Here is a 45,734-nt window from a genome sequence, read left to right on the forward strand (position 1 = left end):
ACCACGTGGTGCGGGTGCCCGGCGCCTGGCGTGACCTGGCCGACCCGTTGCTCGAGACGACGCGCCCGCCCGCCTTCTGGCTGCGCGCGGAGCTGCTCCGCGCGGTCGGCGCCGACCCCGCGGACGACGCCCCGGTCGCGACGTCGCCCGACGCAGAGGCGGTCGACGCCCTGCGGTTGGGCTACCGCCGGCTGGTGCTCCGTCTCGCGGCACGCGATCTGGCGCACGCCACGGCGGTCGAGGACGTCGCTGCCGAGCTCTCCGATCTCGCTGCGGCGACGCTGGAGGCCGCTCTGGCGGTGGCCCGCGCCCGGGTGGGCGAGCCGGCCCACGACGTGCGCCTGGCGGTCATCGCGATGGGCAAGTGCGGGGGTCGCGAGCTCAACTACGTCAGCGACGTCGACGTGGTCTTCGTGCACGAGGCGACCGAGGGCGTCGACGACGCGGCCGCCGCGCGCACCGCCGCCCAGCTGGCCGGCCACCTGATCCGGATCTGCTCCGAGCACACCGCCGCAGGCACGATCTGGCCGGTCGACGCCAACCTCCGCCCGGAGGGCTCGCAGGGGCCACTGAGTCGCACGCTGGCCAGCCACCGCGCCTACTACGAGCGGTGGGCGAAGACGTGGGAGTTCCAGGCGCTGCTCAAGGCGCGGCCGGTCGCAGGAGACGCGCCGCTGGGGGCGGCGTACGTGGAGATGGCGGAGCCGTTCGTCTGGGGCGCCGTGACCCGTGACGGGTTCGTGGAGGACGTCCAGGCGATGCGCCGCCGGGTCGTCGCCCACATCCCGGCGCAGGAGGCCGAGCGCCAGCTGAAGCTCGGGTCGGGCGGGCTGCGCGACGTCGAGTTCGCCGTGCAGCTGCTGCAGCTGGTCCACGCCCGGGCGGACGAGGCGATCCGCGACCGGGGCACCCTGCCCGCGCTCGAGCACCTCACCCAGCGGGGCTACGTCGGCCGGGAGGACGGCAGCGCGCTGCAGGAGTCGTGGCGCTTCCTGCGCCGCCTCGAGCACCGCATCCAGCTCCAGCAGATGCGCCGTACCCATGTCGTGCCCGATGACCCCGACGCGCTGCGCCGCCTGGGTCGCTCCATGGAGCTGGGCCGTGACGCCGCCGCCGAGCTGGAGAAGCAGTGGCGCGTCCACCGACGCGAGGTGCGGCGGCTCCACGAGAAGCTCTTCTACCGGCCGCTGCTCGGCGCCGCCTCGCGGGTTCCGGGCTCGGGCGCGGTCCTCAGCCCCGAGGCAGCGCGAGCACGTCTCGCCGCGCTCGGCTACGCCGACCCGGCGGCGGCCCTGCGTCACCTCGAGGCGCTCACCTCGGGCGTCAGCAGGGCGGCCGCGATCCAGCGGACGCTGCTGCCGGTGATGCTGGAGTGGTTCGCCGACGCGCCCGACCCCGACGCAGGACTCCTCGGCTTCAGGCGGATCAGCGAAGCGCTCGGAGCCACGACGTGGTACCTCCGGCTGCTCCGCGACGAGGGTGAGGTGGCCGAGCGGATGGCCCGGCTGCTGGCCACCTCGCGCTACGCCACCGACCTGCTCCAGCGCGAGCCCCAGGGGGTCCGGGTGCTCGCGGAGGGGCTCCGCCCGCTGCCCGCCGTCACCCTCCTGGCGGAGATGCGCAGCGTCGCCGGTCGGCAGCCGGACGCCGCCTCGGGCGTCCGGGCGATCCGGGCGGTGCGGCGGCGCGAGCTGCTCCGCATCGCCGCGGGCAGCCTGGTGGCCGGCACCGACGTCGCCGAGGTGGGGGCCGGACTGGCTGCGCTCACCGACGCCACGATCGAGGCCTCGCTCGAGGTGGTCATGGCACACGTCGCGCGGCAGCGCGACCTCGACGCCGCGCCCACCCGTCTCGCGATCGTCGCGCTGGGCCGCTACGGCGGCGCGGAGCTCTCCTTCGGCTCCGACGCCGACATCATGTTCGTCCACGACCCCTTGCCGGGAGAGGACGCGTCGCGCGCCACGGCGTACGCCCAGGCGGTGGCGCTCGAGCTCCGTCGCCTGCTCGCGCTGCCCGGGTCGGACCCCGCCCTGGACCTCGATGCCGACCTCCGGCCGGAGGGACGCCAGGGCCCACTCATCCGCACGCTCGACTCGTACGCCGCCTACTACGCGACGTGGTCGCGCACCTGGGAGGCGCAGGCGCTGCTCCGTGCCGATGCAGCCGTCGGCGACCCCGGGCTGCGTGCCCGCTTCACCGAGCTGATCGACCCGCTGCGCTTCCCGGCCGACGGCATCGACGACGACGCGGTCCTGGAGGTGCGCCGGCTCAAGGCGCGCGTCGACGCTGAGCGCCTGCCGCGCGGCGCGGACCCGCACACGCACCTCAAGCTCGGACGCGGTGGGCTGGCCGACATCGAGTGGACGGTCCAGCTCCTCCAGATGCAGTACGCCGGCCGGCATCCGTCGCTACGGACGCCACGCACGCTCGCAGCACTGCAGGCGGCCGCCGAGCTGGAGCTGCTCAGCGCGGACGACACCCAGGACCTGCTCCTGGCCTGGCGACTGGTCTCGCGGGTCCGTGACGCCGTCACCCTGGTGCGGGGACGCCCCGGCGACGCCGTCCCGAGTGATGCCCGCGAACGCGCCGCCGTGGCCGCGGTCCTGGGCTACGCACCGGGGGAGTCGACCGCGATGCTCAACGACTACCTGCGCGCGACGCGACGCGCGCGGGCCGTCGTGGACCGGGTCTTCTGGGGCTGAGTCAGACCGTGCGGCGGTACTCCCCGCCGACCTCGAAGAACGCCTCGGTCACCTGCTGCAGGGTGCAGACGCGGGCGGCGTCCATGAGCACGGCGAAGACGTTCTCACCGCTGGTCGCCGCTTGCTTGAGGCGGGCGAGTGCTTCGGTCGCCTCGCTGCGGTGGTCCTCGCGGAACGCCTGGACGCGGTCGAGCTGGGACCGCTTCTCGCCCTCGGTGGCACGGGCGAGGGCGAGCTCGTGGGGTGGCTCCTCCGACTCGGGTGCGCGGAACGTGTTGACGCCGATGATCGGCAACGAGCCGTCGTGCTTGCGCTGCTCGTAGAGCATCGACTCGTCCTGGATCCGGCCGCGCTGGTAGCCGGTCTCCATGGCACCGAGGACGCCGCCGCGCTCGTTGATCCGGTCGAGCTCGGCGAGCACCGCCTCCTCGACCAGGTCGGTGAGCTCGTCGATGACGTAGGAGCCCTGGAGCGGGTTCTCGTTCATCGCCAGGCCCCACTCGCGGTTGATGACGAGCTGGATCGCGAGCGCGCGGCGTACGGACTCGTCGGTGGGGGTGGTCACCGCCTCGTCGTACGCATTGGTGTGCAGGGAGTTGGCGTTGTCGTAGATCGCACAGAGCGCCTGCAGTGTGGTGCGGATGTCGTTGAACGCCATCTCCTGCGCGTGCAGGCTCCGGCCGCTCGTCTGCACGTGGTACTTCAGCTTCTGCGAGCGCTCGTTGGCGCCGTACTTCTCCTTCATCGCGACCGCCCAGATCCGGCGGGCGACGCGGCCGAGCACGGAGTACTCCGGGTCCATGCCGTTGCTGAAGAAGAACGACAGGTTGGGGGCGAACGCGTCGATGTCCATGCCGCGTGCCAGGTAGGCCTCGACGTAGGTGAAGCCGTTGGCGAGGGTGAAGGCGAGCTGGGTGAGGGGGTTCGCCCCCGCCTCGGCGATGTGGTACCCCGAGATCGAGACGGAGTAGAAGTTGCGGACGCCGTGCTCGATGAACCACTCCTGCACGTCGGCCATGCAGCGCAGGCTGAACTCGGTGGAGAAGAGGCAGGTGTTCTGCCCCTGGTCCTCCTTGAGGATGTCGGCCTGGACGGTGCCGCGGACCGTGCGCAGGGCCTCCTCGGGGTCTCGGCCGAGCTCGCGGGCCTGGTCGATCACGGTGTTGAGGAAGAAGGCGAGCACGGTCGGCGCTGGCCCGTTGATCGTCATCGACACGCTCGTGGTGGGCGAGCAGAGGTCGAAGCCGTCGTAGAGCGCCTTCATGTCGTCGAGCGTGGCGACCGAGACGCCGGAGGTGCCGACCTTGCCGTAGACGTCGGGCCGCTCGTCAGGATCGCGGCCGTAGAGCGTCACCGAGTCGAACGCCGTCGACAGGCGCGTCGCCGGCTGGCCCTCGGAGAGGAGCTTGAAGCGCCGGTTCGTGCGGAACGGGTCGCCCTCGCCGGCGAACATGCGGGCCGGGTCCTCGTCGTCGCGCTTGAGGGGGAAGACGCCGGCGGTGAACGGGAAGCGGCCGGGGAGGTTCTCGCGGCGGAGATAGCGGACGAGGTCGCCATGGTCACGGGTGCGGGGGAGCGCCACGCGGGGGACCTGCAGCCCGGAGAGCGACTCCCGGGTCTGCCCCGACAGGCTCTCGACGACCTCGGGCCACGTGCGCAGGGCCTCGGTGAGCTCGTCCGGCAGCGGCTTCACGCCCCGGCCCGCGCGCACCGCGCTGGACCCCAGCGACCGGACCCGCTCGATCGCCTGGTGGTCTGCCGCGCACGAGGCAAGCTCCTCGGTCTGCGCGTGGTAGCGGCGGACCGTCTCGGTGATCTCGGCGAGGTAGCGCGTGCGGTCGGCGGGCACGACCTGGTGGAGCCCGGAGGAGTGGCGTACGTCGACGCGCGGGAGGACCCCCTCGCCATCCGGGAGGCCGTGCTCGAGGAGGGCGTCGCGGAGGTGCTGGTAGAGCGCGGTGACGCCGTCGTCGTTGAACGTCGCGGCGCTCGTGCCGAAGACCGGCATGTCGCTGGGCTGCTGTCCGAAGGCCTCGCGGTTGCGGACCAGCTGACGGCCGACGTCGCGCAGGGCGTCGGCTCCGCCGCGGCGCTCGAACTTGTTGATCGCCACCGTGTGCGCGAAGTCGAGCATGTCGATCTTCTCGAGCTGCGAGGCAGCGCCGAACTCCGGCGTCATCACGTAGAGCGCGTGGTCGACGAAGGGCACGATCGCCGCGTCGCCCTGCCCGATGCCGGGCGTCTCGACGACGACCAGGTCGAAGCCGGCCGCCTTGAGCACGGTGATCACGTCGTCGAGGTGCTCGGGCACCTCATGCGCGCCCCGGGTCGCGAGCGAGCGGAAGAAGACCTGCTCGCCCTCGACGGCGTTGGCGCGGATCCGGTCGCCGAGCAGCGCGCCGCCACCGCGGCGCCGGGTCGGGTCGACGGCGACCACCGCGATGCGGAGCTTGTCGGCGAAGTCGGTGCGGAAGCGGCGTACGAGCTCGTCGGTGAGGCTGGACTTGCCGGAGCCGCCGGTGCCGGTCACGCCGAGGACGGGCACCACGCGCGCAGCCGCCGCGGCGCGGAGCTGCTCGAGGACCTCCGCCGGGAGGCGTCCTTGCTCGGCGCCCGTGAGGGCCCGCGCCACCGCCGGACGGTCGCCGGTGAGGACGCCGTCGGACACCGCCGGCGCGAGCTCCCAGAGGTCGGTGTCGCACCGCTCGACGACGGTGTTGACCATGCCGGCGAGGCCGAGCCGCTGGCCGTCCTCGGGGGAGAAGATCGTGACGCCCGAGGCGCGCAGCCGCTCGATCTCGTCGGGCACGATGACGCCGCCTCCGCCACCGACGACCTGCACGTGACCGGCGCCGGCGGCGCGGAGCGACTCGACGAGGTACTCGAAGTACTCGACGTGGCCGCCCTGGTAGGAGGAGACAGCAACGCCCTGGACGTCCTCCTCGAGCGCCGCCTCGACCACCTCGCGCACGGAGCGGTTGTGGCCGAGGTGGATCACCTCGCACCCCTGCGACTGCAGGATCCGCCGCATGATGTTGATCGAGGCGTCGTGGCCGTCGAAGAGGCTCGAGGCGGTGACGAGGCGCACCGGGTGGGTGGGGACGTGCAGGGCGGTCACGGAGTCTCCCGGGGATACTTGGATGTCCTAGCAACTCAATACTAGGACATCAAACCATCTGTGACCAAGGGCACGCGCAGAGATCAGCGAGGAAGATCCCCGAGCGCCGCGCGCAGCTCGGTCAGGGCGTCGTAGAGGCGGAGCGTCGCGGCGTTGTCGAGGCCGGGCTTCGCGAAGACCTCCGCGTTGAGCGAGGCGGTCGCGTCCTCGACGACGCGTCGCCCCTCGGCGGTGAGCGAGGCATGGATGACCCGGCGGTCGGTCTGGGAGCGAGCCCGCTCGACGTATCCCTGCTGCACCAGGCGCTCGACCGCGCTCGTGACCGTCGTCGCGTGGACCTGCAGCAGGGAGCCGAGCCGCGACATCGTCATCGTGCCTGAGCGCGTGAACGAGATCAGCCGCATGACCTCGAAGCGGGCGAAGGTCAGGCCGTAGGGCCGCAGGGTGGCGTCGATGCGCTCGCGGAAGAGCTGCTGGACCCGGGTGAGCGAGGTGACCATCGCCATGCCGTCGGCGGCGTCCTCCCAGCCGTGGCGGATCCACTGGGCGCGCGCCTCCTGGATCGGGTCCTTCGCCACTGCCATGCGGCTCAGGCTAGCCGTGTGCGCCCTCATCAGGGTCCCAGCACGCCGCAGACACGTCGACGACGCCGCGGCGCAGCGGGGTGCCCTCGAGGTGCCAGTGCTCCTGGGCGTCGATCACGAGGTGGGCAGGCAGCGTGCCATCAGCCCGTACGACGCGCCACCAGGCGACGCCGTGGCCGTCGCGCGCCATCACTCCGCCGACCCCGCGCGGACCGCCACGCCCGAGGTGGTGCGCGATCGCGCCGTACGTCATGACGCGGCCCGGCGGGATGGTCTCCACCAGTGACAGCACGTCCTCGGCGAACTCCTCGGTCACGTGCGGGTCCCCGTGGGGATCAGGCGACGTCGGAGACGTCCGGGACCTCGAGGCCGAGCACCTCGGCGGTGCGCCGCTGGACCTCGCGGGCGAGACCGGGCTCGCCGGTCAGGCTGTGGCCGTGGCTCGGCACCATCGCCGTGAGCTGCGGCTGCCAGCCCTCCCACCGGGCGGGGAAGCAACGCTCGAGGATCTCGAACATGATCGGCGCCGCCGTCGAGGCGCCCGGGGAGGCGCCGAGCAGGCCGGCGATCGATCCGTCGGCGTGGGTGATGACCTCGGTGCCGAACTGCAGCACGCCGTTGGGGCGGATCACCTGGACCCGCTGGCCGGCGGTGATCTTCTCCCAGTCCTTCATCTCCGCGTCGGGGAAGAAGTCGAGGAGGTCCTTGAACTTCGTCTTCGGGCGGGAGACCAGCTGCGTGATCAGGTAGATCGTCAGCGGGATGTTGGCCAGGCCCGACTTGATCATCGGGATCAGGTTGTGCCAGCGCAGCGACTTGAACATGTCGAGCAGCGAGCCGTGCTTGAGGTAGCGCGGCGAGAAGCCGGCGTACGGGCCGAACATGAGACTGGTGCTGCCGTTGACCACGCGCGTGTCGAGGTGGGGGACCGACATCGGCGGGGCGCCGACGGCGGCCTTGCCGTAGACCTTCGCGTGGTGGCGGGCGACGAGCTCCTGGTTGTCGGTCCGGAGGAACTCGCCGCTGACCGGGAAGCCGCCGAAGCCCTTGATCTCGGGGATCTTCGACTTCTGCAGGAGGGTCAGCGCGCGGCCGCCGGCGCCGACGAAGACGAACGTCGCGCGGTGCTCGAACTTCTGGCCGGCCTGCTTGCCCGTGACGATCCACGTGCCGTCGTCGGCCCGCTTCACCTTCTTGACGTCGGCGTCGTAGTCCACGGTCAGGCCGCGCTCGGCGACGCTGTCGAGGAGCAGGCCGGTGAGGGCACCGAAGTCGACGTCGGTGCCCTGCACGGCGTACGTCGCGGCGATGGGCTCGGCGGCGAGGTCCTCGGCGGTGCGGCCCTCGAGGAGGAGCGGGGCCCAGGCGCGGATCTGCTCGGGGTCCTCGCTGTAGAGCATGCCTTCGAAGAGCGGGTGCTCGGAGAGGAGGCGGTGGCGCTCGCGCAGGTAGGCGACGTTCTCCTCGCCCCAGACGAAGGACATGTGGGGAGTCGCGTGGATGAAGCGATCGGCGGCCGGGATGCGGCCGTTCTCGACCAGGAAGGCCCACAGCTGGCGCGACAGCGCGAACTGCTCGTTGACCACGATGGCCTTCGAGATGTCGACGGAGCCGTCCTCGGCCTGCGGGGTGTAGTTGAGCTCGCAGAGCGCGGCGTGGCCGGTGCCTGCGTTGTTCCACGGGCCGGTGGACTCACGGGCCGGGCGGTCGAGCCGCTCCAGGACCCGGATGCTCCAGGTCGGCTCGAGCTCCGCGATCAGCGTGGCGAGCGTTGCGCTCATGATGCCGCCGCCGATGAGGAGGACGTCGGTCGTGGTCTGCTGCGACTGGTTGGTCTCGGTCACGGGGTCATTCTGGCGTCATGTGAATGCTTTCACGAAGTTGGGGCCGGATTTCGGGACGTGTTTTGACCAAAGTCACACACGGGGCGCGGGGGACGGCTGGTCGCGGCCTGACGACCCCCGCGCACGCCGTCAGCTGAGCTCGAGGCTGCGGGCGATGATCTCGGTCATGATCTCGCTCGTGCCGCCGTAGATCCGCTGGACGCGGTTGTCGATGTAGGCCCGTGCGATGGGGTACTCGAGCATGTAGCCGTAGCCGCCGTGGAGCTGCACGCAGGCGTCGACGACGCGGCCCTGGACCTCGGTCGACCAGAGCTTCGCCTTGGCGGCGTCGGCGACCGACAGGCCGCCGGCGTTGTGCTCGACGATGCAGCGGTCGATGTAGGTCTGGGTGATCTCGACCTCGGTCTCGAGCAGCGCGAGTCGGTGGCTGATCGTCTGGAGCGAGCCGATCGGATTGCCGAACGCCTTGCGGTCGCGGACGTACTGCTTGGTCCACTCCAGCGCCGCACGGGCGCCTGCGATCGCGCCGATCGCGATGTTGAGGCGCTCCTGCGGCAGGTTGTTGGTGAGGCCGAAGAAGCCCTCGCCCTCCTTGCCGAGCAGGTTGGCGGCCGGGACCCGGCACTCCTCGAAGACCAGCTCGGAGGTGTCCTGCGCGTGCATGCCGACCTTCTCCAGGTTGCGGCCCCGCGAGAAGCCCGGCGTGCCCTCCTCGACGACGATCAGGGAGATGCCCTTGTGCGGGTGCTCGCCGGTGCGGCAGGCGAGGATGACGAGGTCGGCGTTCTGGCCGTTGGTGATGAAGGTCTTGGCGCCGTTGATGACGTAGTCGTCACCGTCGCGCACCGCCTTCGTGCGGATGCCGGAGAGGTCCGAGCCGGTGCCCGGCTCGGTCATCGCGATGGCGACGATCGACTCGCCGGTCGCGACCTTCGGCAGCCAGCGTGCCTTCTGCTCGTCGTTGGTCAGCTCGAGCAGGTAGGGGAGGCAGATGTCGGAGTGGAGGGTCGGGCCGAGGAGCGCGGGGCCGACACCGGCGTACGCCCCCTCCTCGATGAAGATCGCGTTGAACCGGAAGTCGTGCAGGCCGGCACCGCCGTACTCCTCGGGCACTGCTGCGGTCAGGCCGAGCTCGGCGAGGTCGGTGAAGAGCGACTTCGGGACGATGCCGTCCTTCTCCCACTCCGGGTACGCCGGGACGACCTGGCGCTCGACGTAGGCACGGACGCTCTTGCGGAAGTCATCGTGCTCGGGCTCGAAGATGTTGCGATCCATGCCCGTATGTTAACGGTCGTTAACCGACCTGTGCCGCGTGAGCGGGCGCGCTCCCCTCCAGCAGGACCCGGGCCACCTGCCCGGGGTCGTCAGCCATCGGGACGTGGCCGCAGCCGCGCAGCCAGACGTGGTGCGCCTGCGGCATCCGCCGACGGGCGATCGCCGCGTGGTAGGGCAGCAGGATCCGGTCGTGCTCGCCCCAGGCGATCGTGATCGGCACGTCGCTGGGCACCGCGGCTGCGAACGGCTCGGCTGCGGGGAAGATCTTCTTCATCGCCGGGATCGCGCGGCGCATGCCGCGCAGGTCGTCGACGAAGACGTCGTGCGGGATGAGGTCGCTGCGGTCGGAGACCATCGCACCCATCACCCGGCGCGCACGGGGCGAGCGGGCGAGCGTCGGCACCGCCGGCGCCATCAGGTTCGCGCTCGTGGTCAGCCAGGTGAAGACCGTGCGGACGTAGAGGAAGTCAGGGGCTCCCCACCAGAAGGCGGCGGGGGAGAGCGTCGTCGCACTGCGGACCAGCCCGTCGGCGGCCGCCTCGAGGGCGATCCTGCCGCCGAGGGAGTTGCCGGCGATGTGGGGGCTGTCCAGGTCGAGCTCGGTGAAGAGGCCCTCGAGCGCGGCCCGGAGGCTCGCCTGCACGTCGCCGCCGTGGACCACCAGATCGGGTGACTCCCCGTGACCCGGCAGGTCGAAGAGGACGACGCGGCGCCGCTCGGCGAGCTGGTCGAGGACGGGGTACCACGCCTGCCGGCGGTGGGTGAGTCCGTGGACCAGGACCAGCGGCTCACCGCTGCCGTGGACTTCGTGGGCGAGCACCTCAGGCGCCCGTCGCCTTCGGCTCCGCATCGCGGGGAAGGCCGAGCATCCGCTCGCCGATCAGGTTGAGCTGGACCTCCGTGGTGCCACCGTAGATCGTCGTGGCGCGGCCGCCGAGCAGCTGCTCGAGGGCATGGTCCGTCGGTGCGCCCGGCACCGAGAAGGCGCCCGCGATGCCGAGCTCGGCGGTGATGAACTCGGCGATCTTCTGGCTGATGCTCATCGCCAGCAGCTTGTTGACGCTCGCGGTGGTGGAGCTGTCGGAGCCGAGGAGCTGCTTGAGCACGATCCGGTTGCTCATCACGTCGATGGCCTGCGACTCCGCGAGGAGCTCGCCGAGCCGGTGGCGGGCGACCGGGGAGAGCTCCTGGCGCCCGGCGAAGCGGAGCAGGTCGCGGTCGTTGGCGTAGGCGTCCATCTTCCCGGAGAGGGCGACGCGCTCGCTCGCGAGCGCCGTGCGGGTGACCTTCCAGCCGTTGTCGACCTCGCCGACGACGTACTTGTCCTCGATGAAGACGTCGTCGAAGAAGACCTCGTTGAAGAGGGCCGAGCCGGTCATCTCCTTGAGCGGGCGGACCTCCACGCCCTTCGCGGCCATGTCGAGGAGGAAGTAGGTGATGCCCTCGTGCTTGGGCGCCGTGGGGTTGGTGCGCGCGATGAGGATGCCCCAGTCGGAGAACTGCGCCATCGACGTCCAGATCTTCTGGCCGTTGATCCTCCACCCGCCCTCGACCTTCGTCGCCTTCGTCTGCAACGAGGCCAGGTCGGAGCCGGAGCCGGGCTCGGAGAAGAGCTGGCACCACATCAGCTCACCGCGCAGCGTCGGGACCGCCAGCTCCTGCTTCAGCTCCTCCGAGCCGTGGCCGACGATCGAGGCCAGGGCCCACACGCCGATCAGCAGGTTCGGCACCTGGATGCCGGAGGCCTTCAGCTCCTGGGCGATGACGATCTGCTCCAGCGGGCCGGCGGCGCGGCCGTAGGGCTTCGGGAAGTAGGGCAGCACCCAACCGCCGTCACCGAGCGCGAGGAAGCGCTCGTCCTCGTCCTCGATCGCCTTGATCACGTCGAGCTCGGCACGGACCTCGGCGCGGATCCGCTCCGCCTCGGCGGGGAGCTCGATGTCGAGGGAGCGGACGTTGCCGGCGAGCGCATCGTCGGCGACGCGCAGGGCCCGCGTTTCCCGGGTGCCGAGCAGGCCGCGGAGTGCGAGGGCACGCCGGTAGTAGAGGTGGGCGTCGTGCTCCCAGGTGAAGCCGATGCCGCCGTGGGCCTGGATGCAGTCCTGCGCGACCTGCACCGCGAGGTCCGGAACGACGACGGCGGCGACGTTGCCCGCGACGTCGGCGGTGTCGTCGCCCTTGTCGAGGGCGGTCGCGGCGTCCCAGACGGCGGCCCGGGCCTGCTCGAGCGCGATCCCCATCCACGCGCACTTGTGCTTGATGCCCTGGAACTGGCCGATCGGACGGCCGAACTGCACACGGATCTTGGCGTACTCCGACGCCGCCGCGACGCACCAGGAGATGAGGCCGGTCGCCTCAGCGCCGAGGACCACGGCGGCGATGGAACGAGCGTGCTCCGCGGTGAGCCCGGCGAGGACGTGCTCGCCGGGGACGGCGAGCTCGCTCGCGGTGATCCGGGCGGCGCCGCGGAGCACGTCGACGGAGTCTTGCCGAGCCACCGTGACCTGGTCGGTCCAGACGACGATCCAGCGCACGGCCCCATCCACGTCGACGGGCAGCAGGAAGAGGTCCGCGACGTCGCCGGAGGCCACGCCGTCCCAGGTGCCGGTGACGGTGAGCGCGCCGTCGGCGCCGACTGTGGCAGGGGGCAGGCTGCCGGCCTCGGGCGCGACCGCACCGATCGTCGTACCGTCGATGAGGCCGGCGATGTGCTCGGTGGCCGCACCGCCGGAGGCCTGCAGCAGGGCCGAGGCGAGGACGGTCTGGGTGAAGGCGCCGGGCAGGGCGTGGCGGCCGAGCGCCTCGAGTGCGACGGCGAGGGTGGTGAGCCCGCCGCCCGAACCACCGAGCTCGTCGGAGATGTGCAGGCCCAGCAGCTCGTACTCGACCAGCGACTTCCAGAACGGCGGGAACTTCTCGGGCTTCTTCGCCTCGACGATCGCGCGAACCGCGTCGGCGGTGAAGACGCTCTCGGCGAGGTCGGCGACGGCGTTCGCGAGGTCGAGGTGCTCCTCGATGATGCCGAGTCCGAGCTCGTAGTTCTGGCGGGCCATCAGCCGAGCCTGTCCGCGAGGTCGCTGATCTGCCAGGGACCTTCGGACTCGATGCAGGCGACCTCGTGCCAGCCCTGGAACTCCTGGATGACACCGCCCTGGACGCCGAAGAACTTGCCGGTGAGCTTGCAGTCCTCCGCGGCGAGGCGGGCGACGATCGGGGAGATGTTGGACGGCGCGAATGCGTCGAACTCGCCTTCCTCGACCTCGGCGGCGAACATCGCGCCCATGCCCGGGGTGGCCAGGGTCAGACGGGTGCGCGCGATGGGGGCGATCACGTTGGCGCGGACGCCGTAGCGGTCCAGCTCCTCGGCAGCCACCAGGGTCAGCGCGGCCACAGCGGCCTTGGCCGCGCCGTAGTTGGCCTGGCCGGCGTTGGGCATGAACGTGCCCGAGGCCGAGGCGGTGTTGATGATCGAGCCGGAGACCGGCTTGCCCTGCTTCGACTGCTCCTTCCAGTACGCCGCTGCATGGTGGATCGGGGCGGCCGTGCCCTTGAGGACCACCGCGAGGACGGCGTCCCACTGGTGCTCCTCCATGTTGGGGATGAAGGCGTCGCGCAGGATGCCGGCGTTGTTGACCAGGATGTCGAGGCCGTCGAAGACGGTGATCGCCTGCTTGACGAGGTTCTCCGCGCCCGCCCAGGAGGAGACGTCATCGGTGTTGGCGACGGCGTCGCCACCGGCGGCGATGATCTCGCTGACGACCTCCTGGGCCGGACCGGCGTCGGAGCCGCTGCCGTCGTTGGCGCCGCCCAGGTCGTTGACGACGACCTTGGCGCCCTCGCGGGCGAGGAGGAGGGCGTGCTCGCGGCCGATGCCGCGGCCGGCGCCGGTGACGATCGCGACGCGTCCGTCGAGAGTTCCCATGGTGGTGCCTTTCAGTTCGTGAAGACGGCGAGGCCGTCGCGGATGACCAGGTCGTCGCCGACGGAGGTCTCGAAGCCGACCGCGCGGTCGCCCCCCGAGACGTCGGCCGGGAGGCTCCAGAAGCGGGTGGTGATGTCCTGGCCGGGGAGGACCGGCTTGGCGAAGCGGACGGCGAAGCGCTTCAGCTTCGTCACGTCGCCGTCGACGAAGGAGTCGAGTGCTGCCCACGAGGTGAACGCCATCGTGCAGAGGCCGTGGTTGATGATGCCGGGGAGCCCGGACATCTGCGCGATCTCCTCGTCGAGGTGGATCGGCATCGGGTCGCCCGAGGCGGGGGAGTAACGGAAGGTCTGGTCCTCGTCGACGTGCGCGGTGACCTCGGCGACCGGCGTACCACTGGTGAGGGCGGGGTCGAGGGCGTGGCCCGGAGCGAGCTCGCCGACGTTCTTGCCGGCGTCGACCCCGCGGAAGAACGCGGTGATGAACTGCTCGTTGACCAGTACGTCGTCCTGGTTGCGGGTCTCGGCCTTGACCACGACGGTCGAGCCGGTGCTCAGGGCGGCATATCCGGTGGCCCGGGCGCGGCAGGTGAGGACGTCGCCCGGCCGGATCGGCGCGTGGAAGTGGAAGTCCTGCTCGCCGTGGACGAGCTTCATCAGCAGCTCGACCGGGGCGACCTCGAGGGCGGCAGGCGCCATCGAGAAGAAGGTGGGGACGACCGCGAAGACGGGGGAGGCGATCTCGCCCTTGAGGTGGGCCTCGATCGGGTCGTTGGTCGCGGCGGCGTACTCCGCGATGCGCTCGCTGGTGACCTCGAAGACGACGTCTTCGGTCCACTCACCGATGCCGTCGTCGTTGAAGGTGACGGGGTTGCTGGCACGGGGTGCCGTGGTGTCGGTGCTCATCGCGGAGTACGCCTTTCGCTGCGTCGTGCTGCTGGGGTGTGCGTGGATCAGGCGGCGACGAGCTCGGCCAGCTTGGCCAGGGACTCGGTCAGGTCGGCCTCGGTGTTCTTCGCGATGGCCTTGCCGATCGGGCCGACGACCATCGTCCCGTTGAACTCGGCGTCGATCGTGGCGTCCGAGCCGGCGTCGGTCGGCGCGACGGAGAGCGTGAACTTGATCTTCACGCCGGCCATGCCGGTGCCCTCGATCGCCATCGAGGTCGGGGCGTCGGCCTCGACGACGGTCCACTCGATCTTGTTGGCCATGCCCATGACGGAGACGACCTCGGTCATCTGCGTGCCGACGGCGATCTCCTCGACGGTCGGGAGGGACGACTTCCAGCTCTGGTGGATCTTCAGCCAGTTCTCGAAGTTGTTGAGGTCGGCGAGCGCGGCGAAGGCGGCTTCGGGGGCGACGGGGAGGGACTGGGTGACGGAAACGCTGGCCATGATGGCTCCTTGAGGTGGGTGGAACGGACGGATGGAAGAGATTCAGCGGGCCTTGCGGTACGCCGTCACGACGACCGCGCCGCCGAGGCCGATGTTGTGCTGGAGCGCGACGCCACCCGGCTGGGCGGCGCGCTCGACCTGACGCTTGTCGGCGGTGCCGCGCAGCTGCCAGGTGAGCTCGGAGCACTGCGCCAGGCCGGTGGCGCCGAGCGGGTGGCCCTTGGAGATCAGGCCGCCGGAGGGGTTGACGACCCAGCGGCCGCCGTACGTCGTGTCGTCGTTGTCGACGAGCTTGCCGCCCTCGCCGTCGGCGCAGAGGCCGAGCGCCTCGTAGGTGATCAGCTCGTTGGCGGAGAAGCAGTCGTGCAGCTCGATGACGGAGACGTCGTCGGGGGTGATGCCCGCCTGGGCGTAGACCTCCTGCGCGGCGCGCCGTGACATCTCCTTGCCGACGAGGCTCTGGGCGGACTTGTCGGTGAAGGTGCTCTCCATGTCGGTGACCATGGACTGGCCGATGATCTCGACCGCCTGGTCCCACAGGTCGTGCTCCTCGACGAACTTCTCGCTGGCGAGGATGACCGCGCCCGAGCCGTCGGAGGTCGGCGAGCACTGCAGCTTGGTCAGCGGGCTGTAGATCGTCGGCGCGTCCTGGATCTCCTGGAGGGTGTACTCCTTCTGGAACTGCGCGTACGGGTTGTTGACCGAGTGCTTGTGGTTCTTGTGGCCGATCTTGGCGAACTGCTCCAGCGTCGTGCCGTACTTCTCCATGTGCTCGCGACCTGCCGCACCGAACATGTACGGCGCCGGCGGCATCGCGAACTCCTGGAGCTCGGCGAGCGCCATGAGGTGGTCCATCATCGGGTTCGTGCGGTCGTCGAACTGCGACATCAGCGAGCCCGGCTGCATCTTCTCGAAGCCGAGGGCGAGCACGCAGTCGTAGAGACCGCCCTTGATCTCGCGGGTGGCGAGGTAGAGCGCCGTCGAGCCCGTCGAGCAGTTGTTGTTGACGTTGGTGATCGGCACACCGGTCCTGCCGAGCTCGTAGACGGCACGCTGGCCGGAGGTCGAGTCGCCGTAGACATAGCCGACGTGGACGGCCTGGATCGCGTCGTAGGCGATGCCCGCGTCCTCGAGCGCCTTGGTGCCTGCCTCGCGGGCCATGTCGGGGTAGTCCCAGTCCTTCGACCCGGGCTTCTCGAACTTCGTCATGCCGACGCCGATGACGTAGACCTTGTTGCTGCTCATCGATGAGCCCTTCGTTGCTCGGGAGACCACGGCTCGGATCTACCGTGGACACGCTGTCGCGGATAAAACTATGTTGGACAGCGTGTCCGGTCAAGCAACCCCGTTAGGGTTTCCGCATGAGCCAGCTGGTGGATGACACGCGCAGCGTCGACGGTCGCGACCGGCGGTGGGAGGACCACCGCCAGGGGCGGCGCGAGAGCCTGCTCGTCGCCGCGCTCGAGGTCATCGACCGTGAAGGCGGTGACGTGGGCGTGGCGGCGATCGCTACGCGCGCGGGCATCCCGCGCTCGGTCGTCTACAAGCTCTTCCGTGACCGCGACGACCTCGACACCCAGATCCGGCTGCGGATCATCGACGACATGAACGCCACGCTGGCGCCTCTGCTCGTGCCGCAGGGCACGGTCCGGGAGATGGTCGGCCGCGGCGTCCGGACGTACGTCGAGTGGGTGAGCGAGCACGCCAACCTGCACCGTTTCCTCGGGGCTGGCTCGGCGGCACGCCCGACCCATGGCTCACCGCAGGCGACCGGCGGCAAGACGGCGTTCGCGATGGGGCTGAAGGAGCTCATCGAGGGCGTGATCCCCCTGGTCGTGGAGACCCGGCTCCCGCGCGGCGCGGCGGAGAACCTGGCCTTCGCGATCATCGGCCAGGTCGACAGCGTGGTGAACCGCTGGCTGCTCGCCGGCCGGTCGCGCAGCACGAAGAAGGACCTGGTCACGTTCCTCACCGACGCGACCTGTGGGTCGATCCAGGCGGCCGCCCAGATCTCCGGGGTCGACCTGGACGTCGACGCCGACCTCATGGCCTGAGCGGGCGCACGGCCGACGCGCTCGGCAGGGGTTACCGTGGACAGCATGTCCATGTAATCATCTCCGCATTGCGGCATCCGTCCTGCCAGGTCGGCAGGACGACACCGGGTGCCCCTGCGAGGAGGAACCCCCATGCACGAGTGGTCCGACATGGACGAGGCGATCCGCGAGGGCGTCCGCGACTGGATCGAGAAGAACTTCACGCCGGTCCGCGACAGGATCGAGACCGGCGAGCTGCCGCCGTTCGACCTAGCCCGGAAGCTCTTCGCCGACTTCGGCATCGACGCGATGGCCGCCGACGCGGTCGACAAGATGCTGGCGGCGGAGCGCAAGCGCGCCGAGCGTACGCCGGAGGAGCGGGCTGCCCGCGCGGCCGAGAAGGCAGCGAAGAAGGAGGCCGGGTCCGGCAACTCCGCCGGCAACCCGCTCGCCGGGATGGAGGGCGTCGACTCGATGGGCGCCGTGCTGCTCAGCGAGCTGGCCGGTGTCTCCCTCGGCACGGTCGTCTCCATGGGCGTGTCGCTCGGCCTCGGAGCAGGCACCATCGCTGCGAAGGGCACGCTCGAGCAGAAGGAGCGCTGGCTGAAGAAGATCGTCACCGCCGAGCACATCGCGGCGTGGGCGATCACCGAGCCCGAGTCCGGATCGGATGCCTTCGGCGGCATGAAGACGAGCGTGAAGCGCGACGGCGACGAGTTCATCCTCAATGGCCACAAGACCTTCACGACCAGCGGGCCGTACGCCGACGTCCTGGTCGTCTACGCGAAGCTCGACGAGGGCGACGGCACGCCCGTCCGCGACCGCCAGGTCCTCACCTTCGTGCTGGAGAAGGGCGACGAGGGCCTGATGCAGAGCAAGCCCTTCAAGAAGATGGGGATCATGAGCTCGCCGACCGGCGAGCTCACCTTCGACAACGTGCGCCTCGGCATGGACCGGCTGCTCGGTGGCCCGAAGGCGCTCGACCGGTCCCTGAAGGCGAACGACGGACGGGAGAGCGCGAAGGCGAACTTCGTCATCGAGCGGGTCGGCTGCGCGGTCCTCTCCCTCGGCATCATCAACGAGTGCCACCGGCTCTCGGTCGACTACGCGAAGACCCGCGAGCTGTGGGGCAAGCCGATCGGCGACTTCCAGCTGATCCAGCTCAAGCTGGCGAAGATGGAGGTCGCGCGGCTCAACTGCCAGAACATGGTCTTCAACGCGCTCAGCCAGCTCCGGGCCGGCACGATCCCGACGCTCGCCGAGGCGTCCGCGATGAAGCTCTACTCGACCGAGGCGGCCACCGACGTCGCGATGGAGGCCGTGCAGCTCTTCGGCGGCAACGGCTACATGGCGGAGTACCGCGTCGAGCAGCTCGCCCGCGACGCGAAGTCGCTGATGATCTACGCCGGCTCCAACGAGATCCAGGTGACGCACGTGGCCAAGGGCCTGCTCGCCGGCTGATCAGGCGTAGGCGTAGTCCGACAGCGGGAAGTGCGCGTTGCGCCACCGGACCTCCGGCGTGAGGCCGGGGCGCAGCGGCACGTCGCCGTCCTTGGTGAAGTAGTAGCTGTTGGCCCGCGCGCATGACGGCTGCCAGAAGACCTGCGGTCCGCGGCGCTTGCGCACCGAGGCCATGTAGCGCTCGTGGGCGCGCGGGGTCACCTCGACCTCCGCGGCGCCCCGACGCCGGGCCTCCTTCAGCACGCGCACGATGTGCGCCGCCGTCGCCTCGACCAGCTGGAAGTACGACGAGCCGTTGTAGCCGTAGGGCCCGAAGGTCGTGAAGAAGTTGGGGAACCCGGGCGCGGAGACGCCCTGGTAGGCCTGGAGCCGGTCGGTCTCCCACCAGTCCGCGATGACCAGGCCGTCGCGCCCGGCGACGTCGTAGCCGGGCAACGCGTCCTTCTCGGTCACCTTGAAGCCCGTCGCGAGCAGGAGTACGTCGACCGCGTGCTCCACTCCGTGGGCAGTGACCACTCCGGTCGCGGTGATCCGCTCGATGGTGCCGGTCTCCAGGGTGACGTCGTCGCGGTTGAACGTCGAGAGGTAGCCGTTGTGGAAGCTCGGCCGCTTGCAGCCGAGGCCGTAGCGCGGAGTGAGCTTCTCGCGGGTCTCCGGATCGTCGACCTGGGTCTTCAGGTAGCTGAGGGCCAGGGGCTCGAGGACTTTGCCGGCCTGGATCGCGCCGCCGTAGTGGGCCAGGAAGGGGAACGTCGCCTCGACGTAGACGTCGCTGGCCAGCCGGGCCACCCGCTTGGCCCCGGGCAGGAGCCCCAGACCCGCACGGAGCGGCGCGACGAGCGGGAAGTCGGCCTTCGGAAGGCACCAGATCGGCGTGCGCTGGAAGACGGTCAGGTGCTCCACGTCAGGAGCGATCGACGGGATGATCTGCACCGCCGAGGCGCCGGTGCCGATGATCGCCACGCGCTTGCCGGCCAGCTCGACACCGTGGTCCCACCGGGCGGTGTGCATGACCTCGCCCCCGAAGGAGTCGAGCCCGGTGATGTCGGGGTACTTCGGCTGGCTCAGCGGTCCGCCTGCGTGGACGACGTGGGTCGCGGTGAGGTCGCCGGTCGATGTCGCGACGCTCCACCTGCAGCGTGCCTCGTCGTACGCCGCCGACGTCACGCGGGTGTCGAAACGGATCCGGTCGGCGAGCCCGAAGCGCTCGACGAGGTGCTCGGCGTACTGCTTGAGCTCGGCGCCCTTCGCGTAGCTGCGCGACCAGTCGGAGCGCTGGGCGTAGGAGAACTGGTAGCTGAACGACGGGATGTCGACGGCGACGCCGGGGTAGGTGTTCCAGTGCCAGACGCCACCGGGCCCGTCGGCGTCGTCGACGAGGAGGACGTCCTCGAACCCGGCCTTCTGCAGGGCGATCGCGACGCCGAGGCCGGAGAAGCCGGCGCCGACGATGACGACGTCGTGGTGCTCGGTGCTCATGCGTCGCTCCCGATGCGCTTGAGGTAGCCCGCACGCACGGAGGCGTCGACGTGGGCGATGGGCGCGTCGTCGTGGAGCAGGGTGCGGATCGGCGCCATCAGCGACTCAGGGGTGACCATCCCGGCGCGGGCAGCGGCGCCGACGTAGCGGGGGACCGCGGTCTCGCAGCGTCGGTGGCGCACGGACTTCACCACGGCCCGGGCCACGTCCTCGGGCTCCACCTGCGGGACCAGGCCGAAGTCGATGCCCGAGGCCAGCTCCGTCTTCACGGCACTGGGGAGGATCGCGCTCACGCTGACACCGGTGTCGCGCACCTCGCGGCGCACGGACTGGGTCAGGCCGAGCGCGGCGAACTTGCTGGCGTTGTAGCCGGCCAGGCCCTGCAGCGGGTAGCGGCCCACGAGGGAGCAGACGTTGACGACGTGGCCGCGGCCGCGCTGGATCATGCCGGGCAGCGCCAGCCGCATGCCGATCGACGGACCGAGGACGTTGATCTCCCAGGTCGTGCGGTCGACGTCGTCACGCTGCTCGAGGAACGGTGCCGACGGCATGATGCCGGCGTTGTTGACCAGGACGTCGAGCGGCTTGCCATGGGTCTCCTCCGCGGCGGCCAGGAATGCGGCGTACGACGCGCGGTCGCTGACGTCGAGCACGTGGCCGCTGGCGCGCGTGCCCACGGAGGCGGCCGCTTCTGCGGAGAAGGCGCCGTCGAGGTCGCCGATCGCGACGAAGGCGCCGGCTTCGTGGAAGGCACGGGCGGTGGCGAGGCCGATGCCGCGGGCGGCACCGGTGATCGCGACGAGAGCGCCCTCGAGGGGGATCGGCGTGAAGCGGGTCATGGGGCTGAGGTTACTGAGACGTCGCGTCTTGCGTACATGAAGACGGGTGGTGTCGCGGGTCACACGGGTGCCCGCCCGTGAACGGTCGGTGCCGTCAGCCGTCGTGCGCCGCGAGGTGCTGGAGCACCGCCGGCCACGTCTCGTGGTGGGCGCGGGGCGAGGCGATCAGACCGAGGTGGCTGAAGCCCTTCACCTTGAGGAAGGTGACCTCGGCGTTGCGGTAGGCCTCCACGCCCGCCTCGACCGAGGCGGCGTTGGCGAGCACGTCGGCCGTGCTGCCGATCAGGAGCAGGGGAGTGACCAGCCGCTCCATCCGGACCACGAGGTCCTCGCGCAGGTGGACCGCACCCTTGACGAACTCCTGCTCGCAGACCAGCCGCGTCAGGGCCTGGTTGAAGAAGCGCCCCGGGTAGCCGGGCATCGCGTCGACGAACTGGTCGACTGCATTGATCCGGGCCAGGACTTCGGGCTGGTGCAGGTTGCGCAGCAGGGTCCACGGCTTGGTGATCTCGCGGACCGGTGCCATCCAGCGGTAGCCCAGTCGGGTGAGCGGAGCGGTCGTGCCGCCCGCGATCGCCATCGGCGTCACCACGAAGGCGGGGCCGAGGTGGTCGTAGACCCAGAAGAGCGCCTTGTACGCCGGGTTGCGCCGGTAGTCGGTCGGCGTGCCGAAGCAGCTGATCGACGCGATCGGCAGGTCCGGGTGGTGGGCGCCGAGGAGCAGCGACATCGTGCCGCCGTGCGACCAGCCGACGAGGTGGACCTTCGCGCCGCCGTGCTCGGCGGAGATCCGCTCGACGGCGGTCGGCAGGATGCCGTCGATCCAGTCCTCGAAGCCCATCCCGCGGTCCGCGAACCGGATCGCACCGTAGTCGATCGTGTACGTCGGCCGGCCGGTCTCCGCCGAGCCGTCGACGGCCGTCAGGTGGGCGGCCAGGCTCTGCCCCTCACGGAGGTCCCAGCAGGTCACCGGTACGGCGAGTGGCGTGACGAGGAGGACCGGGTTCCCGCTGACCGGGGCGTCGGGGGCGATCCGCTCGACGCGGGCGTGGGGCTCGTCGTACAGCAGGGCGGTGGGGGTGCGCTCGTGCTCGACGCCGTTGCCGAACCAGGAGATGTCCCAGGCGTTGCGGGCCATCTGGCCCGCAACGCGGAGGGAGGAGGTGCTGCGGTCGATCAAGGTGCTCATGGTGCTCAGTTCGGGGAAGGGGCGGCGGCTCAGCCGGAGGTGGTGTCCCACTGGACGAGGGTGCGCTTGAGCACCTTGCCGGTGGGGTTGCGGGGGAGCTCGTCGAGGAAGACGACGTCGCGCGGCACCTTGTAGCGGGCCAGGTTGTCCCGCACCAGCGTGCGCACCTCGTCGGCGGTCAGGCTGGCGCCCTCGTGGCAGGCGACGAAGGCGCGCAGGCGCATGCCGAAGTCAGGGTCCTCGACGCCGACGACCGCTGCCTCGCGCACGGAGACGTGGGCGATGAGCAGCTCTTCGACCTCCGCGGGGAAGACGTTCTCGCCGCCGGAGACGATCATGTCGTCGTCGCGCCCGTCGATGTAGAGCAGGCCGTCGGCGCCCACGTGGCCGACGTCGCCGGTGGCCAGCATGCCGTCGATGATCTCCTTGTGGCCGCCGCCGGTGTAGCCCTCGAACGGCGTCACCGTGCCGACGAAGACCCGGCCGCGCTCGCCCCGGGAGACGGGCTTGCCGTCGTCGCCGATCAGCTCGACACGGGAGCCGAGCATGGGGGTGCCGACGGACGTCGGAGCCGCGCGGACGACGTCGGGGTTCGCCATCGTGGCGAGCGAGACCTCGGTCGAGCCGTAGAGGTTGTAGATGACGTCGCCGAAGCGGTCCTGGAACTCGGCAGAGACCGCGGCCGGGAGGGCGGAGCCGCTGCAGAACGCCGCGCGGAGCGAGGAGGTGTCGTGGCGGTCGGTGACCTGGGCAGGCAGCGCGAGGATGCGCTGCAGCAGGACCGGGACAACGCAGATCGCGGTCGCCTCGTGCTCCGCGATGTCGGCGAGGAAGGTCTCCGGGTCGAAGCTGCGGCGCAGCACCACGGTCGAACCGAGCGCGATCGTCATCATGGTCATGATCAGGCCGGTGCCGTGGAAGAGCGGCGGGCCGATGACGGTCGCCTCGCGGGTCCGCATCGGCAGGCGGTCGAGCATCGCGCCGGGGAGGGTGTAGCCCTTCGGCTCGGTGCGGGGCGCGCCCTTCGGCGTGCCGGTGGTGCCGGAGGTGAGCAGGATCAGGCGACCCGGGCGAGCGGGGCTCGGTGGGGCGGTGGGGGAGCCGGCGGCGAGGTAGGTGTCGAGCTCGTCGGTCGCGGCGCTGATGTCGGTCGTGACGACCGGGATCGTCAGCTCCTCCGCGAGCGGGGCCAGGTCGACGTCGACGAAGAGGGCGTCCACGCCCTCGCGGGTCGCGACCTCCGTCGTCTGCGGCGCGGAGAAGGCGGTGTTGAGCCAGACGGTGTTGAGGCCGGCGCGCGAGGCGGCCCAGGCCACGAGCAGCGGGCTGCGGTGGTTGCGCATCAGGATGCCGATGGTCTGGCCCGGCTGGTACGACGCCCGCAGGGTGTTGCTGAGCTTGTTGATCGTCCGGTCGAGCTCGGCGTAGGTGATCGAGCCGCGCTCGTCGGCGATCGCCGTCTGCGCGCCGTGGCGGCCGGCAGCCGCGGTCACGGCGCCGCCGAACGGGCCGTAGCGGCGCATCGCGCCGGCCATCGACACGATCTTGTGCGGCTGCCACACGGGCAGGACGCCGGCCTTGGCCATGACGGTGAGCGAGCGGGCTTCGAGGATGGCGCGGTGCAGCATCGGTGTCCTTCGCGAGCGCGGCGGGTGGGAGGTCCGCGGCGCGCGGGCGCGCCGTACACGGGTCTCTTCGGAGGGTAGTTGCGTTCTGTGTACGCGGCAGTACTTGGAAGGCGTGAGTTGCGTCGCGCTGGCGGAGTACCCAAAGGACGCGGTCAGCGGTGTCTGAGCGGCGCCTCAGCGGCGCCGGTCGCGCAGCGCGCCCGTCGACCAGAGCGCCCAGGCGACGAGGACGGGCTGGCCGAAGAGGCGGGCCAGTCGCTTGCCGTCGGTGTCGAGGCCGAAGGCGTCGTTGTGCTCGACGAACTGCGCGATGTTGCCGGGGAAGATCGCGACGAAGAAGGCGGCGACCACGAAGCCGACGGTCACGCGGCGCCGCGCCCACAGCAGCAGGGCCGACCCGAGGCTGATCTCAACCGCGCCCGAGGCGAGCACGACGACGTCGGTGTCGACGGGGAACCACGAGGGCACCTGGGCCTGGAACTCCCTCCGCAGGAAGGTGAGGTGCCCGACGCCGGCGAAGACCAGGAAGGCCCCCAGCGCCAGCCGGGCCAGCGTGCGCGGCAGGGACGTGGGCTGGCTCGTGGGGTGCGTCGTGGGCTGGGCCGTCGGCTGGGCCGGAGAAGTCATGCCTGCAGCATGCCTGACGCCGGCGCCGTTCTCCGCCATGATCGGCCCATGCCGATGACGAACGCCGAGGCCCACCAGATCGCCCGCGAGAAGGGGGTGAGCGGTCCGTTCTACCTCCTCGTGAAGCTGGTCGTCGGGCTCGTCTTCCGCCTGCTCTGCGGCTTCACCGTCCATGGCAAGGAGCACGTCCCCAAGAAGGGACCGATCGTCATCGTCCCCAACCACAAGAGCTTCTGGGACCCGTTCTTCGTCGCGCTCGTGCTGCGGCGGCCGGTGCACTTCATGGGCAAGGCGGAGTACGCCGAGGGGCGCTTCGCGAAGGCGTTCCTCGCGCTGGGCTACTTCCCGGTGCGCCGTGGTGAGTCGGATGCCGAGGCGCTGGAGACGGCGCGCGCGATCCTGGCCCGAGGCGACGCGCTGGCGCTCTTCCCGGAGGGCACCCGCGTGCGCGGGGAGTCGCTCGGTAGCCCCAAGCGTGGTGCTGCGCGGCTCGCGATCGAGGCCGGTGCTCCGCTGGTCCCGGCCACGATCACCGGCACGGAGAAGCGGCGCTGGCCGCTCCCGCGCAAGGTGACGCTGACCTTCGGTGAGCCGGTCTCGGTCGCCGACCTCGAGGCCACCCCGGAGGCCGCGGCCGAGGCGATCGGGCGTGCGTGGCCGCAGGTCTCGGAGGAGTACACACGCTGGCAGAACCGCCCCGGCGCGATCGCCGCGACCGCCGCCGCCGTCGGCCTGGGCGCCTGGGCCCTCCACCGCCGGAGGCGCTGAGCACGCAGACTCCTGGCGCGGTGGGCGCGTGCAGTTGGGCACGGCGGGCACCGGGGGTGCATGATGTGGATCACACGGCCGTCACCCATGCGGTCCGTGACACCCGGGCCGTCCCAGAGGGCAGCCCACAGCACCCCGGGCGGACCACCCGCGTCGCCCGGCTCACCTGAGGAGCCATCCGTGTCCGCAGTAGCCATCACGACTGCAAGCACCGCACCCGCAGCGCAGGCGCCGGCCGCGAGCCGTCCCGCCGGGCAGGTCTTCGACCGCCCCGACGAGCTCGCCGCCGCCGCGCACGAGCAGGTCGTCTTCTGTCACGACCGCGTCAGCGGCCTCCGCGCGATCATCGCGATCCACGACACCACGCTCGGCCCGGCGCTGGGCGGCACGCGGATCCACCCCTACGCCTCCGAGGCCGAGGCGCTCACCGACGTCCTGCGCCTGTCGCAGGGCATGACCGCCAAGTCGGCTGCGGCGGGCATGGAGCTCGGCGGCGGCAAGGCGGTCATCATCGGTGACCCGCGGACGATCAAGACCCGCGACCTCCTCCTCGCCTACGGCCGGTTCGTCGACTCGCTCGGCGGGCGCTACGTCACCGCGGCCGACGTCGGCTCCACCGCCGATGACCTCGACGTGGTCGCCGAGGCGACCCGCTGGGTGGTCGGCAAGAACGCCGGCGGCACCGGCGACAGCGGCTACTCCACGGCGTACGGCGTCTTCTGCGCGCTGCGCGCCGCTGCCCGGCACCGCTTCGGCCAGGGTGGCCTGGCCGGAAGCAGCGTGGGGGTCGAGGGCGTCGGCAAGGTGGGTGCGCGCCTGGTCGGTCTCCTCGCCGCAGCGGGGGTCGAGCGGATCCTGGTCTCCGACCCCGACACGGCGGCGACCGCACGGCTCGCCGGCAACTATGCGGCCGTCGAGGTGGTCCCGTCGGTCATCGATGCCGACGTGGACGTCTACGCCCCGTGTGCGCTGGGCGCGACCCTCACTCCGGAGTCCGTGGCTGCGCTGCGTGCCCGCGTGGTCTGCGGCGCCGCCAACAACCAGCTGCTGACGCACGGCGTCGCGGATGCGATGCACGCCCGTGACGTCCTCTGGGTGCCCGACTACGTCGCCAACGCTGGAGGCGTGGTGCAGGTGGGGGGTGAGCTCTACGGTCACTCCCGCGAGACGGTCGAGCGGGGCATCGAGGCCATCGGCCACACCACGGACGAGGTGCTGACGACGGCCGAGGACCTCGGCATCACCACGGCGGCTGCCGCCGACGCCGTCGTCGAGGCCCGCCTCGCAGCTGGTCGTCAGGAGATGGGCCGGTGACCGCGGTCTTCGAGCCCGGCACCGTCTTCGAAGCGTATGACCTGAGCGACCGCTATCGCGCGGGCGCAGGTCCGGTGCTGCTGACGGGTGTCCAGGCCATCGCGCGCATGCTCGTCGAGCAGCGCGCCCTCGACCGGCGCCGGGGGCTGCGCACGGGACTCTTCATCTCGGGCTACCCGGGCAGCCCGCTGGGCGGGCTGGACCAGATGCTCCTGGCGATGCCCGAGCGGATGGCCGACAACGACATCACCGTCGTGCCCGGCCTCAACGAGGAGCTCGCCGCCACCGCAGTCTGGGGAACCCAGTCGTCAGTCACGCTCGACACCGACCGCTACGACGGGGTCACCGGCGTCTGGTTCGGCAAGGGCCCGGGCGTCGACCGCGCGTGCGACGCGATCCGGCACCTCAACATGTACGGCGGCCACCCGCAGGGCGGCGTCCTGATGCTCGTCGGCGACGACCCGGCCGCGAAGTCCTCGACGGTGCCCGCGGTCAGCGAGCGCACGCTGGCGTCGCTCGGCGTCCCGGTGCTCTTCCCGCGCAACGCCGCCGAGATCGTCGAGCTCGGCCTGCACGGCATCGCCATGGCGCGCGCCTCGGGTTGTGTCGTCGCGCTCAAGGTCGTCGCGGACGTGGCCGACGGCGCGTGGGTGGTCGACGGCACGACCTCCTCCGTCGACCCCGTTGCCCCCTCCATCTCGTGGCAGGGAGCTCCGTGGAGCTACGAGCCGACGAAGATCGAGCTCTACCCCGACCGGATCGTCGGTGCGGAGGCGAAGCTCTACGGCCCCCGCATGGAGACGGTCAAGGCGTACGCCGCGGCCAACGGCCTCAACACGATCGACGTTCCCGCCCCGGGAGCGAAGCTCGGCATCGTCGCCGCAGGCAGCTGCTACGACTCCCTGCGCCAGGCGCTGACCGACCTCGGCGTGACCTCTGACGACTTGGAGAGGGCCGGCGTACGCGTGCTCCGGATGGGCCTGATGTGGCCGATCGAGCCGACGGTGATCGACACCTTCGCCGACGGCCTCGAGGAGATCCTCGTCGTCGAGGACAAGACCGCCTTCCTCGAGCAGGGCCTCCGCGAGCTGCTCTACGGCCGCTCCGAGGCGCCACGGATCCTCGGCAAGAACGACGCGCTCGGCGCTCCGCTCGTGCCGTACGACGGCGAGCTCACCGCCGGTCGGCTGCTCGCCCCGCTGCGCCGGGTCCTCCGCGACCGCCTCACGCTGGTGCCGGAGCCTCCGCGGCGCATCGACCTGCCGCTGCTGGCGACCAGCCGCACGCCGTACTTCTGCAGCGGCTGCCCGCACAACCGCTCGACCGCGTTGCCCGAGGGCTCGATCGGCGGAGGCGGCATCGGCTGCCACACGCTGGTGACGATCTCGCAGCGTGACGACAGCCAGGTCATCGGCGTCACCCAGATGGGTGGCGAGGGCGCCCAGTGGATCGGCCAGGCGCCGTACGCCCGTGCGGAGCACATGTTCCAGAACGTCGGCGACGGCACCTTCTTCCACTCCGCGCAGCTGGCCGTACAGGCCTGTGTCGCGGCCGGTGTCGACATCACCTACAAGCTGCTCCACAACGACGTCGTCGCGATGACCGGCGCGCAGGACCCCCAAGGCCGCTTCGGGGTGGTGAAGCTGACCCAGAACCTCGTCAACGAGGGGGTCGCGAAGGTGATCATCTGCGCCGACCAGCCCGAGCGGCACCGCAAGCGCGACCTCCCCGCGGGGGTCGAGCTGTGGCACCGAGACCGGCTCGACGAGGCGCAGAAGGTGCTCCGCGAGGTCAAGGGCGTCACCGTCCTCGTCTACGACCAGCACTGCGCCGCCGACGCCCGCCGCCAGCGCAAGCGTGGCACGCTCGCGCCGCGCACGAAGCGGGTCATCATCAACGAGGCGGTCTGCGAGGGCTGCGGCGACTGCGGACGGAAGAGCAACTGCCTCTCGGTCCAGCCCGTCGCCACCGACCTGGGCCGCAAGACCCGCATCGACCAGACCGGCTGCAACACCGACTACACCTGCCTGTCGGGGGAGTGCCCGTCGTTCGTGACGGTCGAGACCGACCCTGCCGCCAAGGTGGCCCGCCGCGCGGCGCCGGTGGCGCCCGATGCGCCCGACCCGGGCTATCCGGCGCTCGACCGCACCTGGAGCGTCTTCATGGCCGGCATCGGCGGCACGGGCATCGTGACCGTCAACCAGGTCCTCGCCACGGCTGCGCTCCGTGCCGGCTTCGGCGTCGAGTCGCTCGACCAGGTGGGCATGAGCCAGAAGGCCGGCCCGGTCACGGGCCACCTGCGCTTCGGTCCGGGGGTCGTCGAGCCCTCCAACCGGGTCACGCCGGGCTCGGCCGACGCGCTGCTCGGCTTCGACCTGCTGACCCTGGCCGAGGGGCGCAACCTGCAGTACGCCGGGCCGCGCACCCGTGCGGTCGTCTCGACGAGCCCGACACCGACCGGCCCGATGGTCTACGACGCCTCGCTCGCGTATCCCGCCTCAGAGGTGTTGCTGGAGCGGGTCAGCGGTGCCGTGTCTTCGGTCGAGTCGTTCGACGCCCTTGCCGCCGCGGAGGCGCTCTTCGGTAGCACTGCAGCGGCCAACTTCCTGCTCGTCGGGGCGGCACACCAGGCGGGCGCGCTGCCGATCCCGGCCGAGGCGATCGAGGAGGCGATCGGCATCAACGGTGTCTCCGTCAGTGCCAACGTCGCCGCCTTCCGCTGGGGCCGTGCGGCTGTCGCGAAGCCAGATGCCTTCGCCGAGGCGACGCGTGCGGCCGCGCGCAAGCCGCGCGCGGTCGGCGTACCGGGGCTGCTCGAGTCGCCGGTCCAGGGGGCCGTCCGGTCGGTGGTCGTGGACCGCGCGGCGCGCCTCGTCGACTTCCAGTCGGCCGAGCTCGCCAGCGACTACGTGGGGTTCATCGACCGGGTCTGGGACGCCGAGCGTGCCGTCACGGACGACACCCGCCTCTCCGACACAGTCGCGCGTCACCTCTTCCAGGTCACGGCCTACAAGGACGAGTACGAGGTGGCCCGGATGCTGACCTCGCCGGAGGCGCTCGCCGCCGTCGCGGCCGAGGTGCCGGGTGGCGCGCGGGTGACGTTCAACCTCCGCCCGCCGGCGTTCGCGTGGTTCCTCGGCGAACGGAAGATCGGCCTCGGTCCGCGCTGGCACTGGCTCCTCCGCCTGCTGGCGATGCTCCGCTTCCTGCGCGGCACCCCGTTCGACCCCTTCGGCCGTGCCCGCGTACGCCGCGTCGAGCGCGCCCTGCGCGACCACTACCGGTCGCTGGTTGTCGGTGCCCTCGACGGGCTCACTGCTGAGGGGTACGACGAGGCCGTGCGCCTCGCCGGGCTGGTGGAGGTCGTGAAGGGCTACGAGTCGGTGAAGCTCGGCAACGTCGAGCGCTACCGCGAGCTGCTGCGGCGTGAGGGCGTCGACGTCACCTTCTGACCAGCGTGGCACCGGTCGTGTGGCATCGGGCGTGCGGGCGGTGTGCCCGCACGCTCGGTGCGCCCGGGCGACAGTTGCCGTTGCAGACCTGGTCCGGAAGCCGCCGAGATCGTCCTGAGCATCGATAGGGCCGAACGAGTCGCGGTCAGGTGTCATAGTGCGGCGCATGGAGCAGTTGAAGGTTGTCGACTGGGCGCAGGGCGGCTGGTTCCTGCTGGAGTCGCCCGGCGGCAATGTGTACCTGGACACGCGCACGGCGTATGGCGCATTCGATGGCACCGCGCTGCTTGAACTGGAGCCGCACGAGATCCGGCGGTGGCGAAGCGAAGGCAACTCGGTGATCCATGACCTCGCCCGTCAGGTCTACGACCACTACTACGACCCGGCGAGCGATGCTGGCGGGCACTCGGTGTGGTGGGAGAGGGACCTGCGCCGATCGAGTCACAGTCGTGAGCTCCGCGCCGCAGTCATGGCTGCCGTCAGGGAGTTTCGACCGTGGATCGAGTGGAAGGCGAAGCAGTAGCCAGCGCACGACACGATGCGCCACTGCGCCCAACGAACGATTGTGGCATGAGCGGTCGGATTGCCACCTCAACCATCAGCCCTCCGCGGCGCCGGTGCGGCTCCCGTGCGAACGGCGCAGATCAGCCCATCGGCCCGAAGACGACTCTCTCTTGAGCAACCCAAATTCGGCAGAAGCAACGTAATCGCTACAGGTGCGGGCACCACAGCGCACACCATCTGCGGCCGTGGACCGGTGGCGAACCTCGCCGGGTCAGGCCGCAGCCTGCTGCTTGCGCTCCAGACGGTTCCAGTTGAGGACGAGCAGCGGGCCAACCACGGGCACGAGGAACAGCACGACGATCCCGAGAAGGCCGAAGGGCAGTCGTGCCTTGTTGGTGAAGATCAGTGTCAGAACGACGATCAGTAGCACCGGGTGAAGAAGGGCCACCACGCCCATGAGGATCTCCGGGAAGACCGGCATCAGCGGAGCGTGTTCCTCGATGGATTCCTCGGCAGTGAACATGGCGCTGACCGTACGCGGTTCACGCAGCATGTGCGGGCGGAACTCGGCATGGCCGAGCGCAGCGCTGACGACCACGCAACATCAACGACTAAATCAGTTCCGCCGACGCAACTGGTAGCCGGCGGGCGTCTGGGTGAGGGTGAAGCGTGGATCGTCGACGTAGTGATGGTGACGTGGGCAGATCTTGATGCCGTTGCCGAGATCGGTGGCACCGCCCTCGGACCAGGGGTCGAGGTGGTGGACCTCGCACCACTCGCCGGGCACGTCGCAGCCGTCGATGGCGCAGGTCTTCCACCGCAGCCCGAGGGCGAGGCGCTGGGCGGGGGTGAAGAGGCGCTTGGTGCGTCCGAGGTCGAGGAGCTCGGAGTCGCCGCCGAGGACGGCAGGCACGATGTTGGCCTGACAGGCGAGTCGGCGGACCTCGGCGGCGGTGAGCTTCTCGCTGTCGCCGGTGAGGGCCCAGCCGAGACCGGCGCGGAGCTTGTCGAGGTCCATCGTGATGACGATGGTGGTGGCGGCTCCGCCTTGGGAGGGGAGTCGCTTGGGGTCGGCGGCCTCGAGGAAGGCGCAGAAGGCTTCGCCGCGCAGGCGGTCGCCGGTGAGCCGGCGGCCCGTCACCGGGTCGATGGAGGGCTCCGGATCACCTGCGTCGCCAGCCGCACCGTCACCGGCACTGTGCCGCGGGTTGGTGAAGGCGTTGAGGTAGGTCTTGAGTCGCTCAGCGGCGGCGTCGGGGAGGACGCCGGCGAGGCGGGAGGTGCCGTCTCCGCGACGCCGGATGGAGAGTCGGGTCGCTTCGCGGGCCCGGCGCTCCTGCTCCTCGATTCGGGCCTGCTCGTGGGCCTCGAACCTCTCGGGGTCCAGCACCTCAGCGAGGTGCTCGCCGAGCCGCCGCAGCTCGCTCGCGTCGTGGTCGCGGGCAAGCCCGATGAGATGCTCCTCGGCCTGGTCTCGCAGGGCAGTCGACAGATCGGGACCGAGGTCGTCGAGGCAGTCGGTGATCGCCTGCGCGCGCCGTGGGGAGAGAGCGCCGTCGCGCATCGCCTCGCGGACGCGCCGCCACTGCAGGCTGGCGGTGGCGAGCTTCTGCAAACCGGACGCAGCCGGTGCGTCGAGCTGGGTGTGGGTCTTGAGCCAAGCGCCCGGTGTCGCGCAGGCTTCGTTGTCGGCGACGTCCGCGGAGACACCCAAGGTGTCGACCAGAAGCCCCTGGGCCTGGTGGATCGTGTGGGTCAGGCACCGCATCAGCTCGGCCTTCTCGGGCGCGGAGAGAAAGGCGGGGTCGAGATCCCGCACCTTCGTCAGCTCCATGTCCACCGCGTGAGCCGTCTGCAACAGCAGTGGCTCCGGAGTGGACCCCGACACGTTTTCCATGCCTCCATTCTCTTGAACAGTCATTCGAACGTCAAGGTCGTGTTCACATGTTTCCGCAGGTCAGAGCCGCTTTCGCGGGGCCGCGCCTGTGGATGAAAACCGGGCCGTCCTTCCATGTCTAAGGGTGCCGTTGTCTCCCGCGAACAGACGCACGCCGGTGCCGCGACCCGCGGCCGGGCCGCTCGACCGCACCCGCTCGACCGCACCCGCTCGACCCGCACCCGCCCGACCCGCGCCGCTCGGGCTGAGCGGGACGCGCGGTGGATACTCGCGACCATGACATCCCGCGCATCTCGCCCCACGGTCGTCGGCGTGTGCCTGGTGGCGCTCGCAACCCTTGCAGGGGGCTACTGGCTCGGACTGCGGTCGCCGTGGTTCGACCACCACCCTCGCGCCATCGAGGGGACGGCCGAGGCCGTGCGCAGCGACGTACCCCTTGCCACCTTCGTCCCCGCCGGTGGAGGTCGCCACATCGCCTTCCGGACCGATGCCGTCATCTGGAAGAGCGGGGATCGCACCGATGCCAACTCCGTCCCGCCATGCCTCCGCGAGCCGTCAACCCCCGCCGACGTCACCGTCGAGGTGCTGGACCTGTCGCGGCCGTTCGGCAGCGGCGGATACGCCCAGGTCGTCACGGTCATCTGCGCTGGCTAGCCCTGGCGAGACGCCACTGAGACCATCGATCCGTGACCAGAGAACGACTCGACGCCCTCGGCGACGCATGCGACCTCCGCGAGGCACTCGCCCTCTTCGACTCCCTCGAGGCGGTCCGTGCGGACGACATTCTTGGCCGGTGGCGCGGGCGTGAGCTCCGCACGGGTCACCCGATGGACGGGGCGCTCGCGGCGTCGGGCTGGTGGGGAAAGTGGTTCGACGGCGTCGACGAGGTGCACCCGCTGGTCTTCCGTACGCCGGGTGGCGACCTGGTGAGCCTTGATCCCCGGCGGGTGCCCCTCGAGCTGGCGGAGAGCATGCCCCTTGGCGCGATGTCCGCGGCCCGGCGGTCGCTCGGCATCCTCAAGGTCGCCATGGCAACGAAGAAGCCTCGGGCGCGCCTGGGCCACGTGGAGCATCGCGGGGTGGTGACCGCCGCGATGGTCTACGACCACCTCCCGATCATCGACGTCTTCCGCCGCGTCGACGACGACACCCTGCTGGGCGTCATGGACCTGCGCGACTCGCCGCCCTACTGCTTCATCCTCGAGCGCGCCTGAACGGACGCCGCCTGGCACGGACGCCGCCCGGCACGGACGCCTTGCTGGCCGCGAGGCAGAGGTCGGGGCCCGCACCGCCGCCGCAAGGAGGGATGCTGCGGTGGCGGTACGGGCCGGGAAGGCAGCGACGGCCCGATTGGAGGGGGTGGGACGGCCGCGTGACCTTCACTGCGTTTGCCTTCACCTCACTCTGGCAGCGGGGTGATCAACTGGTGCAGGGTCCGCGGGTCCCGTCTACGTGGGACTTTCGTCCCGTCGTGACGGTGACCGCCGCCTCTCACGCCGCACACCGACCCAGGCCCACGCTGGCTTCATGAACACGTCGACGACAGCGCCGGTGGTGGCGGGCTGGGATGCCAGCCCCGAAGCGCAGCTGGCCCTGCAGAGGGCACATGAGCGCGCCCTCGAGCATGGCCTTCCGCTGCAGGTCCTCATCGCGCGTGGCGACATCGGCCGTGCCTCCCGCTGGGCGGACGAGTGGAGCCGGGGACTCGCGGAGGAGTGGTCCGAGCTGGCCCGCAAGCAGCTCGCCGAGCTCGGGCGGCCGGACCTCGTGCCGGAGGTCCGGGAGGGAACGCCGGCCGAGGTCCTGGTCGAGGAGACGAGAACAGCCTCGTGCGTCGTGGTCGGCGCGGGAGGCCATGGGCCGATCTTCGGCCGGCTGCTCGGCTCGGTGAGCCAGCACCTGACCCGACACGCCGCCGGTCCGGTGCTGGTGGTCCGGAGCGGTGGCGTCGACGCGGGCCCGGTGGTCGCCGGCGTCGACGGTTCGTCAACGAGCCTCCGGGCACTGGTCTTCGCCTTGCGTGAGGGCGAGGTCCGTGGCGTGCCGGTCGAGGTGCTGTACGTACCCCCTCGGCTCGCCGGCTGGGCCTACCTCGAGGGCGCCACGTCGACCGAGCTCGCCCATGAGCTGGAGGCAGACGAGGCCCGGGTCCGCGCCCAGGTCGCCCAGGTCCTGGCTGCGCACCGCGGCGTACGTGCGAGCGTCCGGACCCCGTCCGGGTCAGCTGCCCACGAGCTCGCGCGGGCTTCGGAAGCGGCGTCGCTCGTCGTGATCGGTAGCCGGGGTGCCGGTGGCTTCGCCGGCCTGCTGCTCGGCTCGGTCGCGAACTCGGTCCTCCACCGGTCACACTGCCCGGTCGCCGTCATCCACTGACCTGACCTCCTCCACTGAAACCCCGAGGGGAACATCCATGAGTGCCATCGACGAGGCCCGGAAGCTCTACCAGGGCGAGATCGTGGCGGTCCCGCGACCGGACTGCCTGCGCCTGCTCGCGATCAGCCGGATCGGACGGGTTGCCTGCAACAGCGCCGGCGGGCCGCTCGTCATGCCCGTCAACGGCCGAGCCCGCGGGACTGACGTCTACCTCCGGCTCCGCGAAGGGTCGCTGCTGGCGGAGAGCCTCCGCGACGGCCACGCGTCGTACGAGGTGGATGGGTTCGACGACTTCCACCAGGTCGGATGGAGCGTGCTCCTCCGCGGGCGCGCTCGCTGGATCAGCGCTGATGAGCTCCCTGAGCATCGCTCGGAATGGCCGGCACCATGGGCCGCCGGCGAGCGTGACGTCTGGGTGCAGATCATCGGCGACGACATCACGGGACGCCGGCTCATGCCGTGAGCGCGAAGCGCCCTCGCGCCGTCCGGCCATCGGGTAGAACAGGTCCATGACGATCCGGGTCTTCCTCCTCGACGACCACGAGGTCGTCCGCCGCGGCCTGCGCGAGCTCCTCGAGTCGAGCGGTGACATCGAGGTGGTCGGCGAGAGCGGGTCTGCCGCGCGTGCGACCGCCATGATCCCGGCGCTGCGGCCCGATGTCGCCGTGCTCGACGGTCGGCTGCCGGACGGCAGCGGCATCGACGTGTGCCGCGACGTGCGCTCGGTCGACCCCTCGATCCGCGCGCTGGTCCTGACGTCGTACGACGACGACGAGGCGCTCTTCGCCGCGATCATGGCCGGGGCATCGGGCTACGTCCTCAAGCAGATCACCGGCACCGACCTCGTCGACGCCGTACGCCGGGTGGCGGAGGGCCAGTCGCTCATCGACCCGTCGCTGACGATGCGGGTCCTGGAGCGGGTCCGTCGCGGCACCGAGACGCCGACGGAGCTCGCCGCGCTGACCGAGCGCGAGCGGGAGATCTTCGAGCTGATCGCCGAGGGGCTGACCAACCGGCAGATCGGCGACCGGCTCTTCCTCGCCGAGAAGACGGTGAAGAACTACGTCTCCGGCCTGCTCGCCAAGCTCGGGGTCGAACGGCGTACCCAAGCCGCCGTCCTCGCCGCGCGGCTGCTCCGCTGACCAGCGTGCGACCGCGCTGATCAGCCCGCGACCGGCACTGTGAACCGGAGGACCGTGCCGTGCGGCTCGTCGCGCGCGACCTCGAGCACTCCGCCGAGGTCCGCCGCCCGCGTGCGCAGGTTGCGCAGTCCGCTCTCGCGGCCGCCCGCGCGGATCCCGACGCCGTCGTCGGCCACCAGCAGGGTGACCTGTGTGGCGTCGCAGACGAGCTCGACGCTGACCTGACTCGCGGCGGCATGGCGGGCGGCGTTCGACAGTGCCTCCCGCAGGGCAGCCACCATGTGCTCCGCGATGTCGTCGGGGACGGTCGTGTCGAGCGGACCGGTCGTGCGCACGACCGGGCTGAAGCCGAGGACCCGCTCGTACTCGAGCGCGAGGCCGGTCACCTGCGCGCGCAGTGAGGGGGTGCCCCGCTGCTGCAGGGCGAAGATCGTGCTGCGGATGTCGCGGATGGTCGTGTCCAAGGCGGCGACGGTGCTGTCGATGCGATCGGCGACGACAGGGGAGACGACCTGCCCGCGCACGCCCTGCAGCTGGAGCCCGGTCGCGAAGAGCCGCTGGATCACCAGGTCGTGGAGGTCACGCGCGATGCGGTCGCGGTCGGAGACGATCGCAAGCTGCTCACGGTCGGCAAGGGCACGCGCCCGGTCCAGGGCGAGACCGGCCTGCTCGCCGAACGCGGCCAGCATGTCGAGGTCGGTGCTGAGCATGCCGCGCTCCTGACGGGGGTCCAGCTCGACCACGAGCACCGTCGGGCCGAAGAGCTCCGCGCGGATCGGCATGGCGACGGCGAGCCGCTCGTCGGCCAGCGGCACTGGTGCGGGCCGGCCGCCGGCGAAGGCCTCGCGGACAGCGTCACCGGCACGCTCGACGACCTCGCCGGCGCGCTCGGCCTCACGCCCCTCGGTGCTGATGACGACCGGGAGCCTGTCGGCGTCGGCGTACAGGACAGCGACGGTGGGGGAGCGCGACACGATCCGGGTGGCGATGGCGACGAGGTCGAGCGTCTCTTGTACGGAAGCACCCGGGCGCAGGGCCTGCTCCAGGCGGGCCGTTGCCTCGAGCCACGTGCGCTGCCGCTCGGAGAGGGCGTACGCGCGGGCGTTCTGCACCACGACGCCGGCAGCGCTCGCGAGCGCTTCGACCAGCGCCTGGTCCTGCTCGGTGAATTCGGCACCGCCGGCCTTCTCGGTCAGGTACAGGTTGCCGAAGGCGACGCCGCGGACCAGGACGGGCACGCCGAGGAAGCTGGTCATCGGCGGATGGTTGGCCGGGAACCCGAACGACGCCGGATGCTCCTGCAAGCGCGAGAGCCGGAGCGGGCCGGGGTGGTGGATCAGCAGGCCGAGGATGCCGCGGCCATGCGGCGGGTCGCCGATCGCAGCACGGCCGGTGTCATCGACGCCGTGAGTGATGAACGCCGAGAGGTCGTCGTGGTCACCGATCACGCCGAGCGCACCGAAGCGCGCTCCCGTCAGCTCGCAGGCGGACTCGATGATCCGTCGCAGGACCTTGTCCAGCTCGAGGGAGGAGCTCATGGCAGCCACCGCGTCGAGAAGGACGCGCGCGTCACTGCTCAGGCCCTCCGATGTCCCCGCCATGTCCTCATGGTGGCACCGGGCGTGCAGCGAGCGGCATGGTTCTAACCGGCCGATCGGGCACCCAATCGGGCCATTCCGATCCGACGACCAGTCAGTCGACGACCCGTCAGCCCGCCGCGGGAAGCCGCAGCTCGCCCGGCGCACCTGCCGGCACGACGGGTGCCTGCGGTGGCACCGGCGCCATCCGCTCGTACGGCGAACCCAGCGCGGGGCGCGGATCAACCTCGCCCTTGTTGGGCCAGAACGCCATCGCCCGCTCGGCCTGCGCGGTGATGGTGAGCGACGGGTTCACCCCGAGGTTGGCGGTGATCGCGCTGCCGTCGGCGACGTGCAGGCCGGGGTGCCCGTAGACCCGCTGCCAGGGGTCGATCACGCCGGTCGCGGGGGAGTCGCCGATCGTGCAGCCCCCGATGTAGTGCGCGGTGGCGGGGATGTTGAAGAGGTCGGTCGCCACGGCGCCGGTGACGCCGTCGGCCTTCTTCGCGTACTCCCGCGCGATGTCGTGGGCCACCGGGATCCAGTCGGGATTGGGCTCGCCGGTGCCCTGACGGGTCAGCAGCCTCCGGCCACGGCGGAACGAGGTCAGCGAGTTGTCGAGCGACTGCATGACGAGGAGGACCACGCTGCGGTCGGAGGCCTTGCGCATGTCGAGCGCCCGTAGCGACTTCACGGGATGGAGCAGCAGGAAGGCGAGGAAGCGCAGGAAGCGGAACGGGCCGCCGTCGATCATCGGGACGCTCTGCGCGAACATCGAGTTCTGCCCGGTGCCGTAGGTGACGACCTCGATGTGGGTCTGCGACTCCGGATGGATCGAGGAGGTGATGGCGACGCCTTGGGCGAAGTCGTCGCGGCTCTTGCTGGTCACCACCAGGATCGCCTCCGAGTTCGAGCGGGTCAGCTCGCCCAGGCGGTCGGAGAGGTGGGGGAGGGAGCCGTCGTCCTTGAGCTTGTGCAGCAGCTTCTGGGTGCCGAGAGCTGCCGCCGAGAAGACCACCTGCTCCGCCGTGAATGTCCGCCGTCCCTTGCGGAGCTTGCCGTGGGAGCGCTCGGTGTCGACCTCGTAACCACCGCCGGCGCGCGGTCGGACGGCGGTCACCGTGGTCAGCGGGTGGACCTCGGCACCGTTGCTCTCGGCGAGGTGGAGGTAGTTCGTCACGGTGGTGTTCTTGGCGTTGTGGCGGCAGCCGGTCATGCACTCCGAGCAGTGCACGCAGCCGCGGCGGGCGGGGCCCGCGCCGCCGAAGTAGGGGTCGGGGACCTCCTCGCCCTCCGCGCCCTCGTTGAAGAAGACGCCGACCCGGGTCCGGTGGAATGTCTCCGCGACGCCGCGGTCGCGGGCGACCTCGAGCAGCAGATCGTCGGCCGGTCCCGTGCGCGGGTTCTCAGTGACGCCGAGCATGCGCTCGGCCTGGTCGTAGTACGGCGCGAGCTCGTCGGACCAGTCGGTGATGTGGGCCCAGGCCTTGTCCTGGTAGAAGTCCGGCAGCGGCTTGTAGAGCGTGTTGCCGTAGATCAGGGAGCCGCCGCCCACGCCCGCACCGCTGAAGACCATGCACTTGCCGAGCAGGCTGATCCGCTGCGGCCCGGTCATGCCCAGGCGTGGCGCCCAGATCGACTTGCGCAGGTTCCAGTTGGTCTTCGGGATGTCCTCGGCCGCCCAGCGGCGTCCCGACTCGAGGACGCCGACGCGGTAGCCCTTCTCAGTCAGGCGCAGCGCGGTGACCGAGCCGCCGAAGCCCGAGCCGATGACGAGGACGTCGTAGTCGAAGGTGGCCATGCGCTGCTCCTGCGGATCGACACGGGTGGTCATCGGCAGCATAGGGCCGGGTCGGCCTCAGGCGCCGCTGAACATCCGGCACGCCGCGCCGCCCACGAGGGCGCCGAGGTCGTCGGTGGTCCACGGGTTCGACTCGTCGAGGAGCGAGCGGATCGCGGCCTCGCACGAGGCCATGAAGAGCTCCATGAGGACAGGCATCTTGCGGTCGAGGTCCTCGATCGTCCACCAGCGCTCGACCGCGGAGCGGATCCAGTGCGTCGCGTGCTGGAGGATCTCGGCCCGGGCAGCCTGGAACCGCGCGGAGAGGGCCGGGTCGGGCTCACCGCTGACGAGCAGGCGCCAGGTCGCGGGCTGCTTCTCGGCAGCGTTGAGGAGGGAGCGGAAGCCGGTGACGAACGCCGCCTCCGGGTCGTCCTGCCCGCCGGAGGAGTGGAGCGCTGCCAGGAGCGACTCCTTCAGCAAGGTCGCCTCCCGGTCCAGCAGCGCGCTCACCAGCTCGACCCGGTCGGCGTAACACGAGTAGACGACAGGGCGGGTGACACCGAGGTGCGAGGCCACGGTGCCGATCGTCACCGCAGCCATGCCGCCGTCGACGGCGATCTCCAGCGCAGCGTCGAGCACGGCCGGGCGCCGGCGCTCCGGCCCGAGGTGGGCGGCGCGAGCGCGGGGCGTGGTCGTCGATGGCATGGCGAGATCCTGACACAGGAGATTTGCTTCACAAGTGTAGGAAAATCCTTCACCCGTGACTTAATGTCTCATCAACCCCCTCCCGACGGGAGGTGCGACGAGAGGCACTGCCATGGCTCCACGACCGATCACCCCGCACCGCGACCATGGGTTCTTCGCTCCGGACTCGGTGACCCGCAGGGTGTGGGGCTACCCCACGACGCCACTGGTGGGAATCCAGCGCGCGACGGTGATCGAGGAGCTCGACCCGAACCTGATCGCAGCGGTCCACGACACCGGCGACAACTACACCAGGCTCGACACCCGCTACGCACGCACCGTCCAGTACTTCGCTTCCGTCGCGTTCGCTGACGCGCAGACCGTGCTGAAGCTGGCCGACGTCCTGGTCAAGATCCACTCCAAGGCGATCGGCCACGAGCCCGTCGGCGGTGGGCGGTACGACGCCAACGATCCCGACTCGCAGCTCTGGATCCTCGTCACGGGCTGGCACTCCGTCCTGAAGGCGTACGAGGTCTTCGGCCCCGGCAAGCTGAGCGAGCATGAGGAACGGCAGTACTGGGCCGAGTGCGCGATCGCGGCGGAGCTGCAGACCTGCGACCCGGCCGACGTCCCGCGCTCGCGTGAGGAGGTGCACGCGTACTTCGAGGAGTGGCGTCCGCGCCTGGCGGCCAGCGAGGCGGCGCAGCAGATGATGGACCACCTCCTCGACGGCGTGAACGCTGTCGTCCCGCGCAAGGGCCTGCTCCGCGCGGTCCGGCCGCTCGCGAACCGGACCCTCCGGCACGCGACCATCGCGACGATGCCGCGCTACATGCGCGACCTGGCCGGCGTGCGCCAGGGACGCGTGACGGACCTCGTCGTCACTCTCTGGCTCCGCACGTTGATGGCCGTGGCCGCGCGGTCCCACGGCATCCAGCGCTACATCCTCGGGACGCTCTCGCCACGGACCCTTCCGGTCATCGAGCCGCACTGGCGTGGCATCGCGCCGCTCGCCCCGGTCGTGCTCACACCGGAGGAAGCCCGTCACCAGTGGGGCTATCCCCGCCCGCGTGACGCACACCTGGAGCTCCGGGCCCGCCAGGCACAGCGCGTCTTCGGTGACGGCCTCGCTCCGAGCGACGACGGGCTGATCGAGTCCCAGGCGCTGCTCGGTCACCTCGGCTGACCATTCCTCCATGCGCGTAGGATTCGCGCGTCTCCTCTCCGGAAGGACCCTCCGTGGCCTCGAATCTCCTCTCTGCCCGCAACGTCGAGTTCCTGCTCTACGAGTGGCTCGACGTCGAGCGACTCTCCACGCGTGAGCGCTTCGCCGAGCACTCGCGGGAGTCCTACGACGCGCTGCTCGGCCTCGCGGAGCAGCTGGCGACCGACCACTTCGCCACGCACTTCCGCAAGAGCGACGAGCAGGAGCCGACGTTCGACGGCGAGAAGGTGCACCTGATCCCGGAGATCGGTGAGGCGCTCAGGCGCTTCGCGGAGATGGACGGCTTCGCGCTGCAGGCCGACGAGGAGTACGGCGGCATGCAGCTGCCGGCCACCGTCGGCACCGCAGCGTCGACCTGGTTCACCGCCGCCAACATCGGCACGGCGTGCTACTCCTTCCTGACCATCGCCAACGCGTCCCTGCTCGTGGCCCACGCGTCCGACGAGATCAAGGAGCGCTACGCCCGCCCGATGTTCGAGGGCCGCTTCTTCGGCACCATGGCGATGTCGGAACCGCACGCCGGCACCTCCCTGGGTGACGTCACCACCCGTGCGATCCCGCAGCCCGACGGCTCGCACCGCGTCTTCGGCTCGAAGATGTGGATCTCGGGCGGCGATCACGAGATCGCGGAGAACATCGTCCACCTCGTCCTCGCCAAGCTCCCGGATGCGCCCGCCGGCACGAAGGGCATCTCGCTCTTCGTCGTCCCGAAGTACCTGGTGAACGCCGACGGCTCGCTGGGCGAGCGCAACGACGTGGTGCTCTCGAGCATCAACCACAAGCTCGGCTCGCGCGGCACGGTCAACACCGCACCGGTCTTCGGCGACGGCGCCTTCGAGCCCGGTGGCCGGTCGGGTGCGGTCGGCTACCTGGTGGGCGAGCCCCACAAGGGCTTGAAGTACATGTTCCACATGATGAATGCCGCGCGCCTCGCGGTCGGCACGGCGGCGACCGGCACCGCCTCGGCGGCGTACCTCAAGTCGCTCGACTACGCCCGCAACCGTCCGCAGGGCCGTGCGCTCGGCACGTCGGACCAGTCGACGCCGCAGGTCGACATCATCGAGCACACCGACGTACGCCGGATGCTGCTCGCGCAGAAGTCGTACGTCGAGGGCGCCATGGCGCTCACGCTCCTGTGCGCGAGCCTGCTCGACGACGAGAAGACGGCCGAGACGGAGGAGGCGCGCGCGGAGGCCGCGAAGGTCCTCGGTGTGCTCACGCCGATCGTGAAGTCGTGGCCCTCGCAGTGGGGACAGGAGTCGACGTCACTGGCGGTGCAGGTGCTCGGCGGCGCCGGCTACACGCGCGACTACGACGTCGAGCAGCACTGGCGCGACCAGCGGCTCAACCCGATCCACGAGGGCACGCACGGCATCCAGGCGATGGACCTGCTCGGCCGCAAGATCCTGATGGATGGCGGCGCCGGCCTGATGGCACTCGCCGGCCGGATGGAGGCGACGATCGCCGCCGCCCGCGGGCTCGGCGGCGAGCCGTCCGGCTATGCCGACCAGCTCAAGGCACAGCTGGACCGGATCGGCGAGGTCACCTTCGGCCTCGTCGGGCTCGGTGAGCCCGACAAGATCATGGCCAACGCGACGACCTACCTCGAGGCGGCGGGCCACCTCGTCGTCGCCTGGGTCTGGCTCGAGCAGCTCGTGGCGGCGGGGGAGAAGCAGGGCGACTTCTACGACGGCAAGCGGCAGGCGGGCCGCTACTTCTTCGCCACCGAGCTGCCGAAGATCTCCCCGATGCTCGACCTGGTCGCGGCGGGCGACCTGACCGCGTACGAGATGCAGGACGCCTGGTTCTGAGGGACGCGGGTCAGGCCTGGACGACCCAGATCCAGTTGCCGTCGGGGTCGCTGACGGAGAACATCCGGGGCACGGTGCCGTCACCCTCCATGGTGTCGCCGACCTGCACGCCGTCGGTGCTCCGCATCCGCTCGAGCTCGGCGTCGACATCGGGGGTCTCGACACCGATCGCGCCGCCGCCCGGCTCGCCGCCCATCGGCGGGTTGAGCGCAAGGCGTGCGTCGGAGCCCGGGGGAGCGACCTCGACCCAGCGGCCGGCCTGCTCGCCCTCGCCGAAGGAGACGTCGGAGCGCACCTCCCAGCCGAGCTTCTGCGTGTAGAAGGCGACCGCGGCGTCCTGGTCCGCGACGCTGAACATGGCAACGCCGATCTTGTTGATGGTGGTCATGCCTTCCACCTTCTCGCCGCACGACGGGCAGGACAAGGGCCTGTCACCATCGACCCATGCACCTGCGCAACGGGACCCATGGCTACGGCGTGGTCACGAAGCTGCTGCACTGGCTGACCGTCGCTCTCTTCGCGCTTCAGTTCTGGGTCGGCTACACGATGGAGACCGACCGCGACCTCGCGCGCGTGGACTGCGATCCGGCCGGCGAGCGCCGCAGCGGCGGCGACACGACCGATGCCGAGGAGGAGCGGCTGGACCGGATCGAGGAGGCGTGTGAGGCCCGTGAGGAGGCGCGCGAGCAGGCGGCGAAGGCTGCCGACGACGAGCCCAGCAGGCTCCATGTCGGGCTCGGTGTCGCGCTGTTGCTGCTCGGCACCGCGCGCGTCGGATGGCGCCGGCTCGGCTCGCTGCCGCCCTGGAGCGAGCGGCTCGGTCCCCGTGGCCGGAAGGCCGGGGGAGCAGTGGAGAAGGTGCTGCTGGGGTTGATGTTCCTCGTCCCGGCGTCCGGTCTCCTGCTGCTGGTGTCCGACGACCTCGTGGCGCTCCACGTCGCCGCGCACCTGTCGTTCTTCGCCGCGCTCGCGGTGCACCTGGTGGTCGTCCTCGGTCACCGGCTGCTGCCGAGGATGCTCCCGCTGGTCAGTGCGAGGGAAGCGAGCCGCTGAGGCGTTCGTGGCGTTCGGCGCTGGCCTCGTTGAGGCCGGTGATCTCCACCGACGTTCCCCTGCGCTCGTACTTCGTCGTGATGCCGTCGAGGGCCGCCACGGTCGAGGCGTCCCAGATGTGCGACCGGGAGAGGTCGATCCTGACCCGGTCGGGATCTCCTGCGTAGTCGAACTGCGTGTAGAGGTCGTTGCTCGAGGCGAAGAAGAGCTCGCCGGTCACCCGGTAGACGGCGACCGGTCCGTGCTCGTCCTCGACCAGCTCGCGGTGCGTCTCGGTGAGGTGCGCGACGCGGCGGGCGAAGAGGACCATGGCGACCAGGACACCAGCTATCACGCCGATCGCGAGGTTGTGGGTCGCGACCGTCACGACCGCCGTCGTCAGCATGACGGTGGTCTCCGAACGCGGCATGCGGTGGAGCGTCGCCAGGCTGTGCCAGTCGAAGGTCATCACCGAGACCATCACCATCACGGCCACCAGGGCCGCCATCGGCATCGAGGCGACGAAGTCACCGAAGACGACGACGAGCAGGAGCACGAAGACGCCGGTGAGGAATGTCGAGATCCGGGTGCGCGCGCCCGCCGCCTTCACGTTGATCATCGTCTGGCCGATCATCGCGCAACCGCAGATGCCGCCGAGCAGACCCGTCACGAGGTTGGCGCCGCCCTGGCCGACCGTCTCGCGGGTCTTGTCCGACCGGGTGTCGGTGATGTCGTCGACGAGCTTGGCCGTGAGCAGGGACTCGAGCATGCCCACGAGTGCGACCGCCACGGCGTACGGCGCGATGATCCGGAACGTCTCCCACGTCAGCGGGACGTCGGGCAGGACGAACGACGGCAGCCCGTCCGGGAGGGCGCCCTCGTCGCCGACCGTCGGAAGGTGCAGCCCCGTGGCGGCCACGAAGCCGGTGAGGACCACGATCGCGACGAGGGGCGAGGGGACGACGCTCGTGAGGCGCGGGAGCAGCACGATCACCACGATGCCGACGGCGACGAGCGGGTAGACCGCCCACGGAACATCGACCAGGTGCGGCACCTGCGCGGAGAAGATGAGGAGCGCGAGCGCGTTGACGAAGCCGACCATCACCGAGCGCGGGATGAAGCGCATCAGCCTCGCGGCACCACCGAGGCCGAGCAGGACCTGGAAGACGCCTGCGAGCAGCACGGTGGCGAGGAAGTAGTCCATGCCGTGCTCACGGACGACGGGTGCGATGACGAGCGCCACCGCACCTGCTGCGCCCGAGATCATCGCCGGGCGGCCACCGAGGAAGGCGATCGTGACCGACGTGGTGAAGCACGCGAAGAGGCCGACCGCCGGGTCCACCCCGGCGAGGATCGAGAAGCTCAACGCCTCCGGGATGAGGGCGAGCGCCGTGACGAGACCAGCCAGCACCTCGATGCGGAGCAGCCGGGGAGAGCGGAGGGCGTCCAGGACGGTCGGTGCTGCAGTCACGGGAGACCATTCTCCCGGGTCCGGCCGGATGCTCACGACCATGGGCCGGGGCAGGGCAGCCGCCCGGGCCGGGCGGTCAGTACGACGGGGGCACGACCGTGATCCCCGCGAACAGCAGGATGTTGAGGTCCAGCAGCCACTCCACGCGTGAGCGCTCTTCGAAGAGCCGGTTGGCCGCCGCGACGTGGGCGCGACCGGTCGACCGCTCCCAGCCGTTGACGGCGCACAGGTGGTCGAACGCCCGGTCGTGGTGGCCGCGGAGGCCGGCGAGGCCGAGGTGGGTGGTCTCGTGGCAGCGCGTGCAGAGGCAGACCAGCCGGCGCAGCCGCTGCACCGGCATGCCGAAGCTCGCGAACGGCTCGTCGGTCGGGTGCTCGTCGTACTCCCAGCGCTCGTGCGCCTCGAGCCAGACCTTCCGAGCGCGGTCGGCGGGGGAGCCGCAGGCTTCGCAGCGGTTGCCAGCGCGGCCGTAGACCATGCGGCGCACCCGGTCCCAGTCGCCCGGTGCGATGTGGGACCGCACGTTGGTGAACCAGCACGACGCCGGGACCAGGTCGACGAAGAGCGGTGCTCCGTCCGGCGCCGGGTTGAACGTGCGGTCCCACAT

39 protein-coding genes are annotated in these 45,734 nt (G+C 70.8%); 15 read left to right on the forward strand and 24 right to left on the reverse strand.

Going from position 1 to position 45,734, the window contains the following annotated elements:
- A partial coding sequence (locus VLF38_RS04965) for a bifunctional [glutamine synthetase] adenylyltransferase/[glutamine synthetase]-adenylyl-L-tyrosine phosphorylase (protein WP_325270176.1) occupies positions 1-2,702 on the forward strand: 2,702 nt, incomplete at its 5' end.
- Between the two features lies 1 nt (position 2,703).
- Here VLF38_RS04965 and icmF read toward each other — a convergent pair.
- The 11 genes from icmF to VLF38_RS05020 all read right to left on the reverse strand — a co-directional run bounded on the left by icmF (position 2,704) and on the right by VLF38_RS05020 (position 16,083).
- A complete protein-coding gene (gene icmF / locus VLF38_RS04970) occupies positions 2,704-5,820 on the reverse strand; it encodes a fused isobutyryl-CoA mutase/GTPase IcmF (protein WP_325270177.1) in 3,117 nt (1,038 codons plus the stop codon).
- A gap of 83 nt (positions 5,821-5,903) precedes the next feature.
- Positions 5,904-6,404: a MarR family transcriptional regulator gene (locus VLF38_RS04975; protein ID WP_325270178.1), complete on the reverse strand. Its 501-nt coding sequence runs from the start codon at positions 6,402-6,404 to the stop codon at positions 5,904-5,906.
- A gap of 10 nt (positions 6,405-6,414) precedes the next feature.
- Positions 6,415-6,720, reverse strand: coding sequence for an MGMT family protein (locus VLF38_RS04980; protein WP_325270179.1), 306 nt, complete (start codon positions 6,718-6,720; stop codon positions 6,415-6,417).
- A 19-nt stretch (positions 6,721-6,739) separates the two neighbouring features.
- Positions 6,740-8,248, reverse strand: coding sequence for a malate dehydrogenase (quinone) (mqo, locus tag VLF38_RS04985; protein WP_325270180.1), 1,509 nt, complete (start codon positions 8,246-8,248; stop codon positions 6,740-6,742).
- A 129-nt stretch (positions 8,249-8,377) separates the two neighbouring features.
- A complete protein-coding gene (locus VLF38_RS04990; protein WP_325270181.1) occupies positions 8,378-9,523 on the reverse strand; it encodes an acyl-CoA dehydrogenase family protein in 1,146 nt (381 codons plus the stop codon).
- Between the two features lie 19 nt (positions 9,524-9,542).
- Positions 9,543-10,343, reverse strand: a complete 801-nt coding sequence (locus VLF38_RS04995; protein WP_325270182.1) for an alpha/beta hydrolase — start codon at positions 10,341-10,343, stop codon at positions 9,543-9,545.
- A 1-nt stretch (position 10,344) separates the two neighbouring features.
- The gene (locus VLF38_RS05000) at positions 10,345-12,576 is read right to left on the reverse strand and encodes an acyl-CoA dehydrogenase (RefSeq protein WP_325270183.1); all 2,232 of its coding nucleotides are present in this window, start codon (positions 12,574-12,576) and stop codon (positions 10,345-10,347) included.
- Complete coding sequence (locus tag VLF38_RS05005; RefSeq protein WP_325270184.1) at positions 12,576-13,445, reverse strand: SDR family oxidoreductase; 870 nt, start codon at positions 13,443-13,445, stop codon at positions 12,576-12,578. The genes VLF38_RS05000 and VLF38_RS05005 overlap by 1 nt, the downstream gene beginning before the upstream one ends.
- Positions 13,446-13,456: 11 nt before the next feature.
- A complete protein-coding gene (locus VLF38_RS05010; RefSeq protein WP_325270185.1) occupies positions 13,457-14,350 on the reverse strand; it encodes a MaoC/PaaZ C-terminal domain-containing protein in 894 nt (297 codons plus the stop codon).
- A gap of 47 nt (positions 14,351-14,397) precedes the next feature.
- Positions 14,398-14,838, reverse strand: a complete 441-nt coding sequence (locus tag VLF38_RS05015; protein WP_325270186.1) for a type II toxin-antitoxin system Rv0910 family toxin — start codon at positions 14,836-14,838, stop codon at positions 14,398-14,400.
- A 42-nt stretch (positions 14,839-14,880) separates the two neighbouring features.
- Positions 14,881-16,083, reverse strand: coding sequence for a lipid-transfer protein (locus VLF38_RS05020; RefSeq protein WP_325270187.1), 1,203 nt, complete (start codon positions 16,081-16,083; stop codon positions 14,881-14,883).
- 116 nt (positions 16,084-16,199) lie between these two features.
- On the opposite strand from VLF38_RS05020, the gene VLF38_RS05025 reads away from it, so the two are divergent.
- Both VLF38_RS05025 and VLF38_RS05030 read left to right on the forward strand, forming a co-directional pair.
- Positions 16,200-16,892: a TetR/AcrR family transcriptional regulator gene (locus VLF38_RS05025; protein ID WP_325270188.1), complete on the forward strand. Its 693-nt coding sequence runs from the start codon at positions 16,200-16,202 to the stop codon at positions 16,890-16,892.
- 132 nt (positions 16,893-17,024) lie between these two features.
- Positions 17,025-18,332 carry an acyl-CoA dehydrogenase family protein gene (locus VLF38_RS05030; RefSeq protein ID WP_325270189.1) on the forward strand — a complete coding sequence of 436 codons (1,308 nt, stop codon included), beginning with the start codon at positions 17,025-17,027 and terminating at the stop codon, positions 18,330-18,332.
- Here the strand turns inward: VLF38_RS05030 and VLF38_RS05035 are convergent, their stop codons facing one another.
- From VLF38_RS05035 to VLF38_RS05055, 5 genes are all read right to left on the reverse strand, one after another.
- On the reverse strand, positions 18,333-19,811 hold the full coding sequence (locus VLF38_RS05035; protein ID WP_325270190.1) for an NAD(P)/FAD-dependent oxidoreductase: 1,479 nt from the start codon (positions 19,809-19,811) through the stop codon (positions 18,333-18,335).
- Positions 19,808-20,650, reverse strand: a complete 843-nt coding sequence (locus VLF38_RS05040) for an SDR family oxidoreductase (protein WP_325270191.1) — start codon at positions 20,648-20,650, stop codon at positions 19,808-19,810. Before VLF38_RS05040 ends, VLF38_RS05035 begins: the two co-directional genes overlap by 4 nt.
- A gap of 94 nt (positions 20,651-20,744) precedes the next feature.
- Entirely contained in the window at positions 20,745-21,839 is a 1,095-nt protein-coding gene (locus VLF38_RS05045; RefSeq protein WP_325270192.1) for a serine aminopeptidase domain-containing protein, read from the reverse strand.
- 29 nt (positions 21,840-21,868) lie between these two features.
- Positions 21,869-23,467 (reverse strand): AMP-binding protein, encoded by a 1,599-nt coding sequence (locus VLF38_RS05050; RefSeq protein ID WP_325270193.1) that lies wholly within the window; start codon positions 23,465-23,467, stop codon positions 21,869-21,871.
- A gap of 174 nt (positions 23,468-23,641) precedes the next feature.
- A complete protein-coding gene (locus tag VLF38_RS05055) occupies positions 23,642-24,019 on the reverse strand; it encodes a hypothetical protein (protein ID WP_325270214.1) in 378 nt (125 codons plus the stop codon).
- A 123-nt stretch (positions 24,020-24,142) separates the two neighbouring features.
- Here VLF38_RS05055 and VLF38_RS05060 point away from each other — a divergent pair, with 123 nt between their 5' ends.
- The 4 genes from VLF38_RS05060 (at position 24,143) to VLF38_RS05075 (ending at position 30,151) form a co-directional block, all read left to right on the forward strand.
- Positions 24,143-24,862, forward strand: coding sequence for a lysophospholipid acyltransferase family protein (locus VLF38_RS05060; RefSeq protein WP_325270194.1), 720 nt, complete (start codon positions 24,143-24,145; stop codon positions 24,860-24,862).
- A 180-nt stretch (positions 24,863-25,042) separates the two neighbouring features.
- The gene (locus VLF38_RS05065; RefSeq protein ID WP_325270195.1) at positions 25,043-26,176 is read left to right on the forward strand and encodes a Glu/Leu/Phe/Val dehydrogenase dimerization domain-containing protein; all 1,134 of its coding nucleotides are present in this window, start codon (positions 25,043-25,045) and stop codon (positions 26,174-26,176) included.
- On the forward strand, positions 26,173-29,628 hold the full coding sequence (locus tag VLF38_RS05070; RefSeq protein WP_325270196.1) for an indolepyruvate ferredoxin oxidoreductase family protein: 3,456 nt from the start codon (positions 26,173-26,175) through the stop codon (positions 29,626-29,628). Before VLF38_RS05065 ends, VLF38_RS05070 begins: the two co-directional genes overlap by 4 nt.
- Positions 29,629-29,794: 166 nt before the next feature.
- Positions 29,795-30,151: a hypothetical protein gene (locus VLF38_RS05075; RefSeq protein ID WP_325270197.1), complete on the forward strand. Its 357-nt coding sequence runs from the start codon at positions 29,795-29,797 to the stop codon at positions 30,149-30,151.
- Positions 30,152-30,403: 252 nt separating this feature from the next.
- Here VLF38_RS05075 and VLF38_RS05080 read toward each other — a convergent pair whose 3' ends face one another.
- Together VLF38_RS05080 and VLF38_RS05085 are read right to left on the reverse strand one after the other, a co-directional pair.
- Complete coding sequence (locus VLF38_RS05080) at positions 30,404-30,730, reverse strand: hypothetical protein (protein ID WP_325270198.1); 327 nt, start codon at positions 30,728-30,730, stop codon at positions 30,404-30,406.
- A gap of 18 nt (positions 30,731-30,748) precedes the next feature.
- A complete protein-coding gene (locus VLF38_RS05085) occupies positions 30,749-32,029 on the reverse strand; it encodes an HNH endonuclease signature motif containing protein (protein WP_325270199.1) in 1,281 nt (426 codons plus the stop codon).
- Positions 32,030-32,305: 276 nt separating this feature from the next.
- Between VLF38_RS05085 and VLF38_RS05090 the strand changes: the two genes are divergently transcribed.
- The 5 genes from VLF38_RS05090 to VLF38_RS05110 all read left to right on the forward strand — a co-directional run bounded on the left by VLF38_RS05090 (position 32,306) and on the right by VLF38_RS05110 (position 35,544).
- Positions 32,306-32,683 carry a hypothetical protein gene (locus tag VLF38_RS05090; protein WP_325270200.1) on the forward strand — a complete coding sequence of 126 codons (378 nt, stop codon included), beginning with the start codon at positions 32,306-32,308 and terminating at the stop codon, positions 32,681-32,683.
- Positions 32,684-32,715: 32 nt separating this feature from the next.
- Entirely contained in the window at positions 32,716-33,243 is a 528-nt protein-coding gene (locus VLF38_RS05095) for a DUF4334 domain-containing protein (protein WP_325270201.1), read from the forward strand.
- 313 nt (positions 33,244-33,556) lie between these two features.
- Positions 33,557-34,402 (forward strand): universal stress protein, encoded by an 846-nt coding sequence (locus VLF38_RS05100; RefSeq protein ID WP_325270202.1) that lies wholly within the window; start codon positions 33,557-33,559, stop codon positions 34,400-34,402.
- A gap of 37 nt (positions 34,403-34,439) precedes the next feature.
- On the forward strand, positions 34,440-34,865 hold the full coding sequence (locus VLF38_RS05105; RefSeq protein WP_325270203.1) for a pyridoxamine 5'-phosphate oxidase family protein: 426 nt from the start codon (positions 34,440-34,442) through the stop codon (positions 34,863-34,865).
- A 46-nt stretch (positions 34,866-34,911) separates the two neighbouring features.
- Positions 34,912-35,544 carry a response regulator transcription factor gene (locus VLF38_RS05110; protein ID WP_325270204.1) on the forward strand — a complete coding sequence of 211 codons (633 nt, stop codon included), beginning with the start codon at positions 34,912-34,914 and terminating at the stop codon, positions 35,542-35,544.
- A gap of 20 nt (positions 35,545-35,564) precedes the next feature.
- Here the strand turns inward: VLF38_RS05110 and VLF38_RS05115 are convergent, their stop codons facing one another.
- The 3 genes from VLF38_RS05115 to VLF38_RS05125 all read right to left on the reverse strand — a co-directional run bounded on the left by VLF38_RS05115 (position 35,565) and on the right by VLF38_RS05125 (position 39,609).
- On the reverse strand, positions 35,565-37,145 hold the full coding sequence (locus tag VLF38_RS05115; protein WP_325270205.1) for a GAF domain-containing sensor histidine kinase: 1,581 nt from the start codon (positions 37,143-37,145) through the stop codon (positions 35,565-35,567).
- 106 nt (positions 37,146-37,251) lie between these two features.
- Positions 37,252-38,955, reverse strand: a complete 1,704-nt coding sequence (locus tag VLF38_RS05120; RefSeq protein ID WP_325270206.1) for a GMC family oxidoreductase — start codon at positions 38,953-38,955, stop codon at positions 37,252-37,254.
- A gap of 24 nt (positions 38,956-38,979) precedes the next feature.
- A complete protein-coding gene (locus tag VLF38_RS05125; RefSeq protein WP_325270207.1) occupies positions 38,980-39,609 on the reverse strand; it encodes a TetR/AcrR family transcriptional regulator in 630 nt (209 codons plus the stop codon).
- 112 nt (positions 39,610-39,721) lie between these two features.
- Between VLF38_RS05125 and VLF38_RS05130 the strand changes: the two genes are divergently transcribed.
- Both VLF38_RS05130 and VLF38_RS05135 read left to right on the forward strand, forming a co-directional pair.
- On the forward strand, positions 39,722-40,774 hold the full coding sequence (locus VLF38_RS05130; protein ID WP_325270208.1) for an oxygenase MpaB family protein: 1,053 nt from the start codon (positions 39,722-39,724) through the stop codon (positions 40,772-40,774).
- Between the two features lie 53 nt (positions 40,775-40,827).
- On the forward strand, positions 40,828-42,624 hold the full coding sequence (locus VLF38_RS05135) for an acyl-CoA dehydrogenase (protein ID WP_325270209.1): 1,797 nt from the start codon (positions 40,828-40,830) through the stop codon (positions 42,622-42,624).
- Between the two features lie 10 nt (positions 42,625-42,634).
- Here the strand turns inward: VLF38_RS05135 and VLF38_RS05140 are convergent, their stop codons facing one another.
- Positions 42,635-43,012: a VOC family protein gene (locus tag VLF38_RS05140; RefSeq protein ID WP_325270210.1), complete on the reverse strand. Its 378-nt coding sequence runs from the start codon at positions 43,010-43,012 to the stop codon at positions 42,635-42,637.
- A gap of 56 nt (positions 43,013-43,068) precedes the next feature.
- Here VLF38_RS05140 and VLF38_RS05145 point away from each other — a divergent pair, with 56 nt between their 5' ends.
- Entirely contained in the window at positions 43,069-43,677 is a 609-nt protein-coding gene (locus VLF38_RS05145; RefSeq protein WP_325270211.1) for a cytochrome b/b6 domain-containing protein, read from the forward strand.
- Here the strand turns inward: VLF38_RS05145 and VLF38_RS05150 are convergent.
- Entirely contained in the window at positions 43,652-45,127 is a 1,476-nt protein-coding gene (locus VLF38_RS05150; protein ID WP_325270212.1) for a SulP family inorganic anion transporter, read from the reverse strand. The genes VLF38_RS05145 and VLF38_RS05150 overlap by 26 nt on opposite strands.
- A 76-nt stretch (positions 45,128-45,203) precedes the next feature.
- Positions 45,204-45,734 (reverse strand): hypothetical protein (locus VLF38_RS05155; RefSeq protein WP_325270213.1); only part of this gene is annotated, 531 nt, incomplete at its 5' end.

The sequence above is a fragment of the Nocardioides sp. genome, assembly GCF_035481145.1.
In the GTDB taxonomy this organism is placed as follows: domain Bacteria; phylum Actinomycetota; class Actinomycetes; order Propionibacteriales; family Nocardioidaceae; genus Nocardioides.

What these genes read in the sequence shown, in the direction of transcription:
- VLF38_RS04975 (WP_325270178.1), bottom strand. Translation starts at nt 6,404, where the DNA reads ATGGCAGTGGCGAAGGACCCGATCCAGGAGGCGCGCGCCCAGTGGATC.
- VLF38_RS04990 (WP_325270181.1), bottom strand. Translation starts at nt 9,523, where the DNA reads ATGGATCGCAACATCTTCGAGCCCGAGCACGATGACTTCCGCAAGAGC.
- VLF38_RS05000 (WP_325270183.1), bottom strand. Translation starts at nt 12,576, where the DNA reads ATGGCCCGCCAGAACTACGAGCTCGGACTCGGCATCATCGAGGAGCAC.
- VLF38_RS05005 (WP_325270184.1), bottom strand. Translation starts at nt 13,445, where the DNA reads ATGGGAACTCTCGACGGACGCGTCGCGATCGTCACCGGCGCCGGCCGC.
- VLF38_RS05010 (WP_325270185.1), bottom strand. Translation starts at nt 14,350, where the DNA reads ATGAGCACCGACACCACGGCACCCCGTGCCAGCAACCCCGTCACCTTC.
- VLF38_RS05015 (WP_325270186.1), bottom strand. Translation starts at nt 14,838, where the DNA reads ATGGCCAGCGTTTCCGTCACCCAGTCCCTCCCCGTCGCCCCCGAAGCC.
- VLF38_RS05020 (WP_325270187.1), bottom strand. Translation starts at nt 16,083, where the DNA reads ATGAGCAGCAACAAGGTCTACGTCATCGGCGTCGGCATGACGAAGTTC.
- VLF38_RS05025 (WP_325270188.1), top strand. Translation starts at nt 16,200, where the DNA reads ATGAGCCAGCTGGTGGATGACACGCGCAGCGTCGACGGTCGCGACCGG.
- VLF38_RS05030 (WP_325270189.1), top strand. Translation starts at nt 17,025, where the DNA reads ATGCACGAGTGGTCCGACATGGACGAGGCGATCCGCGAGGGCGTCCGC.
- VLF38_RS05035 (WP_325270190.1), bottom strand. Translation starts at nt 19,811, where the DNA reads ATGAGCACCGAGCACCACGACGTCGTCATCGTCGGCGCCGGCTTCTCC.
- VLF38_RS05040 (WP_325270191.1), bottom strand. Translation starts at nt 20,650, where the DNA reads ATGACCCGCTTCACGCCGATCCCCCTCGAGGGCGCTCTCGTCGCGATC.
- VLF38_RS05045 (WP_325270192.1), bottom strand. Translation starts at nt 21,839, where the DNA reads ATGAGCACCTTGATCGACCGCAGCACCTCCTCCCTCCGCGTTGCGGGC.
- VLF38_RS05050 (WP_325270193.1), bottom strand. Translation starts at nt 23,467, where the DNA reads ATGCTGCACCGCGCCATCCTCGAAGCCCGCTCGCTCACCGTCATGGCC.
- VLF38_RS05060 (WP_325270194.1), top strand. Translation starts at nt 24,143, where the DNA reads ATGCCGATGACGAACGCCGAGGCCCACCAGATCGCCCGCGAGAAGGGG.
- VLF38_RS05075 (WP_325270197.1), top strand. Translation starts at nt 29,795, where the DNA reads ATGGAGCAGTTGAAGGTTGTCGACTGGGCGCAGGGCGGCTGGTTCCTG.
- VLF38_RS05085 (WP_325270199.1), bottom strand. Translation starts at nt 32,029, where the DNA reads ATGGAAAACGTGTCGGGGTCCACTCCGGAGCCACTGCTGTTGCAGACG.
- VLF38_RS05090 (WP_325270200.1), top strand. Translation starts at nt 32,306, where the DNA reads ATGACATCCCGCGCATCTCGCCCCACGGTCGTCGGCGTGTGCCTGGTG.
- VLF38_RS05100 (WP_325270202.1), top strand. Translation starts at nt 33,557, where the DNA reads ATGAACACGTCGACGACAGCGCCGGTGGTGGCGGGCTGGGATGCCAGC.
- VLF38_RS05105 (WP_325270203.1), top strand. Translation starts at nt 34,440, where the DNA reads ATGAGTGCCATCGACGAGGCCCGGAAGCTCTACCAGGGCGAGATCGTG.
- VLF38_RS05110 (WP_325270204.1), top strand. Translation starts at nt 34,912, where the DNA reads ATGACGATCCGGGTCTTCCTCCTCGACGACCACGAGGTCGTCCGCCGC.
- VLF38_RS05115 (WP_325270205.1), bottom strand. Translation starts at nt 37,145, where the DNA reads ATGGCGGGGACATCGGAGGGCCTGAGCAGTGACGCGCGCGTCCTTCTC.
- VLF38_RS05120 (WP_325270206.1), bottom strand. Translation starts at nt 38,955, where the DNA reads ATGACCACCCGTGTCGATCCGCAGGAGCAGCGCATGGCCACCTTCGAC.
- VLF38_RS05125 (WP_325270207.1), bottom strand. Translation starts at nt 39,609, where the DNA reads ATGCCATCGACGACCACGCCCCGCGCTCGCGCCGCCCACCTCGGGCCG.
- VLF38_RS05130 (WP_325270208.1), top strand. Translation starts at nt 39,722, where the DNA reads ATGGCTCCACGACCGATCACCCCGCACCGCGACCATGGGTTCTTCGCT.
- VLF38_RS05140 (WP_325270210.1), bottom strand. Translation starts at nt 43,012, where the DNA reads ATGACCACCATCAACAAGATCGGCGTTGCCATGTTCAGCGTCGCGGAC.
- VLF38_RS05145 (WP_325270211.1), top strand. Translation starts at nt 43,069, where the DNA reads ATGCACCTGCGCAACGGGACCCATGGCTACGGCGTGGTCACGAAGCTG.